Source organism: Gammaproteobacteria bacterium, assembly GCA_022450155.1.
GTDB lineage: Bacteria > Pseudomonadota > Gammaproteobacteria > Arenicellales > UBA868 > REDSEA-S09-B13.
On the sequence record JAKUQR010000026.1, the window covers coordinates 1 to 43052 of the forward strand.

Annotated in this window: 42 protein-coding genes; 17 read left to right on the top strand and 25 right to left on the bottom strand. The window is 55.8% G+C overall.

Features of this window, described 5'->3' with window-relative positions; all coding sequences use genetic code 11:
• The coding region (locus tag MK323_12440) for an ATP-binding cassette domain-containing protein (protein ID MCH2482958.1) at positions 1-641 on the top strand (641 nt) is incomplete at its 5' end.
• Between the two features lie 38 nt (positions 642-679).
• Here MK323_12440 and MK323_12445 read toward each other — a convergent pair.
• The gene (locus MK323_12445) at positions 680-2719 is read right to left on the bottom strand and encodes a CocE/NonD family hydrolase (protein ID MCH2482959.1); all 2040 of its coding nucleotides are present in this window, start codon (positions 2717-2719) and stop codon (positions 680-682) included.
• Between the two features lie 60 nt (positions 2720-2779).
• Complete coding sequence (locus MK323_12450) at positions 2780-3577, bottom strand: cobalamin-binding protein (GenBank protein MCH2482960.1); 798 nt, start codon at positions 3575-3577, stop codon at positions 2780-2782.
• Positions 3578-3670: 93 nt separating this feature from the next.
• On the opposite strand from MK323_12450, the gene MK323_12455 reads away from it, so the two are divergent.
• The 8 genes from MK323_12455 to MK323_12490 all read left to right on the top strand — a co-directional run bounded on the left by MK323_12455 (position 3671) and on the right by MK323_12490 (position 12616).
• Positions 3671-4555 carry a CoA ester lyase gene (locus MK323_12455; GenBank protein ID MCH2482961.1) on the top strand — a complete coding sequence of 295 codons (885 nt, stop codon included), beginning with the start codon at positions 3671-3673 and terminating at the stop codon, positions 4553-4555.
• Positions 4556-4561: 6 nt separating this feature from the next.
• Positions 4562-5791 (top strand): metallophosphoesterase, encoded by a 1230-nt coding sequence (locus MK323_12460; protein ID MCH2482962.1) that lies wholly within the window; start codon positions 4562-4564, stop codon positions 5789-5791.
• A 138-nt stretch (positions 5792-5929) separates the two neighbouring features.
• Positions 5930-7513, top strand: a complete 1584-nt coding sequence (locus tag MK323_12465; GenBank protein MCH2482963.1) for a gamma-glutamyltransferase family protein — start codon at positions 5930-5932, stop codon at positions 7511-7513.
• A gap of 27 nt (positions 7514-7540) precedes the next feature.
• Positions 7541-8875 carry an FAD-binding oxidoreductase gene (locus MK323_12470; protein MCH2482964.1) on the top strand — a complete coding sequence of 445 codons (1335 nt, stop codon included), beginning with the start codon at positions 7541-7543 and terminating at the stop codon, positions 8873-8875.
• A 104-nt stretch (positions 8876-8979) separates the two neighbouring features.
• Positions 8980-9234: a glutaredoxin gene (locus MK323_12475; GenBank protein ID MCH2482965.1), complete on the top strand. Its 255-nt coding sequence runs from the start codon at positions 8980-8982 to the stop codon at positions 9232-9234.
• An 11-nt stretch (positions 9235-9245) separates the two neighbouring features.
• Complete coding sequence (locus tag MK323_12480) at positions 9246-10244, top strand: aldo/keto reductase (protein MCH2482966.1); 999 nt, start codon at positions 9246-9248, stop codon at positions 10242-10244.
• Positions 10245-10461: 217 nt separating this feature from the next.
• On the top strand, positions 10462-11823 hold the full coding sequence (locus MK323_12485) for a TrpB-like pyridoxal phosphate-dependent enzyme (GenBank protein MCH2482967.1): 1362 nt from the start codon (positions 10462-10464) through the stop codon (positions 11821-11823).
• A 151-nt stretch (positions 11824-11974) separates the two neighbouring features.
• Positions 11975-12616 (top strand): urate hydroxylase PuuD, encoded by a 642-nt coding sequence (locus tag MK323_12490; GenBank protein ID MCH2482968.1) that lies wholly within the window; start codon positions 11975-11977, stop codon positions 12614-12616.
• 89 nt (positions 12617-12705) lie between these two features.
• Here MK323_12490 and MK323_12495 read toward each other — a convergent pair whose 3' ends face one another.
• From MK323_12495 to nudE, 7 genes are all read right to left on the bottom strand, one after another.
• Positions 12706-13761: an alpha/beta hydrolase gene (locus MK323_12495; protein ID MCH2482969.1), complete on the bottom strand. Its 1056-nt coding sequence runs from the start codon at positions 13759-13761 to the stop codon at positions 12706-12708.
• A 27-nt stretch (positions 13762-13788) separates the two neighbouring features.
• On the bottom strand, positions 13789-14349 hold the full coding sequence (locus tag MK323_12500) for a GNAT family N-acetyltransferase (GenBank protein ID MCH2482970.1): 561 nt from the start codon (positions 14347-14349) through the stop codon (positions 13789-13791).
• A gap of 111 nt (positions 14350-14460) precedes the next feature.
• Entirely contained in the window at positions 14461-16476 is a 2016-nt protein-coding gene (locus MK323_12505; GenBank protein MCH2482971.1) for a sodium-translocating pyrophosphatase, read from the bottom strand.
• Positions 16477-16625: 149 nt separating this feature from the next.
• On the bottom strand, positions 16626-17588 hold the full coding sequence (locus MK323_12510) for a tyrosine recombinase XerC (protein MCH2482972.1): 963 nt from the start codon (positions 17586-17588) through the stop codon (positions 16626-16628).
• A gap of 66 nt (positions 17589-17654) precedes the next feature.
• On the bottom strand, positions 17655-18467 hold the full coding sequence (gene dapF / locus MK323_12515) for a diaminopimelate epimerase (protein MCH2482973.1): 813 nt from the start codon (positions 18465-18467) through the stop codon (positions 17655-17657).
• Between the two features lie 108 nt (positions 18468-18575).
• Positions 18576-19400: a 3'(2'),5'-bisphosphate nucleotidase CysQ gene (cysQ, locus tag MK323_12520; protein MCH2482974.1), complete on the bottom strand. Its 825-nt coding sequence runs from the start codon at positions 19398-19400 to the stop codon at positions 18576-18578.
• A complete protein-coding gene (gene nudE, locus MK323_12525; protein MCH2482975.1) occupies positions 19397-19945 on the bottom strand; it encodes an ADP compounds hydrolase NudE in 549 nt (182 codons plus the stop codon). The genes cysQ and nudE overlap by 4 nt, the downstream gene beginning before the upstream one ends.
• Before the next feature lie 181 nt (positions 19946-20126).
• Here nudE and yrfG point away from each other — a divergent pair, with 181 nt between their 5' ends.
• Entirely contained in the window at positions 20127-20798 is a 672-nt protein-coding gene (gene yrfG / locus MK323_12530) for a GMP/IMP nucleotidase (GenBank protein MCH2482976.1), read from the top strand.
• Positions 20799-20802: 4 nt separating this feature from the next.
• Positions 20803-21918, top strand: coding sequence for an AFG1 family ATPase (locus MK323_12535; GenBank protein MCH2482977.1), 1116 nt, complete (start codon positions 20803-20805; stop codon positions 21916-21918).
• On the opposite strand, the gene MK323_12540 is transcribed toward MK323_12535, so the two are convergent.
• The 4 genes from MK323_12540 to MK323_12555 form a co-directional block, all read right to left on the bottom strand.
• Complete coding sequence (locus MK323_12540; GenBank protein ID MCH2482978.1) at positions 21919-23082, bottom strand: aromatic ring-hydroxylating dioxygenase subunit alpha; 1164 nt, start codon at positions 23080-23082, stop codon at positions 21919-21921.
• 113 nt (positions 23083-23195) lie between these two features.
• Positions 23196-25412: a primosomal protein N' gene (locus MK323_12545; protein ID MCH2482979.1), complete on the bottom strand. Its 2217-nt coding sequence runs from the start codon at positions 25410-25412 to the stop codon at positions 23196-23198.
• Between the two features lie 808 nt (positions 25413-26220).
• Entirely contained in the window at positions 26221-26571 is a 351-nt protein-coding gene (locus tag MK323_12550; GenBank protein MCH2482980.1) for a flavin reductase family protein, read from the bottom strand.
• On the bottom strand, positions 26558-26731 hold the full coding sequence (locus tag MK323_12555) for a hypothetical protein (GenBank protein ID MCH2482981.1): 174 nt from the start codon (positions 26729-26731) through the stop codon (positions 26558-26560). The genes MK323_12550 and MK323_12555 overlap by 14 nt, the downstream gene beginning before the upstream one ends.
• A 91-nt stretch (positions 26732-26822) precedes the next feature.
• On the opposite strand from MK323_12555, the gene hisG reads away from it, so the two are divergent.
• Positions 26823-27695, top strand: a complete 873-nt coding sequence (hisG, locus tag MK323_12560; protein ID MCH2482982.1) for an ATP phosphoribosyltransferase — start codon at positions 26823-26825, stop codon at positions 27693-27695.
• A 9-nt stretch (positions 27696-27704) separates the two neighbouring features.
• Here the strand turns inward: hisG and MK323_12565 are convergent, their stop codons facing one another.
• The 6 genes from MK323_12565 to MK323_12590 all read right to left on the bottom strand — a co-directional run bounded on the left by MK323_12565 (position 27705) and on the right by MK323_12590 (position 32876).
• Positions 27705-28241 (bottom strand): DsbE family thiol:disulfide interchange protein, encoded by a 537-nt coding sequence (locus tag MK323_12565; protein MCH2482983.1) that lies wholly within the window; start codon positions 28239-28241, stop codon positions 27705-27707.
• On the bottom strand, positions 28234-28773 hold the full coding sequence (locus tag MK323_12570; protein ID MCH2482984.1) for a TlpA family protein disulfide reductase: 540 nt from the start codon (positions 28771-28773) through the stop codon (positions 28234-28236). Before MK323_12570 ends, MK323_12565 begins: the two co-directional genes overlap by 8 nt.
• 29 nt (positions 28774-28802) lie before the next feature.
• The gene (locus MK323_12575; protein ID MCH2482985.1) at positions 28803-29564 is read right to left on the bottom strand and encodes a DsbC family protein; all 762 of its coding nucleotides are present in this window, start codon (positions 29562-29564) and stop codon (positions 28803-28805) included.
• A 61-nt stretch (positions 29565-29625) separates the two neighbouring features.
• Positions 29626-30441, bottom strand: coding sequence for an NYN domain-containing protein (locus tag MK323_12580; GenBank protein MCH2482986.1), 816 nt, complete (start codon positions 30439-30441; stop codon positions 29626-29628).
• A 126-nt stretch (positions 30442-30567) separates the two neighbouring features.
• A complete protein-coding gene (locus tag MK323_12585; GenBank protein MCH2482987.1) occupies positions 30568-32043 on the bottom strand; it encodes an aldehyde dehydrogenase in 1476 nt (491 codons plus the stop codon).
• Between the two features lie 71 nt (positions 32044-32114).
• Positions 32115-32876, bottom strand: coding sequence for a methyltransferase domain-containing protein (locus MK323_12590; protein ID MCH2482988.1), 762 nt, complete (start codon positions 32874-32876; stop codon positions 32115-32117).
• Positions 32877-33106: 230 nt separating this feature from the next.
• On the opposite strand from MK323_12590, the gene MK323_12595 reads away from it, so the two are divergent.
• Complete coding sequence (locus MK323_12595; protein ID MCH2482989.1) at positions 33107-33877, top strand: SDR family oxidoreductase; 771 nt, start codon at positions 33107-33109, stop codon at positions 33875-33877.
• A 104-nt stretch (positions 33878-33981) separates the two neighbouring features.
• On the opposite strand, the gene MK323_12600 is transcribed toward MK323_12595, so the two are convergent.
• Complete coding sequence (locus MK323_12600) at positions 33982-34227, bottom strand: glutaredoxin family protein (GenBank protein ID MCH2482990.1); 246 nt, start codon at positions 34225-34227, stop codon at positions 33982-33984.
• A gap of 178 nt (positions 34228-34405) precedes the next feature.
• Between MK323_12600 and MK323_12605 the strand changes: the two genes are divergently transcribed.
• The 3 genes from MK323_12605 to MK323_12615 all read left to right on the top strand — a co-directional run bounded on the left by MK323_12605 (position 34406) and on the right by MK323_12615 (position 37532).
• Positions 34406-35875, top strand: coding sequence for an IMP dehydrogenase (locus MK323_12605; protein ID MCH2482991.1), 1470 nt, complete (start codon positions 34406-34408; stop codon positions 35873-35875).
• Between the two features lie 113 nt (positions 35876-35988).
• The gene (locus MK323_12610) at positions 35989-36324 is read left to right on the top strand and encodes a fatty acid desaturase (protein ID MCH2482992.1); all 336 of its coding nucleotides are present in this window, start codon (positions 35989-35991) and stop codon (positions 36322-36324) included.
• Entirely contained in the window at positions 36321-37532 is a 1212-nt protein-coding gene (locus MK323_12615) for a pyridoxal phosphate-dependent aminotransferase (protein ID MCH2482993.1), read from the top strand. Before MK323_12610 ends, MK323_12615 begins: the two co-directional genes overlap by 4 nt.
• Before the next feature lie 10 nt (positions 37533-37542).
• On the opposite strand, the gene MK323_12620 is transcribed toward MK323_12615, so the two are convergent.
• Entirely contained in the window at positions 37543-38409 is an 867-nt protein-coding gene (locus MK323_12620) for an SDR family oxidoreductase (protein ID MCH2482994.1), read from the bottom strand.
• A gap of 1 nt (position 38410) precedes the next feature.
• Positions 38411-38824 carry a nuclear transport factor 2 family protein gene (locus tag MK323_12625; GenBank protein ID MCH2482995.1) on the bottom strand — a complete coding sequence of 138 codons (414 nt, stop codon included), beginning with the start codon at positions 38822-38824 and terminating at the stop codon, positions 38411-38413.
• Between the two features lie 142 nt (positions 38825-38966).
• On the opposite strand from MK323_12625, the gene MK323_12630 reads away from it, so the two are divergent.
• Positions 38967-39284, top strand: coding sequence for a DUF1244 domain-containing protein (locus MK323_12630; GenBank protein MCH2482996.1), 318 nt, complete (start codon positions 38967-38969; stop codon positions 39282-39284).
• Between the two features lie 24 nt (positions 39285-39308).
• Here the strand turns inward: MK323_12630 and MK323_12635 are convergent, their stop codons facing one another.
• The 3 genes from MK323_12635 to MK323_12645 form a co-directional block, all read right to left on the bottom strand.
• Positions 39309-41387: an FAD-dependent oxidoreductase gene (locus MK323_12635; protein ID MCH2482997.1), complete on the bottom strand. Its 2079-nt coding sequence runs from the start codon at positions 41385-41387 to the stop codon at positions 39309-39311.
• Positions 41388-41417: 30 nt separating this feature from the next.
• Positions 41418-41795 (bottom strand): hypothetical protein, encoded by a 378-nt coding sequence (locus tag MK323_12640; protein ID MCH2482998.1) that lies wholly within the window; start codon positions 41793-41795, stop codon positions 41418-41420.
• Between the two features lie 64 nt (positions 41796-41859).
• Positions 41860-43023: a glycosyltransferase gene (locus tag MK323_12645; GenBank protein MCH2482999.1), complete on the bottom strand. Its 1164-nt coding sequence runs from the start codon at positions 43021-43023 to the stop codon at positions 41860-41862.
• Positions 43024-43052 lie beyond the last annotated feature (29 nt).

Here is a 43052-nt window from a genome sequence, read left to right on the forward strand (position 1 = left end):
CCCTGGCGTTGCTACGACTGATCTCATCGCGGGGTGAGATCGAACTGCTCGGCCGCCCGCTTCAGGGATTGCGCCAACGGTCCCTGAAACCACTGCGTCGCCAGATGCAGGTCGTGTTTCAGGATCCTTTTGGCAGTCTCAGCCCACGTCTTTCAGTGGGTCAGATCAACGCCGAAGGTCTGGTTGCACACGAAATCGGTAACGAAAAAGAACAACAGGAAAACGTCATCCAGGTACTTGAGGAAGTGGGCCTTGATCCCGGCACCCGACACCGTTATCCCCATGAATTCTCCGGTGGCCAGCGCCAGAGGATTGCACTGGCCCGAGCGATGATCATGCAGCCTGAGGTGCTGGTGTTGGACGAGCCAACATCAGCACTGGACCGCTCGGTACAGGCACAGATGATCAATCTGTTACAAAAATTACAGCACGACCATGCGTTGGCCTACTTATTTATTAGCCACGACTTAAAGGTAATTCGTGCCTTGAGTGACCAGATCATCGTGATGCGGCAAGGTAAAGTCGTGGAACAAGGGGACGCAGAAACAATCCTTGATAACCCAACACACCCCTATACCCAGGCCTTGATGTCAGCAGCCTTCGATCTGACGGTCTCTGATACCAGTGTGGTGTCACAATAGTGAAGGTCTAAACCATCAACCGAAAAACGCCTGTGAACTCAGTTGAGTTCCCGGTCGACTGATCTTGTCCAGGTCCTGGAATAGGTTTTCTCTTCGTGCTCGAATACTTCCATTTCTGCTGTGAAGTGGAACTGCGCCGGTGTTGAAGTCAAACCGGAGCGTGTCTCAGTACGCACATCAAGGTCTGCATCGGGTCGCCGAAACCGCATCGTCCAATGCAGATCTAGTCGTGCTGAAGTCGGGTCGTCATCACGGATTGAGCAGTACTGTCTAGATACGGAACCGTGCTCCCAGCCCAGTTCGGTCAAGCGCAGCATGCCAGTGTCGGCAATAACAGTCAGCCTGGTCTCGGCCAACACATCATCCCGCTCGACCCGCCTGACATGACTCGGGGGCTCTAGCACTTCAGCACTCTGGGGTGACGCACTTTCCGCAGGCTCAAAAGGCCGCAGTGTTTCATCAGTTTTTCTAAGTACGCGAACAGGCAGTTCGAGATGGCTGCTGCGTAATTCCAATGTCAGCGCCACCGGTTCCGGCGACGGCCAGAACTGTGGCCACATCGTGTTCGAAAGGGCGATGCGAATGGTGTGTCCGACTGGAAACACCTGGGCAATGTCGTTTAGTTGCAATCGGATATCGTACGTGTCTCCGGGCACCAGAGGTTCCGGAAGTTCGTGACTGTCACGATGAGTCAGGTTCAGTACACCATAGGTCACCCGTGTGGAAGTGCCGTCAGGCGCAACGTCATTTAATCGGGCAACAATAAAAGCATTCGGCTGATCTGCGCTTAAACGCAATCGAAGTACTGGCGCACCGAGTATTTCCACAGCATCCGTCAAGACTTCAGTTTCTAACACCACACAACAGTCATCCTCTTCTCGCTGATCTCCAGGCAAATCCGGGTCCAGTCCAAATGCGCACCACTCACCCTGGTGAGTGCCCATGGCGTGTGGCGTGTGAATGGCAACGTCTATTTCCTCACTCCCTGCTTCCGCTCTCAATCCTCGTTCTGTGAAGTACAGCTTTTGCCAGTTGATGTGGTCGCTGGGCCACGTCGGTTCAGCAACCCAGCGACCCTGCCGAACTTCGTAGTAGGATGCCGGTACAGCGCTATCCTGCATCCAGGCCCGGTATTGAGGCTCATCCATAATTCCGGTGTCTATATCTTTGAGCCAGTGATCCCACCAGCGCAGCGTCTCCTGCAGGAAGCCGATACGCGGACCTGGCAACCCAAAATGAGGATGCTTGTGTGCCCAAGGGCCAACCAGGCCTTTGCGCGGACAACTCAACCTTTCGAGCAGTCGTGGTACCGCATTGGAATAGCCATCCGCCCAACCGCCAACAGCGTAAACAGCGCATTCAATGTCCGCATAGTTTTCACACACCGACCCATGTTGCCAGAACGCATCCCGCGTCTGGTGCGAGAGCCATTTCATCGACCACGGATTGTTGGCCTCAAGCCGTGCCATCCACAGATCCCGCCAAGTGTCTCCGACGATGGCCGGATCAGGCGGCCGCGAATTGAACGCAAACATCGTAGCGCCCCACGACATGGTGTCGTTGAGCATAACGCCACCCATGTAATGGATATCATCCGCATAGCGATCATCCGTGGAGGCGATAGTAACGATAGCTTTCAACGAAGGTGGCCGACGGGCTGCAATCTGGAGCCCATTGAATCCACCCCAAGAAATCCCAACAATACCAGTTGCGCCGGTACACCAGGGCTGCTTGGTTATCCAGTCGAGCACCTCAAGGGCGTCGTCCTGTTCGGTCTTCAGGTATTCATCTTCCAGAATACCTTCGGAATCTCCGGCACCCCGCATGTCGACCCGTACACACGCATAGCCGTGCCCCGCGTAGTAGGGATGGGTCAGCGCATCGCGTTCTGAAGTGCCATCGCGTTTTCGATAAGGCAGAAATTCGAATATTGCCGGCACTGGATCTGTCTCAGCATCTTCCGGCAACCAAATTCGAGCAGCAAGCCGGATACCTTCCGCCAAAGGTATAAACGTGTTTTCAATTTCCCGGACTTGCCTTGGAAAGTTCGTAATGATTTTGATGTCGTTCTCTTTCATCTGGATTGGGTGCTCAATCTAAAAGGCCGCGTTATCCGCGAATCATAGTTGAGCGCATCTTCATTCGTGTGCCCAGGTAGCGATAATCTCCTGCAGCTGTTCCAGACCATCTGTCAGGGCCGCAGGCCCCGGCTGAAGAATCTGCGCTGACTTGATTTCGTAGATGTCGCCATTTTGCACCGCAGGTATAGCATCCCAGCCTTCGCGTGCCGCTACTTTTTCAGGACGGAACTTCTTGCCGCACCACGATCCGATAATGATTTCCGGCGCTCGCCCGATGACCTCATCAGGATCAGCAATGATCCGGCTCTTGCCGTCCGGACAGACAGCGAGTTCTGGAAAAATATCATCTCCACCGGCAATGGTGATCAGTTCTGAGACCCAGCGGATACCGGAGATCTGCGGGTCATCCCATTCTTCGAAATAAACCTTGGGCCGTCGGGACCGGCCAGCCGCTTGGGCCAGATTGCGATCAATATTGTTTTCGTATGCCCCCACCAGTTCATCCGCGCGCTTGGCAGCACCCACCATTCCCCCCAGTGTCCGGATCATCGACAGGATCTCTTGAACCGAGCGGTGATTAAATACCAGCACCGTGATGCCGCAACGGATAAGCTCAGCAGCGATGTCAGCCTGAAGATCTGAAAACCCGAGAACAAGATCCGGCTCGAGCGCGAGTATCCGATCGATTTTGGCGCTGGTGAACGCCGAGACCTTGGGTTTTTCTTTTCGGGCCCGTGGTGGTCGTACGGTAAATCCGGATATTCCGACAATTCGATCTTCTTCGCCCAACAGGTAAAGTGTCTCCGTAGACTCTTCCGTCAGACACACGATCCGTTCCGGATAATTACCCTTCATCAGTCTTTCATTTCGCACAATGTTAAAATCACCCAAGGAAGACGTGCAGTTCTTTGTTCCTTTCAAGACGTTAATACCCGGCCAATGCCCTCAATGATATCGCGTCCGCGCCGTTCCGCCCTGTTTATGCCGGGCGACAACTCTCGAGCCCAGCAGAAAGCAACCGGGTTGCCGGCCGATGTCATTATCCTGGACTTGGAAGATGCCGTTTCGCCCGCAAACAAGGAATCAGCCCGACAGCAGGTCCAGTCGACGCTTGAACAGACAGACTACGGCCAGCGTGAAGTGGTTGTGCGTGTCAATCGCCTGGAGACCCAGCACTGCAAAGAAGATCTCACAGCTCTGGCATCCAATCCACCCGATGCCATACTGTTGCCCAAGGTGGAGTCCGCCGACGAGCTGTTTACAGCGACCGTTGCCTTAAACGCTCTGGGTGCTCCCTCGGACCTCGCGCTGTGGGCCATGATTGAAACACCTCTGGGCATTCAGCACATTGAGGAGATCGCTACCGCGACACCCCGTCTGGCGTGTGTTGTTGCCGGTACTGCTGACCTTGCCAGCGCGCTGCGGATCACGCACAGCAGTGCCCAGCTGGGTCTACAGTATGCGTTGTCGCGTCTTGTGCTGGCGGCCCGGGCATCCCACATCGACGCCATTGATGGCGTGTTCTTTAACCTGCAGGACAGCGACGGCCTGCGACACAGCTGCGAGACGGGCCGCCAGCTGGGATTTGACGGCAAGAGCCTGATTCATCCGAATCAGATCGAAACAGCCAATACTGTTTTCTCGCCTGACCCTGAATCCATCGCCCACGCCCGCAAGGTGGTTGCAGCGTGGTCCAAGCTCGATGTTCGCGAACAGGGTGTGTTGGTGGTCGATGATCAGCTGATTGAGGCGCTGCATGTGCGCGATGCCGAGCGATTGGTCGAGCTGAGCGGCACGATAGACGCCATGGATCAAGACCCACAGGCAAGCTGAATTAAGATGACCAGCACCCGCAGAGCATTCCTGGGATACACCGCACTGGCCGGTGCCACAGTGTTCGCGTCAGCTGCCGGTATGCGTGGTCTTCGCTTCCCAAGCCTTCAGCTTGAACCTGCGGCAACACCCCGATGGGCCAAACACAGCGCCCTTGGCTTCCGCGCTGATAGCCAAGGTGCCTTCTACCAACGCGAAGACGCCCGTCAACTGGTGTTTCGGGCCTATGTACCGGAACCAGTCGTACAGGTGCACGGTGCGTTTGAACTCAAAATGGGCAACGTACATCCCCAGGCACGCCTGAACATAGAAGGCGACGGAAAGGTATCGGAAGAACGCATCGACGGTTTGTTCAGGCGGGTAACTGGCAACAGCGGCAAGAGCGCGCTGACCCTGCGCTGGGTCTTCCCCAAGCAGGTTCATTATCGCTTTACGGCCATTGGTGATACCGGCGGTGACCTGGAACTCGCCTGGGTACTCAGACGCTCACAACAGCTGGGTGCTGATTTTATGCTGCACCTCGGCGATTACTACTACCAGCCGGTTGATACCGAACGAACAACCCTTCACCTGGAAAAATCGCCGTTGCCGGTCTTCTCAGCCATCGGCAATCACGACTTCCACAACCCATTCGGCGGTCCCGACCCGCAGGATTTCATTCAGCAGATTGGCCCGCGAAACAGCACGTTCACGCTGGGGAACATCCAGTTCATCAATCTGGACACTGCAGTCGACCACCTGCCCGTATCAGCCGGTAAGCGCGGTCAGCTGCTCCAACACATCCAGCCCCTGGCCACCAACCCGGATGTGGGTGACTACGTGGTGTTCGCCCACCGCCCGATCACCGACCCACGACCGGTCAAGACCCGGCCAAGCGATCATAGTGTGGAAGGCCTTCGAGAAGATGACTGGCTGTATCAACAGCTTGTCCAACGCGGTGTAAGGCACATCATCAACGGACACATTCATATCTCGACCGAATTCGACGACCGGCACATTCGTACTTATATTTCCGGCCAAGGACTTGCCCACGCCGACATCATTGGCCGGCGCCTGCAAGCCCGGATTCTCGTGGGCAATGTTGAGCCGGGAATACCAGTAACCTATCAGTGGGCCGATCTCAATATGCCGTTTGAGGCACACTGTAACGAGCGTCTACACAAGATTTTGGGTAGCGATGATTATGCTGACCAGCTTGAACCATTAAAAGCTGCCTGTACGGCGGCTGACGCCTGAAAATCGGCGAGGTCGCAAAAACAAAGTCAATCTTTTCAGATTTATGTGCGTTGTATAAACACGGAGCTACCGCCGAGTTTGTCCGAATCATTACAATAGACCGTTCCACGAATAACTTTACACATTCAACTCAGCATCATGTTCACCCGTCTTGACCCGAACCACAAGCATGTTTCGCGCCGCTCCAGCGTCTATGCCCGCAATGTCGTCGCTGCTTCACAACCGCTCGCAGCCCAGGCCGGTGTTCAGATACTGCGAAACGGTGGAAACGCAGTCGATGCCGCGATTGCCACCGCCATCACGCTCACCGTGGTTGAACCCACGATGAACGGCATTGGCGGTGATGCTTTCGTCATTGTCAGTGATGATCACGGCATCCATGGATTCAATGGCAGTGGCCGATCACCTGCAGCCTGGACACCTGAACGGTTCGCCGGCCACGACAGCATGCCTGAACATGGTTGGGATACCGTCACCGTTCCCGGTGCAGTAGACACCTGGGCACAACTCTCGGATCGCTTCGGCCAGCTGCCATTTGAAAAACTCTTTGATTCAGCTATTAACTACGCCGCTCATGGCTTTGCCGTTTCACCGGTCGTCGCGGCGGGTTGGGATCGGGCGGCAGAAGAATTTGGTTATCTTGACGGTTTCAGGACTATTTTCATGCCCAACGGGCGTGCGCCCACTGCGGGTGAGGCCTTCCAAAGCGAGATCATGGCAAACACACTGGGCGAGATTGCCGACAGTCGAGGAGAGAGTTTTTACCGGGGCCGACTGGCCTCACGGATCGTGGCCGACGCCACCCGCTTCGATGGTGCGCTCACCGAACAAGATCTTGCTGAGCACCGGGGATTCTGGACCGATTGTATCCAGCAGGATTTCCATGGGCTGACGGTACACGAGATCCCGCCCAACGGTCAGGGTATTGCTGCTCTCGTCGCACTGGGTATTCTTGAGCGTTTGAACATCGATTCCTACGCGACCGATTCCGCCGACAGCGTGCACTTGCAGATCGAAGCGATGAAAGCGGCATTTGCTGAGACACACTGTCACGTTTCAGATCGCGACACCATGCTAGTCACCGTAGACCAGCTGCTGGATCCAACAACGCTTCAGCGTCGCGCTGACGACATCAGCCTGACTCACGCAGCGTCTCCCGTCGCTGCCGTAAAACCCGATCATGGCACCGTCTACCTTGCGACCGCTGATGGAGACGGCATGATGGTGTCCTGGATACAGTCAAACTACCACGGCTTTGGTTCGGGAATCGTTGTGCCCGACATTGGTGTCAGTCTGCAGAACCGGGGACGGGGCTTTTCACTGCAGGCAGGCCACCCGAACGAAGTCGGCGGCGGCAAGCGGCCCTTTCACACCATCATTCCGGCTTTTGTTTCGCAGCAGGGTGCGCCTTTGATGGCATTCGGCGTGATGGGTGGGCATCATCAGCCCCAAGGGCACACCCAAGTGATGATCAAGCTGTTTTGCCAGGGTACTTCGCCTCAGCAGGCCCTGGATGCGCCGCGCTGGCATGTCAACGAAGACTTTTCGGTGTGTCTCGAACCCGCGCTGGCACACTTGCGCGAGGAACTGGCACAGCGGGGCCATATCTTCAAAGAGGGCAAGATCGGTGCGTTCGGCGGCGGCCAGATCATTCTGAAAGATGGCAACGGATATATTGCCGGTTCAGATCCCCGTAAGGATGGGCAAGCAGCCGGTTTCTAGATAAGGCCGGCTGAAAATTCGGTTGCCATGGGTTACCACGAACGACGTCAGCAGTTGGCTGATACGCTGAAACAGCAAACCGCTGGCAGCGTTCGCCTCGACAAAACCACATCGAACGTTTTTCGGGATCGCCCTACCACACAAGCGCAACGTCTGCTGGACGTCAGCCAGTTCAATCACGTGCTGAACGTCGACCCGCAGAACAGCCTGATTGAAACGGAAGGAATGACCACCTATGAAGCGCTGGTTGACCGGTCACTATCACACGGGGTGATGCCAGCCGTTGTACCCCAGCTGAAGTCGATTACGATCGGCGGGGCTGTATCCGGCATCGGTATCGAGTCGTCATCTTTCCGCTACGGACTACCGCATGAAAGTATCGGTGAGATGGATGTCCTGTTGGGCAGCGGCGAAGTCGTGACCTGCACACCGGATAACGAACACCGTGACCTCTTCTACGGGCTGGCAAACTCGTACGGCACCTTGGGCTACATCCTTCGTCTGACCGTACTGGCTATACCGGTTAAGCCTTACGTCCAACTCACACACATACGGTTCACAGATGTTGGTGCGTTGTTCGATGCGGTCAGAACCTGGGCCGAGCGCGCCATTGATTTTATGGATGGCACGGTATTCCAGCCGGGAGAACATTATCTGACAATTGGTCGATTTGTAGACGATGCCCCCTATACCAGTGACTACACGTGGATGGACATTTACTATCGATCCATACCAACGCGCAGCGAGGACTATCTTACCGTTCGGGATTACCTGTGGCGCTGGGACACCGATTGGTTCTGGTGCTCGAAAAATCTTTACGTTCAGAACCGACTGATGCGGCGCCTGCTCGGCCGTGAGCGGCTCAATTCGATCACCTACCAGAAAGTTATGCGATGGAACACACGCTGGGGGATTACCCGTAGGTTGGGGCACCTGTCAGGGCAACACCGCGAATCAGTGATCCAGGACATCGATGTGCCTATTGATCGAGCGGCCGAGTTTCTGGATTTTTTCCATCATGAAATCGGCATGCGCCCAGTCTGGATCTGCCCGATCAGACATCCCGTGCAAGACGAGCACTACCCTTTATTTCCGATGGCCGCTGAGTCCATGTATGTGAACTTCGGTTTTTGGGGCGGTGTCAAAACCAAACAGGAAATGCCCATCGGCCATTTCAACCGCCTGATCGAACAGAAAGTCACCGAACTCGGTGGAATCAAATCTCTGTATTCAGATGCCTATTTTGATCAAGCTGAGTTCTGGTCCATCTACGACGGTGACAGCTATGCCGCACTTAAAGCCAAATACGATCCGGATGGCCGTTTAAAGAACCTGTATCAGAAGTGTGTACTGAGACAATAGGCACGTGACGTACAGCACTCGTTTCCGCACAAATCTTTCATCCACGATAAAATGCGGGCATAGTCGTCAGCGTCTTTTGTACAGCACTTTTGGAAAACCCTTAAATGGATGAAAAACTGATTCTTTACCTCCGGGACTATTGCGGCTACTGCGCGATGGTGCAGGAGGTGATCTCAGAGCTCACCGTGGAAGTTGAACAGCGCAACATCTGGGAGAACGACAGCTGGCAGAACGAACTCATTGCTGGCCAGGGCAGCTCCACCGTTCCCGTGTTGTGCCGCATGACTGCGGTAGGCGAGACCCACTGGCTGCCTGAGTCAGACGCCATCATTCGATACCTCATACAGACTTACGATTAGGAGCTGAGCCTATGGACCGTGTCATCCTCGGTGCAACCGGATTAAATGTGTCGACCCTTGCACTGGGAACCATGACGTTCGGTGATCCGGTCGACGCAGACACATCCTTCGACCTTCTCGACCTGGCTGTGGAGCAGGGTATCAATTTTCTTGATACCGCGAACACTTACAACGCTGGCCTGTCGGAGGAAATTATCGGGCAATGGCTCAAGGCACGGGGTCATCGAGAGCAACTGGTGATTGCTAGCAAGGTCCGCAACCCCGTTGGCGACGACCCCGACTCGGTCGGGTTGTCCCCAAGAGTCATCCTGCAGCAGCTCGAGAATTCCCTTAAGCGCCTCAACACCGACTATCTCGACATCTATTTTCTGCACCAGCCCGACGACGACACACCGATCGAAACCACCTGGCGCTGCCTCGATGCGATTGTGGCATCAGGCAGGGTCCGTTGCCTGGGGCTTTCTAATTTTGCCGCCTGGCAGTGTGCACAAACCGTACACCTTGCCAATAACCGTGGCTGGGCACCACCGACGGTCACCCAGGCGCTGTACAACGTAATCTCCCGGGCGGTTGAAACCGAGCTGCTGCCAATGGTGAATGCTTACGGTCTGGGCACCTGCATGTATAACCCGCTCGCCGGTGGTCTGCTCACCGGAAAACATGGCGTAGGCGAAGAAGCGAATCCACAAACCAGGCTGGCCTACAACACCAACTATAGAGCACGCTATTGGAACGACCGCCAGCGCACAGCCGCGCACCAGCTCTGCGCGATTGCCCGGAAGGCCGGCCGCAGTCCAGTCGAGCTGGCACTGCGGTTCATGCTGGATCACCCCACGGTTGATGTCACCCTGATCGGCGCGACATCGATAGCGCAGCTGCAGGATAACCTTGCCGCTGTTCAGGCCGCCCCTTTGTCGAACGACGAACAGCAGGCCTGTCAGTCGGCCTGGGTGGAACTCCAGGGTCCCGTTCCCCGCTACAACCGCGGCAGCGGTGGTGGTAGAACCTGATCTGACCGAGTACTTAGAATCTGCCCAGGAGCGCCGGCAGCTATGCCATTGTCATGTGGGCACAGAATCGGCAGCAGCTATAAACCTTCCCCATCTAGTGACAAGTATATTAAGATAATCGCCACAATTTTATGATTTTCCGAGACTTTTAGAATTCGAAACCGCTCTCCTTTGCGGGCACTTATGAAATTCATGTTCACGTGATGAGGATAAGACAATGGCTGACAGTGTGAAATTCAATCTGGATGAGAATGAGATACCCAAGTCCTGGTACAACATCGTCTCCGACCTGCCCGAACCACCGGCGCCGGTTATACACCCGGGTACGGGCCAACCTATCGGTCCCGATGACCTGGCGCCGCTGTTCACAATGGCGGTCATCATGCAGGAAGTCAGTGCGGAGCGGCAGATCGATATTCCAGAACCCGTCCGGGACATTTACCGGCAGTGGCGTCCAAGTCCACTGTATCGCGCCTACCGACTGGAAGCGGCACTCGATACGCCGGCGAGGATCTACTACAAATACGAAGGTGTGAGCCCAGCCGGCAGTCACAAACCCAACACTGCCGTGGCCCAGGCGTTTTACTGCCGCGAAGAAGGTGTTAAGCGAATTTCAACCGAGACCGGTGCCGGCCAGTGGGGATCTGCGCTGGCGCTGGCGGGCTCTTTCTTCGGTCTTGAGATCCAGGTTTTCATGGTCCGTGTGAGTTATGACCAGAAGCCCTATCGACGGGCCTTCATGGAGACTTTTGGTGCCACCTGTCATCCCAGCCCCAGTAACTTAACTGAAGTGGGTAAAAAGATCCTGGCTGAGAATCCTGACACCACCGGCAGCCTGGGTATCGCCATCAGTGAGGCCGTCGAGGTCGCAGCCCAGCGGGACGACACCAAGTATTCTCTCGGCAGCGTCCTGAACCACGTGCTGCTGCACCAGACTGTAGTTGGACAGGAAGCGATCCGTCAGATGGAACTGGCTGATGATTACCCAGACGTTATTGTTGGCTGTACTGGCGGGGGCAGTAACTTTGCCGGCTTGTCGTTCCCGTTTATCGGGCGCAAGCTGCGCGGCGAGCAGGACGTGCGGGTAGTCGCGGTGGAACCCGCCAACTGCCCCAGTCTGACCAAAGGCAAGTACGCCTACGACTTCGGCGACACGGGCCAGATGACACCCCTGGTCAAGATGCACACCCTGGGATCATCGTTCGTCCCGCCGAGCTCTCATGCGGGTGGCCTGCGCTATCACGGTATGGCACCGCTGGTCAGTCAGCTGGTGGATCTCGGCCAAGTAGAGCCGACAGCCTACTCGCAGACTGAATGCTTCGAAGCTGGTGTGACATTTGCCAAGGCAGAAGGCATTCTGCCGGCGCCTGAGGCTAACCATGCGGTCAAAGGAGCGCTGGTCGAGGCTATGCGGTGCAAGGAAGAAGGTGAGTCCCAGGCAATCCTGTTCAACCTTTGTGGTCACGGCCACTTCGACATGCAGGCCTATATGGATTACTCGGCGGGTAAACTTGAAGACCACCCATACGACGAATCCGAGGTCGCCATGGCCCTGGCTGGTCTGCCGTCGGTGGCTTGACAGAGCGCTGACCATGATGACTGTCAGCGGTCTGACTGGCTTGCCCAGTTGCCCCTGCTGATTTAGACTAGCCAAGGTGGGAGGCAACGCTATTCAACTGATTTTGTTAAGGTTCTTTAACCCGTCATTCACATTCTCTGGAGGCGCATAAATGGCATACCTGCTCGATGTACTGTTCCGCTACGCCCATATTGTCTTTGGTGTAGCCTGGATCGGCTTGCTGTACTACTTCAATTTTGTACAGACCGAATACGTCAAAGAAGCTGACGATGGTGCCAAAGCGGACGTCATGGCCAAACTCGCCCCTCGGGCGCTGTGGTGGTTCCGCTGGGCGGCCCTGTTCACCTTTCTGACCGGTCTCATAATGCTGTGGTGGGTATCAAGCCAACAACGCTTCAATCTTGGTATCGCGCTGGGGGCATTGATGGGCACCATAATGATGCTGAATGTGTGGGGAATCATCTGGCCGAACCAGAAAATCATGATTGGACTTGCCGAAGGCGACAAGGCGGTCGCTGGGCCGAAGGCAGCCCTGGCATCCCGGACCAATACACTGCTTTCACTGCCAATGCTCTATTTCATGGTCGCATCAGTCCATGGATTTGCCGCGAGCGGAGGTGCGTGGGCCTCAGTGAGCATCACGGCACTGATAATCGGGCTCGTCATCATTGTCGCGATAGAAGCAAACGCGATATGGGGCAAAATGCTGGGGCTGATTCAGTCAGTCAGTGGGGTGATCACCTCCAGCATCATTCTCGCCATTATTATGGCGGGTATCGTGAACTACATGTAGCGACCAACAAGGTTTTACACCAAGAGGGCGCAGCAGCGCCCTCTTTTTTTGACTGCTACTTAATGGTTTGAACAACAGCACCACAGATCTTATCGCCGCGTACAGCTGATGAACCAGGCAAAACCCCGCAACAGTCGATAAAGTTCCGGCAATTGACTCAGCCGGATTACACTGTCGCCATGGCTGAGAAAACGGGTAATGCACAGGTAATTCGGTATACCCTGCACTGACATCTGACTGGAGAGCCGGCGCGATTCCCCTGGCGGGATCACGCGGTCGCCTCGGCCATGCAGCAAAAACACCGGTGTTTTGGAATTCACGAAATTCAAGTTGACCCGGTAACCGGACCAGTCATCGCCGAATGCCCGGATCACTTTCTGAAGAAACCTCTGGCGCTGACCGGAATCACTCAACAGCTGCCACAGCCTTTCCTGCTCTGTATCAGTCTTGTCCAGCAATGAGCGCAAATTCCAGCCCTCGTCTTCCTTGGCGTTGTTGCGGATGCAGCGCTCCAGATGCCGATGAAACGCTTCATTTTCGACTTCGACTTCACTGTAATAACTGCGGACCATTAACATCCGCCCATACGGGTCTGCGCGATTTGCATTAACCAGAAAGTCACTCACCCGTTCAACATCATAGTAACCCCCGATCAGACACAGCGCTGAGATTCGAGGTCCCAGCGTCGCACTATTGGCGGCACGCAGGGCAAAAACGCCCGAAAACGACACCGCCATCAGTGCGAAATGGCGCGTGGGTACCAGATCCTTGTTACCGGTTAACTGCTCCAGTGTGGACTGCACCTCGCTCGGCTGGGCCCGTTCAATCCGCAGGTCCCTGATACTCGGCAGTTCCGGCACCAGCACTTGCAAACCGGTGGTGGTCAGTGCGACAGCCAGTTGCCTGACCCTGGGGTCTTCACGGCCGAGTACGGACATACCGTGAATAAACACCACGGTGCCCAGCACCGGCCCAGGTGGCATGTACCGGTCGACCAGAATATCTGCACACTGATGCTCAGATAGATTGTCTGGACGCGCTATGGGGCCCTGCTGAAAACGGCGCAACAATCGCGCAGTGGCGATCCAGCTGGCAGGCCCTGGCCGTGGCGGATATGACAGCACGCCAAGTTGCGCCGGTTTCATCGCAACAGCAATGTCCGGCGTAGAAAATTACCGACCGATGCTGTCAGCGGGTACATCACAATTAAAGACCTGGTCGTCCGGTCCCGAGACAAGCGACCGCTGCATGATCACAGAGTCTATCCATCGATCCAGCTTCCAGCCCACCTGTTCCAGTGTACCCACGGATCGAAAACCGGCCTTCTCGTGCAGACGGATCGATGCGTTGTGGCTGGAATCACCGATGATAGCGATCATCTGCCGTTTGCCCAGATCCTGACACCGGTGGATCAGTTCTGTCAGCAGGGCACGGCCCAATCCCTGTCGATGTTTATCGCGCGCCACATAGACCGAATCCTCGACCGTGTGACTGTAAGCGGATCGGCTACGATAAGAACAAGCATAAGCATAGCCCACAATTTCACCGTCAAGTTCAGCAACCAAGTAAGGCAGGCCCGTGTCTGCAATATGCCGCCAGCGGATAGTCATCTCCTCCACATCCGGGGGCGTGATTTCAAATGTTGCCGTGTACTCCCGCACTTCGATCGCATAGATGGACTGAATCGAGGCAAGATCTTTCACCTGTGCAGTTCGAATCACGGGCTTGGTCATGTCGCGGTGCAGTAATAAAGCAATTAATGGCTGGAGTGGATTGAAAAAAATGGCCGGCAAACGCCGGCCACAGTGTCTCACATCCTCCCCTCGTGAATCTGATTTAGCGATTCAACCCAATAATGGTGCGATCACCAGCGAGACGATTGCCATCACATTGATCAGGATGTTCATAGACGGTCCGGAGGTGTCTTTAAACGGATCACCGACGGTGTCGCCCACGACCACGGCTTTATGCACTTCCGAGCCTTTCCCGCCCAGATTGCCTTTCTCGACAAATTTCTTTGCATTGTCCCAAGCACCACCCGCATTGGCCATGGTCAGCGCCAACAGGACACACCCCAGCAAGGCACCGCCGAGCATACCGCCCAGCGCCTCAGGCCCGAGCAAAAAGCCCACCACCACTGGCCCACCCACAGCCAGCACACCGGGTGCGATCATCCGCTTCAGGGCCGCTGTGGTGGCAATTTCGATACACCGGTTGGAATCCGGTTCTGCAGTACCTTCCATCAGTCCTGGGATTTCTTTGAACTGCCGCCGGATCTCGTGGATCATCTCGAACGCCGCATCACCCACCGCCGTCATCGTCATGCTGCTCACCAGAAACGGGAATATACCGCCGAGAAACATGCCGGCAAGCACGGTCGGATCGTTAATCTCCAATGTGAAATCGGGTACGTGGTGAGCAACGGTTTCGATATAAGCCGAAATAATGGCCAGCGCCGCTAGGGCGGCAGCCCCGATTGCGAAACCCTTGCCAATAGCCGCCGTTGTGTTGCCGAGCTCATCCAGCTTGTCGGTGATCTCACGGACGTCTTCCCCCAACCCGGCCATCTCGGCGATGCCGCCGGCGTTGTCCGCGACAGGACCATAAGCGTCGATGGCCATGGTGATACCCACCGTCGCCAGCATACCCACCGCAGAAATCCCGACACCATAAAGGCCTGACAAGTGACTCGAAATCAGAATAATGGCACACAACGTAAGCACCGGTACTGTGACCGACTGCATACCGATGGCGAGACCACTGATCATCACCGTGGCTGGACCGGTCTTACCTGAATTTGCGATCTTCTGTACGGGTTTACCGGCGGTATAGTATTCCGTGACCAAGCCGATCACGATTCCGCCGAGGGCGCCAACCAGTACCGACAGCCAGATGTTGATGCTGACATCCACGTAGTAGGTCAATGCAAGTGCAGCGAGAATAAAAATCACTGTACTGCCGATAGTGCCCATTCTCAGCGCCGCATCCGGTGATTTTCCAGAGGAACTTTTGACCAGTTGTATGCCGATAAGCGAACAGACGATTCCGACCGAAGACAGCGCCAGTGGCAGAAACATCAGCTTGTTTTGATCGCCAGCGGCCAGCGCACTGATCACTTCGGGTGAAAGTGTTGCCGCGATTGCAATCGTCGCGATCATGGCGCCGCAGTAAGACTCAAAAATGTCTGAGCCCATACCCGCCACATCACCGACGTTATCGCCAACATTATCGGCAATAACGCCTGGATTTCGGGGATCGTCTTCTGGTATTCCGGCTTCTATCTTGCCAACGAGGTCAGCACCGATATCTGCACTCTTGGTGAAGATACCGCCACCGACCCTGGCAAACAGCGCGACTGAAGAGGCCCCCATGCCGAAACCATGGATCACGTGTGCGGTTTCGGGATCACCCCCAAAATAAAGATACAGAATGCCCAGACCCAGCAGACCCATCGCCGCAACGGTCAGACCCATGATCGAGCCGCCGTAAAAGGCAACGGTCAAGGCAGCGGAAGCACCACTTTCGGCAGCAGCCGTTGTGGTGCGCACATTCGCCCGGGTGGCTGTAAACATACCAATGTATCCGGCCAACGCAGAACAGACTGCGCCAACGAGAAATGCCACCATCGAGCGCCAACCGAGATCTGAAATCAGAATCAGTACCGCGACCACTGCGACAAAGATCGCCAGATAAGAATATTCGCGGCGCATAAACGCCAGCGCACCGTGGTGGATCATATCTCCGATTTCGGTAACCTTGCCGGTACCCGGTGAGTATCGGAGCACCGCTCGATAAATACCGAACGCCGCAATTAGACCGATGAGTCCAAGCACAATGGGGATAAAAGCAACAGAAGACATTGCAACTCCTTTGAATTATTGGGGGAATCGACCCATGGACTGGGCCTACTGTGGGCGAAAGCGCAGATTTTACCACGCAGGATGGGGAAATCTAGCGCGTGCGCCTCTACCGCCACTGCGAATTCGATCGCGCAGTGATTATTTTTGTGTCAGCTTCCGCGCTTGCGTCGCCGCGCCCGTGGATGGGCTCGGTCGTACACTTTGGCTAGATGCTGGAAATCCAGATGGGTATACACCTGCGTGGTGGAAATATCGGCGTGGCCGAGCAGTTCCTGGACCGCCCGCAGGTCGCTGCTCGACTCAAGCAGGTGGCTGGCAAATGAATGACGCAGCATATGGGGATAAACATTGCGCCCAAGGCCCTGTATGCGTGCCCAGTACTGTACGCGACCCTGAATGGCACGCGCACTCAGACGACCGTTACCGGCCTTCTTGCGGCGGCCCAAGCCGATGAACACAGCTTGTTCCCCATCAGCTACGTAACCGGCCCTGCGCTCAACCCATAACGCAATCGCCGCCAAGGCTTTCTGGCCTATAGGCACCACCCGGTCTTTAGAACCCTTGCCCGTCACTCTGACCAGTCGCTCACTGCGGTTGATATCGGTGAGATCCAGGCCAGTCAATTCAGACAACCGGAGCCCAGATGAATAGAAAAGTTCGAGTATCGCTCGGTCACGAAAGGCAATATCACCGCCAGACGTGTCGATCTCCAGCAACTGTTTTGCCTGATCCGCGCTGAGCGTACGTGGCAGAGGTTTCTCCGTTTTGGGCGCACTCACGCCAACAAAAGGATTGCTCGATCGACGCTGTTCACTGTACAGGCGATCTTTGGATACCCGACTTTCGTTCATCAAGTAGTAGTAGAACTGTCGTGCCGCCGACAGAGCCCGCTCTATCGACCGACCGGACAGATCCGAGCGATGCAGGAATACCGGAAAGGCACGCGCCTGCACGAATGTCAATTGGCGAAAGTCGGCCAGCCCTTGTTTTTCTACAAAAGCAATCAGTTTTGACAAATCACGCCGGTAACTGTTGACCGTGTGTCCGGATAGTCGCCGTTCGTATTGAAGGTGGTCAAGAAAGGAAGAAATGGGTTCTGCTGATTCAGGCATCAGCTCAGCCTGTGGCTGGATTCACGTCGGCGGTGAACCGTGTTGGCATTTCGAGCATAGTCTGACTCACGTGGCAGTGAGTTCGATTTCCCCGCGGTATACGGTGGTCGCTGAACCACGCAGCCAGAGATCGTCGCGACCGGACCAGCTGACCTCAACCGCACCCCCGGGCAACTCGACCTCAACGGTATCGTCCACTAACCCCTGTTGACGACATACGGCCGTGGCGGCACCCGCGCCACTGCCACAAGCCTGTGTCTCGCCAACGCCTCGCTCCCACACGCGCAGCTTCAGATGCCGGCGATCACAGACCTGAACGAATCCCACATTGGCTTTCTGCGGAAAAGCAGGATGGCACTCGATTGCCGGTCCAAGACGTTCGACGGGGGCACAGCTGATGTCATCGACCGACAGCACCGCATGCGGATTGCCGATGGATGCGATGTAGATCCTGACCTGTTCTTCCCCAATGCGAAGAACATAATCCTCTTCGCAGGTCGGCGAATCGAAGGGCACGGCGGCAGGATCAAACAATGGCGTTCCCATGTTGACCGATACCTGTCCGTCGTCCTCGAGAACCAGTTCGAGCTGCGCGGTAGATGTCTGAACAACAAGGCGATGTTTGTCCGTCCATCCGTTTTCTGTCAGGTAACGGGCGAAACAACGTGCGCCATTGCCGCATTGACCCACTTCTGTGCCATCTGCATTGAAAATTCGCATGAAAAAATCAACCGAATTGTCGCCGGGTGAGGCGACAATGACCTGGTCACACCCGATACCGACGTGACGGTCAGCCAGATGGCGGATGATGTCAGGCTCCAGCGGCAATTGTGTGCTGATGTTGTCCAGCATCACAAAATCGTTGCCGAGAGACTGCATCTTGGTGAATGCTGCTGCAGCCAAATTCCCTCCAGATTCAATCCTGCGAGCGATCAGGTAACACGATTATAGGGGAGCGCGCGTATCAGGCGCCGCACGATCAGACCACTAACGTCTGTCTTTCAGTTCCGGGCAGACATTGATCCAGTCATAGCTGGTATCGCCCACGGCCAGAAACCAAGGATTTAAGACAGTCGGTTTATTGTATTGCAACTCGTTCCCCGCACAGTCCATCAGACGACCACCGGCCTCGTTGAGAATACAATGCGATGCGCCAGTGTCCCATTCGGATGTTGGTCCCAGTCTAGGATAGACATCAGCGACACCTTCGGCGACCAGACATACCTTCAGGGCGCTGCCCATGCTCACGGTTTCAACTTCCTGTCCACTTTGTGCCCGCAGCGAATCGCGGAACTGATCCACTTCCGCGCCGGAATGGGATCGACTGGCCACCATTCGGACCGCACCATCTAGATAGGGTCTGATTGTGATCGGTTCGGCAGCAGCGTCTTCTACCTGACGCCAGGCACCACCGCCGGTGACCGCAAAATGCGTCATCCGCCTGACCGGCGTGTGAACCACGCCCAGAATGGGAACACCGTCCTCAATCAGTGCGATGTTGACAGTGAATTCACCATTACGCCTGATAAACTCTTTTGTACCATCGAGCGGGTCTACAAGCCAGAACCGTAACCAGTCTGCCCGCTGCTGGTAACTAATTTCAGCAGATTCTTCCGACAGTAGCGGCGTTCCGGGCAGAAGCGGAGCCAGCTGCTCACTGATCAAGTCATGAGCACGATGGTCCGCCACAGTAACGGGTGAACCGTCTGCTTTCTCAATTACCTCGTAGGCCTGGTCATAAATCTCGAGAATCACCTGACCCGCTTGCGAGGCGACCTCACATACCGCAACCGATAACGAGTCACTGATCATTTTTCTGACCGTACATGGTCGTCGACAAGATAGGTCGCCAGCAGACTGCGTGCATCGGTAAAATCATCCCTGCCTCTCAACTGATCCAATTGCAGTAACGGCCAGCTCATGGTTTCGAGCGGTTCCGGTTCATCTCCTGGCAGTGGATCCGGATAAAGTCCCTGGGCCAGAAAAATCATGGTCCGGTAATTCGAATAAGCCGGCGTTAAACCAACCGCGGCCAACTCCACGATCTCGCGCGCTGCATAGCCGATCTCCTCCCGCATCTCCCGCAGGGCAGCATCGCGTGGGCTTTCGCCCGCGTCTATCCGACCCTTTACGAATCCCAGCTCGTAACGCTCACAGCCGACCGCATACTCGCGGAGCAGAAGCAAATGTTGTGCGTCCGGCATCGGAATCACAAGAACAGAACCACTGCCGTCGCCCATGAACCGCTCAAACTGGGCGTAGTGTCCGTTACCGAACTTCAGGTCGACCGCTTCGATGTGGAACAGCCGGGTCCGTGCGATGGTGCGGACATCGAGAACCTGGGGCAGGTCGTTCATAAAATTGATCCAGGGGGAAATCGTGGCTGACCGGTTACCTTCAGCTTAACCCACTCAGGCGCTTTGCGGCATTTAAGTCTAAGCGCATATGGCTCATCACCGTTAGAATTGGACGCATCTGCAACATCAGCCGATGTCCCTACCGGACTGATCACGCTGCTCTGACTGGACCCGTAAACCGATGTTGAACTGGGCACATATAGATTCGGTACTTCTGGATCTCGACGGCACGCTGCTCGACCTGCACTATGACAACTATTTCTGGAGAGAGTTTGTCCCTGCACGCTACGCCCAGAATCGTAGCCTGAGCCTGACTGACGCCAAAGCAAAGCTGTTGCCGCGCATGCTCGAACTGCAGGGAACACTGGAATGGTACTGCGTCGATTTCTGGAGCCGAGAACTGGACCTGGATATCCTCGCACTAAAAACTGAACTCCGGCATCTGATCAAACTGCGGCCCGGTGCCAGATCTTTCCTGTCCTATTTGCAGACCCGACCCCAGCGCGTGATACTGGCAACCAACGCCCATCTGAAGTCCGTAGAGCTCAAGTTCCAGCAAACCGGACTGGCACCGCTGTTTGACCGGGTGATCACATCGCATGAACTGGGTCATCCCAAGGAGGAGCAGGCATTCTGGCGAAAACTTCAATTGCTGGAAGCATTTGATCCCAGACGCACACTGTTTATCGACGACAATCTGCTGGTGCTTGAAGCTGCCGCTTGCTACGGCATCGGCCATCTGCTTGCAGTATCTCGACCCGACCTGACTCAACCTTCGCGGAACCTGCCGGGTGGTTTGACAGGCCTTGATCACTTTGACGATCTGCTACCGCCGAGGATTGTCCCCAAGTAATATTTTGAAAGCATCCACCGCCTCAATCAGTCTGGCATTTAAGCGCATGCTGGATGCTAAAGGGTACGTGCCAGACGAACATCAAGACACAGCACTTGTACACTTTGATCGTTTAGCCCATGAATTGGCCGGATCAGACTTCCTCGGTGCTGACGGTCCACTTACCCGCATCCAGCGCCTCCTACGGCTGACATCCCGGAAAAGCCCCGCCGGCATATACCTGTGGGGCAAAGTGGGTCGAGGGAAAACGATGATGATGGATGTCCTTTTTGACACGGTGCCGGGTAAGCGGAAACGACGGGTCCATTTTCACCGGTTCATGCTGGAACTCCATCGGCGTTTGAACCTATTGCAGCAACAGCGAGACCCTCTCATGCAGGTGAGCCGTGAAATCGGACAGGACGTTGCACTTCTGTGCTTGGATGAGTTCTTCGTCTCTGATATCGGCGATGCCATGGTGCTCAACCAGTTGCTGCAGGGCCTCGCAAACAACGGCGTCACGCTGGTGTTCACATCGAATACTAAACCCGATCAGCTGTACAAAGACGGATTTCAACGCGACCGGTTTCTGCCGGCGATTGATCTGATTAAAGACCGCACTGTCGTTGTGCACCTTGACGGCAGCACCGATTATCGACTTGAACTGCTGGACAGATCGGATGTCTACCTGACTCCAGACGATGCGACCGCACAGAGCCAAATGCAATCGCTGTTTACACACATCGTGTCGACGATACCGGTAACAGCGGGTGCGATCACTATAAACGGTCGCCGTATCCAGAGCCACGCTCACGGCGAAGGCGTGATCTGGTTTAAATTCAGCGCGTTGTGCGAAGGGCCGCGGTCCAAGGTCGACTACACAGAACTGTCTCGTTCCTACCACACGATCCTGATTTCCGGGATCCCCCAGCTCAACGACAGCCAGGATGGTATTGTCCGGCGGTTTATAGAGCTGATTGACGAACTCTACGACCGCCGGGTCAAGGTGATTGTGTCAGCCAACAGCTGTCCTGAAGACCTTTACAGCGGTAAACGGTTGTCTGCGCCTTTTAATCGAACCATCAGCCGCTTAAACGCATTCCAGAGCGAAGAATACCTCTCGCTGTCCCATAGACCCTGATCATTGCTGGCCGGACTCATAACCGTCGTTAGACTCCGACAAAAACTGCGCAATCCAGCAGTGAAACGCGTGAACACTGGGTTCGTACACGGGCGAATAACGGCCAGCCCGGGCCAGTGACGACGACAGGCCCCGCTGCTGGGTCTCGATAACGGAAATATCTTCAGCCAGGCCGGCTTCCATTCGACGCTCATAGGCACGCAGCTTGGTCGCGAAATCTGCTTGCTCGACTGAGGCCTGCGGGAAACAGACGGTCATATTGACCCGGGTTAACGCCGGCTTGAGCGGTATCGCCTCGAATATCCAGACGGCATCAATAGACGCCGCGAAGGTCAGATTTGGGTAAACCCAACTGTACCGAGTACCCAGTAAGTTGCGTCCCGATAATCCCGGCAAGGGCGGCAAAGGCCCAGTCCCGTCGTCTACCTTGCCCGTGCTGCTGACACCCCGGTGTTCCCCGAACTGGGTACTGAAATTGCCTGCGACCTTATCCAGAGGATCTGGTGATGCGTAATAGACTGAAAAAGTACCCGGATGAACCTTTTGCAGATGGTAATACTCGTTGAACACCTCAAGGAAGATTTTCCAGTTGCAACGCACCTCGAACTCTCTGGTCGATGCGGTAATCAGGTCGCCCAATCGCCAAGGGCGATGTACCGCCTCAAAATCGCCGAGCCAGGTGTCAATTGGGGGTGCTGTACCGTCCACATTGACAAAGGCAAACCCAGCGCGTGACGCCGCCGGCACTGAAACTAACCCATAGTCGGCGTTACAGAAATCAACTGCAGCGTCCATCCGCGGGGCCGTCAGCAGCGCGCCATCAAGCCCGTAAGTCCACGCATGGAACGGACAAATGATCCGTTTACAGCGCCCCCGGCCGGGCGGCAACAGCCGCATGCCTCGATGTCGGCAGGTGTTCGCAAAAGCCCGGAGCTGGTGCGATGAATCCAGCAGCAGCACCAGCGGGGTACCGCCAACGTCGAGTGCGAGGTAATCGCCCGGCACGACGAGATCGTCGAGCCGCCCGACGCTGACCCAACCGCCTCGAAATCCCCGATCCATCTCCTGCTCAAAAATCTCCACGTCGAAGTAGCACACCGGCGGCAGGGATTCCGCCGCCTCGACCGGTCTTAACACCTTCTCTAAATCTGTCTTTTTCAGCACCTGACCCCCGGGGTATGGCCCCACAATCGGCCTCACAGCGGGTTATCTACATTCCAGCACAATGAGCGAACTTCAGTACAAACAGTGTATCCGTTGTCTGGATCAGTCGTCGGTCAGTACAAATCCAGGGGATCTACATCGACCGACCAGCGGACGGTCCGTGCCAGTTTCAAGCGCTCCAACTCCGCAAGCCAGTCTTCCAGAAACCGGTGTAAACGGTTACGACCCCGTCCTGAGACCAGCAGCTGAGCCCGAAACCGACCCGCTCGCCGTTCCATGGGCGAGGGTACGGGATCCATCACCTGGATGTCGCCAGCCTGCTCAGCCTCTAGCCAGCTCCTCGCCCGGGCCTGGGCGGCCTGCAGAAAGCTAAGGGGGGCAGCCTGTCGAGGGGATTCGGCACGGAGCAGGACAAACCGCGCATAAGGCGGGTAACCGGCTGCCTTGCGCTCGGCGAGACAGGCAGTGGCGAAACCGTCAAAGTCGTGAGACGCGAGTCGGACATAAGCCGCGTCATCTGGATAGAGCGTCTGGACCAACACAGTGCCACGAAGTTTCCCGCGGCCGGCGCGCCCAGCAACTTGGGTTAACTGCTGAACCAGCCGTTCTGACGCCCGGAAATCAAAGCTGTAAAGCCCCCTATCGGTATTTAACGCACACACCAGAGTCACTGCGGCGAAGTGATGCCCCTTGGACAACATCTGCGTGCCGACCACGATATCCGCCTCACGCTGACGAATTGTCTCTAATACCTGCTCAACCTGTCCGGGGCCCGCCATGCTGTCGCTGTCCACCCGGATAACTCGGGCTTTCGGAAAACGCTCAATCAGGGCAGCTTCGACACGCTGGGTGCCCTCGCCGAGGTGATACAGGCCTGGCTCACCACAATTCGGGCATAGGGACGGTGCAGGTTGCGATGCACCACAATGGTGGCAACGCAGCACACCGCTACCCACGTGAAGCGTAAGGCCCGCATCACAACGCAGACACTGCCCTTTCCACCGACATTTAAGACACAACACCACCGGCGCGAAGCCCCGGCGATTGACATAAATAATGCTCTGTTCACCCCGGTTTAGGCGCGTTTCGATCGCATCCAGGACGGCTGTGGAAAGACCGTTTTGGAGGGTTGTCCGTGCAATATCCACCAGCTTCACGTCGGGCATGACGGCACCACCGACCCGCTGTGGCAATAACACCCGGCTATAACGCCCTTTACGGACGTTTTCCAGCGTTTCCAAGGACGGAGTCGCCGAACCCAGTACGACGGGAATTTTTTCGATTTGTGCCCGTTTAACGGCTACATCCCGCGCGTGGTAGCGAAATCCGTCCTGCTGCTTAAACGATGGGTCATGCTCCTCGTCCACAATAATCAGGCCCGGGTGCAAACAGGGCGTAAAAACGGCCGAGCGGGTTCCCAAAATCACGTCAGCCAGCCCCTGCCGCGCAGCCCACCAGCCGCGGTGCCGGGTGGGCCCGCTGAGACCCGAGTGCAAAACGACCAGCTTGCCCGCGAGGCCCTGGCTAAATCGCGCCACCAGCTGCGGTGTCAACGCGATTTCGGGTACCAGGACCAGAACCTGCGTGTTACGGGCTATGGCTTCTCGAGCAATACTTAAATAGACCTCGGTTTTGCCCGAACCGGTGACACCGTGCAAAAGAAAAGCTGCATAGCGGCCGAGCTGGGCAACCACCTGAGCACTGGATTCCGACTGCGCCGGGGTCAGATGCTGATCATTCGTCTGATGGGCTTGCACCACTGTGGTGCTGTCATCAAACGCGCTGCTCACCCAACCACGTGCTTCCAGCCGTCGCAGCGCACTCAATACCCTGGGATTGCGTGACCGCAGCGTCGCTTCCGGCACACCTATCGATTCAGCATCTGCCAGTTCTGCCAGCACTTGTCGCTGAATGACAGCACGCTCAGACAGCGTCGCCCTACTGCAGCCACCCTCGGACGTGATAAACCAGTGACGCGGCAGAGTCGGACGCAGATTGCCGCCTCGACGCAGTGCAACTGGCAGCGCTGTGTGCAGCACTTCACCGACGGGGTGGTGATAGTAGGTTGACGCCCAGCGCAACAGTTGGAACAGCGGTTCGGAGAACACCGGTTCAACATCCAACACTTGCGTCACCGCCTTTAATTTAGAAATGGGTACCTCTGCGCGTGCCACCTGACCACAGACTATACCCACGACGGTCCGTTTCTGTAACGGCACTCTGACGCGGACACCGGTTCGAATCACGTCGGCGTCTTCTGCCAGGGCGTAATCAAAAACACGCCGCAGGGGTAACGGCAAGGCAACACGAAGTGCACCGCTGTGTTTCATTGCAGCATTAACCGTTTGTGTAATGACAAGTTTGCATTAGTCGCTAAAGTTTCTGTCGACTCGCACCAACACGAGATAAACAATTGACTCACATAAACGTTTCCGGGTTGTACACAATTGCTGTGGATAACTCTGTGTACAAATACTCCGCCGTGTCTCAATTTGGCACACAATCGATGGTTAATTACAAATTGATCAAAAAATAAGCAGTTAAATCTTTCTTCAAATTCAACACGTTACCGGCATCCTGGCGCCAGATCACACGCGCGGCTGCCGCAGTTATCGAACCCGACGGCGGACCGGCTGGATGTGCATAAAGCAGTCTTCAAACGGTTATGACGCATACACAACTACACTCGAATCATCTTTTATGATCAATAATTTAGCCGCCGGACTTCGCAACACTTAACAATTTTTTCAACCCGGTTAAACTGTAAAAAACAACGCATCAAGTGTAACGCGCACAACACGTAACGGACACACTGTTAAACACTGCAACACCGCTGAACGTTCACTGATTCACAGTCGTCTCCGACCCACCCGAACAACAGCTAACAACCGAAAAACCGGCGCGTCATCAACACTGCGTGTTGAACGTTATCATTCCAAATTACAAAGCAGCGTTGGCTTTTTCAATGCAAACAATCACGCCGGCCTTTTGAGCTTTATGATTCTGCCAAAATCAACGTACTCACCAGCACCTAATCGTCCGACTGGGTGAATTCGATCTGCATGGATCTGTCTTCTGCCTTTAGGATCGCGGCCAACCACCTCATCATCCAAATAAATCCCCTGACGCGCCCCAGGATCATCGAGGTGGTGTTGCCCCCGATGTTGTGGTTCTCTCATGAAGCGTACGGACAAACACCACCCTCGCGTCTTTAAGGCGCGGCAGCCGTGAACCCGCCAAAGGGAATGTTGTCAGCCCCAAGTGTGCAACCTCCGATTCGCCCGCAGACAGTGTTGCGGACGAGGCGTTCAGATCTTCCAACTGGGCTACACTGGCAATGTGAATCAGAAAATCCTGGCGTTGCTTGACGTTTTCACGAGTATCCTTTGGACGCCCGTCTGATCTTAGACCCGTAGAGATCATCACCAATGGTGGTTCGCTCGAGACGGTGTTGAAAAATGAATAGGGCGCAAGGTTAAAGACTGCCATTGGCATTCTCGCTGAGCACCCAGGTGATCGGGCGCGGAATAACGGTTTGGGTCAGGGTGACATAGATTTGCAGAGGGTCCAGTTGGGCGATATCGACGCACATCATGCGCTGCTCCAGTTTGTGGCTGTAGCCGGTTAAATCGGCTTTTTCACGCGGCAATCCCCCGACTTATGCCATAATTCGCGTCCTTTTTGTCCGTATTTTGGGCACTGCAGTCCCTATCGACGTCACCAAGAGCACCCCCCAAACCATGCCTTCACTCAAAATCGGGATCCCCAAAGGTAGCCTGGAACAGGCCACAATCGATCTGTTTGAGCGTGCTGGCTGGCACATCGGCGCCAGGTCACGCAATTACTTCCCCAGCATCGACGATAACGACCTGTCCTGCGCCCTGGTTCGATCGCAGGAAATGCCGCTCTATGTTGCCAATGGGGCCCTGGATCTGGGGCTAACCGGCCTGGACTGGATTCTTGACACGGGTGCTGACGTGGTCGAGGTCTGCGATCTGGTGTACTCCAAAAGTTCGGACAGCCCGTGCCGATGGGTACTGGTGGTACCGGAGAACTCGCCCATACAGACTATTGAAGATCTGCAAGGCTGCACAGTAGCGACAGAACTGGTGAATTTCACCCGCAAATACCTGTCCGATTTGGGCATCGAGTGTGAGGTCGAATTTTCGTGGGGCGCGACCGAGGCCAAAGCCGTAGAAGGGCTGGTCGATGCTGTGGTTGAGATTACTGAGACCGGCAGCACCATCCGCGCGCACGGCCTTCGGATCGTCTGCGATCTGCTACTCACGCACACCCGCTTGATCAGCAACGCCAATGTCCTGGCCGACCCCTGGAAGAAAAAGAAAATTGACCAGATTTCCCTGCTGCTGCAGGCCTCACTGGAGGCCCACCGCAAGGTCGCACTGAAGATGAATGCACCCAAAGACAAGCTGGCATCAGTGATGGCTCTGCTGCCGAGCCTGCAGTCCCCAACCATCAGTGAACTGTCAGATACCGACTGGGTGGCACTGGAAACGGTGGTCGACAGTAATTTGGTTCGGGACCTTGTTCCGCAGCTGCGCGACGCCGGTGCACAAGGCATTCTCGAATACGCCCTGCGCAAAATCGTTTAACTCAACTGGCTAACGATCAGCGAGACTTTGTAGCAACGGCAAAATCGATTCCTTTAGTGCCTTGCGGTCGAGCGGACCGATGTGCTTGTACCGAATAATGCCTTCTGAATCAATGACAAAGGTTTCTGGCACACCGTAAACACCCCAGTCGATTCCCACCCGGCCATTGGCATCCACCGGTACGCTCACGTAGGGATTCCCCCATTGCTGAAGCCAGGCGAGGGCATCCTGACGGGAATCCTTGTAGTTGAGCCCGACGATGTCGACCATTCCGGTCGCAGCGATCTCATTGAGAAGCGGGTGCTCAGCACGACACGAAACACACCAGGAGGCCCAAATATTAAGCAGCCACACTTTCCCGTGCATATCGCTGACTGAGGTGCGCGCTTCCGTATCGAGTAGCCGGGGCAGCTTAAACGTCGGTGCGGGCTTGCCCACCAGTGGTGAGGGCACCTCGCGCGGGTCAAGTTTGAGTCCGATTGCGAGAAAAATCCCAACAATCACGAATATGACCAGCGGCAGCCCAAAGCGCCAGGTTCTAACCACCCTGGTAGGTTCCCAGCTCCGCAGTCAGTACCCTTATCCGGTCGAGAATCTTGGGATGACCAAAGTCTCTGCCGCCTTCTGCCGAATAGCGGATATGACTCAGGCCATCGAGCACAAAGGTAGTCGGTAGCACACGCACCCCCCAGTGACGCGAGACAATCATGTTGTCGTCCAGCAACACCTCAAAACTGATGGCAGGCCGGGTTTGCCTGAGAAATTCACCGATGACCGACGCATCTTCCCCCACATTGATGGCCACGATTTCAAAAGAATCCCGGGGTAGCGTGTCCCAAACAATCTGTAATGCTGAAAGCTCCTGCCGGCAGGGACCACACCAGGTCGCCCAGAAATTAACCAACACCACTTTGCCTTGAAATTCATTCAGTCGCCGGTGTGCGCCAGCCCTGTCCAGAAGGTCGAACGTGGGCGCCAGCGGCTGATCATGGTGGTCACGCAGGTCAGTTCGTAATTCACCCGCTTCGGCAGTACACCCTGCCACAAACACCAGCAGCAACAGGGCTCTGTGCACCATCTGCTAGGATCTGAATCGTTATTGACGACTCAGTTTGCGGCCGACTCCGCAGCCTGATTGGACATCTCGACCAGTTCAACGGCGGGTACATAGCCCGGTATCACTGTCCCGTCCTCAAGCACGATGGTCGGCGTCCCTCGAACCCCGACCAGTTTGGCGGCTTCCAGGTGGCGGCCAATCTGGGTTTGACAGGTTTTTGCTTCGATGGCCAGCCCCATTTTTGCGTCTGTCATCGCCTGCTGCGGATTGTCCGCACACCAGACGGACACCAGGGTCTCAAACGATGGGGAGTTAAGCCCGGCCCGCGGATACCCCAGATAGCGCACTTTTACCCCACCGGCGATCGTCTGGTCGATTTCCTGGTGCAGTTTGATACAGTACCCACAACTCGTGTCTGTAAATACGGTGACCGTGCTTTTCACATCCTGCGGGGCAAAAACTACCATGCCGGCTTCGTCTAGATCTTCAATCACTTTACGCCGGCCCAAGCGGCGGGCATCTTCTGTCAGATTGAGGTTTTGGTCGATATCGATCAGATCCCCGTACAGCAAATACCGTCCATCGGCCGACAGATAGACCACGCGCGTCCCAAAAATCGCCTGGTAGAAACCGGCAACCGGTGCCGGTTCGACCCGGTCCGGTTTAGTATTGGGCAACAGGCTGGCGGCAACGCTCAGTACCACAGGCGGTATGTCATCGGCTTGGGCGAAGACGCAAAAACACATCGACAACGCAAGCGAGTGTGTCAGAAATCGCATGAATTTGAGTCTGAGGAGCACCATCGGGTTCATTGTTACGCGGTATACGGCGCCATATTGTACTGAAAACCGAGGCCGGGAGAGACCACTCCAATCAACCGCTGTCCCCGGAGAGCTTCTCAATGATGTAACCGCCCGATTTTTCGTCGTGCGCAAGCTGCAGTAAGCCCCGGGATTCGGCTTCTTCGAGCAAGCTTCCAAATGTCCTGAAGCCATGATAGCGCTCACTGAACCCGGGTTGACGGCGTTTTAGGGTCTGTTTCACCATTGAACCCCATACTTTCCCGCTGTCGCCACGTTCTTCAAACAAATCTTCCAGCGTCGACATCACCATATCGACCGCCTCCTGCTGGCGCTTGTCATCCTCACTCATGGTTTTCTTCTTTGCACCGGCTCGGCTGCGGGTTTTCTTGCGGGCCGTCGTGGATACGCTGGGTCGTATCAGATCATCGTAGAAAATGAATTCATCACAGTTGGCCGTTAGCAGATCGGAGGTCGAATTTTTGACCCCCAGCCCGACTACGTACTTGTTGTTTTCGCGCAACTTACTGACCAGTGGAGAGAAATCGGAATCCCCGCTGATCACAACAAAAGTATCCACGTGGGCCTTGGTGTAACACAGATCTAGGGCATCAACGACCATCCGAATATCCGCAGAGTTCTTACCCGACTGGTGAAGGTGTGGGATATCAATCAGCTCGAAGGCGGCCTCATGCATCGACTTCTTGTATTCGGCGTAACGGCTCCAGTCACAATAGGCTTTCTTGACCACAATGTTGCCTTTGAGCAACAGTCGCTCCAGCACTGGTTTGAACTCAAACCGCTTGTGTTTTGTGTCACGTACACCGAGGGCAACATTCTCAAAATCACAGAAAATCGCCATGTTCTGGGTGTTTGGCTCTGTACGCATAGTCGGATGATTCCCAATGGTCTCGGGGTTAAGGCTTAATCTACCCAGCGAGACCGGGTAAGGGGTGGTCGAGCGTTCAGTTTAACCGCGTCAACGGCCTCCGGCCAGCAAACACATCCGGTCTGTTTATCTCATGATGAACGGATTTGCGGGGCTGGTCTGCTGCGCAATCCAGACCGATTTGACCTGCATATACTGTTTGATGGCTTCAAGCCCGCTCTCTCGACCGATGCCGCTGCGTTTGTAGCCCCCAAAGGGCGAGGTGAAACTGACCGCCCGGTAGGTATTCACCCACACCGTGCCCACGCGCAGTTTCTCCGACATACGGATCGCGCGACCTATATCCTGCGTCCACACACCGGCCGCCAGCCCGAAGTCGACGTCGTTACCAATCGAGATGGCGTCTTCTTCCGTGTCGAACGGAATGACGGCCAGTAGGGGACCAAATACTTCTTCCTGTGCAATGCGCATTTTATTGTTTACATCGGTAAAAATCGTCGGCTCGACAAACTGACCCCCTTTGGCCTCCGGGCCGGTGTAAGCCTTACCGCCTAACACACATTTGGCACCTTCTTGTTTCGCGATCTCAATATAGTCGAGTATTTTCTGGTACTGGGGAGGTGTAGTGACAGGGCCAACGTGTGTGTCGGTCGACATCGGATCACCGATCTGCGCCGTTTTCGCGACTTCAATCAAGCGCTCCACAAACTGGTCGTGTATGGAACGCTGCAGCAACAGCCTGGAGCCTGCGATACAGGTCTGTCCCGTCGCCGCAAAGATACCGGAGATGGCGCCCATCACAGCCGACTCGATGTCGGCATCTTCAAACACAATATTGGGGGATTTCCCGCCCAATTCCAGAGTCACGTGCTTGAAGGTCGATGCCGCTATCTCATTTATTTTCTGTCCCGTGCGGTCTGACCCGGTGAATGCAATTTTGGCAACATCCGGGTGGGCAACCAATTCGGCACCCACGACCTGACCAAAACCACTCACCGTGTTGACAACCCCCGGCGGGATACCCGCTTCCTCGATCAGGTTCATGAATTCCAGGGTGGAAGCGGACGTGAACTCCGAAGGTTTTATAACGGCCGTATTACCGGCAGCCAACGCAACCGAAAGCTTCCATGACAACAACAGCAGCGGTGAATTCCAGGCCGTGATCATCGCCACGACACCCAGCGGTTCGTAACGCGTGAAGTTGAATATCCCGGCTTTGTCGGTCGGAATAACTGCGCCCTCCACTTTGTCGGCCAAACCACCGTAATACCGATACCATTGCGACATGTACTGGGTCTGTGCTGCCATCTCGGCGATCAGCTTACCGTTGTCTCTGACCTCGATCTCACCGAGGCGCTGGGCGTCGCGTTCAATGAGATCTGCCAGTTTGTAAAGCAGTCGACCCCGCTCCGTAGGCTTTACATCGGCCCATCCCGATTCAAATGCATTTTTTGCTGACGCCACCGCACGGTCGACATCTGCCGCGTTGCCTTTGGCGATCTTCGCCCACACGTCTCCGGTATAGGGGTTAACGGAATCGAACCAGTCCCCTGACGCGGGGTCTACCCACTGACCGCCGATATAATGCTGATAACGCTCCACTGCACACCTCCTATGGGATTGAACACCCGAGAGTTTACCCAAGCGGACTGGCCCTGGGCCAGTGAAACGACTCAAGACGGCTTGAGCTTCACCGTCTTGACACGATAACGCAACCGACCCCGTTCAAGCAGATTGGCGAGCTCTGGCGTTGCCTGGAGATAGGCTCGCAGATCTGCACTCTGAGCAGTAAACGGCAACAGACCCACGATCACGTTCTCAATTGCAGGTGCCGTAAATTCAAACATGCTCAAAAAACGATCACCACGATTCAATGCTCGAGAAAATCCCGACAAGACCAATTCGGCGCGATCCGCAAAATTGATACTCAAGACACCGTCGTCTGTCAAACATCGTTGAAGCTTACGCAGCCAGGCACTGTCGAATCGGACGCTACGCTCGGGCACACCATTGCCGCCACCAAACAGATCGTCGATAACCAGATCAAATCCAGGACCCCGGTAACGGGCCACATAATCCCCAGCATCGGCAAGCAAAAGTTGTGCCATCTCTGGTGTGACGCCAAAGTGTTCCCGTGCCACGCGCAGGTGAATCGGATTGTTGTCTACGCCCACGATTTCGATCGGATCAAACAATCGCTTGAGCTGACGGATGACCGTCCCGGCGCCCGTCCCCAGCAGCAGTATTCGCCGCGGCGACCTGGCTGGACGAAACAGCGCCGGTAGCCAAAGCAGATCCCAGACACTGCCGGTGACAGGGCAGCGCTCGCTGTACTGGCTGTGCAGCACACCGTTGCTGTAGAACCGCAGACTCGACCCTGCTGCTCTGACCTCGTAGCGGGTGTCGTCTGTGGCATAAGTCCACACTATTGCCATATGGCGCTCCCGGGACCTACGGTCGGCGACAGCGCAGGCTCCTTTTTATGATCGTGTCATCACACCAGTGTAACCTTCATCGGGCAAGGTCCGCCGTCAGCAGGTGACCTCTTCTCCGGCTCGTTGTTACGCCACGTCAAGCGCCTGAGACCCAAGCAAGTTGAGTTACACTCGCAGTGGAAACGGTGACCCAATTCAAAGATTCTGTATAAATCTTATTTCCCCCGCCCATGAACGACACGCTATTTTCGTTGTCCGGCCACACGGCGATGGTAACAGGCGCTTCCAGTGGCCTGGGTCGAACATTTGCATCGGTACTTGCAGCTGCCGGTGCCTCGGTCGTGTTGACGGGTCGGCGGATGGAACTGCTGGAACAGGCGTGCGCCGAGATCACCTCGCAAGGTGGCGAGGCCATGGCTGTGAACATGGACGTGACAGACGAAAAAACGGTCACGCAGAGCTTTGATGAAGCAGAGCGCAATTGCGGGTGCATCGACATTCTGGTCAATAACTCGGGTATCGCGCACGGAGAGTCTGCACTTGAGATCGCGTCAAGTGACTGGGACCGCGTGATCGACACCAATTTAAGAGGTGCCTGGCGAGTGGCCCGCGAATCAGGCGAGCGACTCGTGAAGGCAGGAAAACCGGGCAGCATCATCAACATTGCATCCATTCTCGGTTTTCGCGTGATCAAGGGTGTCGCACCCTATGCCATCTCCAAAGCCGGTCTGGTTCAGATGACCCGCTCTCTTGCCCTGGAGTGGTCGCGCTATGCTATTCGGGTCAATGCCATCGCCCCTGGTTTTTTCAATACCGATATGAACCGGGAATTCTTTAAATCCGAAGCTGGTTTGAGCATGCAGAAACGCATCCCAATGCGAAGAGTGGGCGATCCCGACGAACTCGCCGGGGCGTTGTTGCTGCTCGCCTCGGATGCATCTTCTTACATGACCGGCAGCGTTGTTACTGTCGACGGAGGGCACCTGCAGTCAACTCTTTGAGTATCGACTCATGTAACTGGGTACCCGACTACAGGCTGCAAGCAGCGCCGAAGACCTGAACACATCGAACCCGCCTTACTGGCGTCCAGCTGTCTGATCGACGGTTATGACGGTTCTTTAAGAGCCGTCTGTAACGCCCTGAGATCCAGAAAGTAGCGGCAGATCTCCACTTCACCACACAGCAGTACCGGAACCTTATCGCCGAAAGTCTGGCGCCAGGCTGGCCGAAGATCGACATCCCGATGCTCAATCTCAAATGAGTACGCTGCCTGCAGTTCACGCAGCTGATCCACCATATCTTCACACAAATGACAATCTGCGCGAACATAGATGATCAGTTTAGTCTTCATCCGAAATACCTTGGGCGTGGACTCAAATCCCGCAGTCTAGGCCGATACTGGTCGGGGTAGTTTACAAAACAGCCGGTAGCACCGTGACCGTGCTTGAGTCATAAGACATCGCGACGTATTATTTGACTGCGAAACCGCTGGCGTCCTTCCATTACCCACTTCAAAGCATTTTTGTACCATGAACTCAAACAGCCTAGATCCCGCGTGGATTGGTAAAACCTTTGATGACTTTCTGTTCCGTCCTCAAAAAGGCATTACCGAAAGCCGCGCCACAATCTCACTGACATCGCAACTCACCGGTCAGTTGTCGCTGGAACTGCCGATCGTATCGTCCAATATGGACAGCGTTACCGGCCTCGATATGGCCGAAACCATGGCGCTAGAAGGCGGACTCGGCGTTGTCCACCGGGGTCAGAGCATTGAAAAACAGGTGGCTCTGGTCAGTCGGGTTAAACGCAGCCACAGCGCAGTGATTGAAAATCCCTTGTGTCTGCCGATTACAGCAACGGTGGGTGAGGCCAGACTGTTTGCCCGCCGCCATAACATCAACGGGATACTGATCGAAACTGCTGAAGGCAGCGGTGTGCTCGCCGGTGTGCTGACCCGCCGGGACATCCCGTGGCAACGTGATTTTGATGACAGGCCAGTCGCCGAATTTATGACCACCTTCGACCATCTGACGACCGCGCCGGCAGATGTCAGTACAGAAACCGCTGAGCAGATTATGTTTGAGGGCCGCTTTGAACGACTGCCACTGATTGATAGTGAACACCGAATACAAGGCCTGATTACCCGTAAAGACGTTCGCTTCTTGCGTGAGCGGCCCTATGCCAGTAAAGATGGTAAGGCCCGGTTGCTCGCTGCCGCGGCGATTGGTTGTGCCGGCGATTATCTGGAACGGGCGGATGAATTGCTCAAATCGGGCACCGATTGCTTTTTTATCGACATCGCTCACGGCCATTCCACAGTGATGGAAACAGCTATAGACCAGCTGAAATCACAATGCCCCGGAGTGCCGCTGGTGTGCGGTAATGTGGCCACCGCCGACGGCGCCCGTTTCATGAGAGATATCGGCGCCGACGCGGTTAAGGTCGGGGTCGGTCCCGGCCGCGGCTGCCGTACCCGTTTAGAAACCGCAGCCGGTATACCGCAGCTGCAGGCCATCCGGGAGACCTGGTGTGCTGTAGGTGGTGAGATCCGTATCATGGCGGATGGTGGCATAAAACATGACAAAGACATTTTTCTTGCGCTGGCGTGTGGTGCCGATACGGTGATGCTCGGCAGTGCGCTTTCCGGAACGGACGAGGCACCCGGTCGGGTCATTGAGGACCCAGCGACACATACCAAGAAAAAGATTTATCGTGGAATGACCTCGCCGGAAGCCGTACTGGAATCCTTATACGACAGCGACGATACCGATGCCGTTGATGCGGCACTTTATACGCCCCCTGAGGGACAGGAGATTCAAGTACCGTACAAGGGCAGCGTGGTCGACATTCTGCAGCGCATTCGCGGCCACCTCAGATCGGCCGTCAGTTATGCCGGCGAAGCCTCTCTGTCTGTTGCCCGCGACAAGATCCTGCCCGATCCACTCAAATTCATGGTGCCGCTGTCCGAATCATCCCGTAGAGAATCCTACGAACGCTGATCCAGCATTAGTTCCCGTGAACGCCACCCCAACCCGCGACGCCGCAGCCTGGCATCTGGTGGGGCTGGTCGCTCCTGTGGTCGGCGTTATCGGGCTGGACAGCACTGGCCGTCATCTTTCATGCAGGCGTTGCTGTTTTCATGCTGGAGTATGTCAACTATATACAGCACTACGGTCTGTCTCGGGATATCACCGAACGCATCGCGCCACGGCATGCCCGGGAGTCGCAAACACGCTGGTCGCGCTGGACCCTGCTCGAGCTGCCGCTCCACCCGGCCCATCATCTCAGCCCGTCGTTGCCGTTCTGGCAGCTTGCCCCGATCGAAGGTGCGCCAATTCTGCCAACCGGCTACTATGGCCTGTTTTGGCCCAGTCTATTTCCACCGCTTTGGAAAAGATGGATCGATCCGAGAATACCCACTACCCCTAGAATTGATCCTGAACCATGAAGAACTACCTCTCAGAGCGCCTTGCGCAGATCAAACCGTCTCCTACGATCGCAATATCGGACAAAGCCCGTGAACTGCGGGCAGCCGGAGAGGATGTCATCAGTCTGAGTCAGGGGGAACCTGACTTTGAAACCCCTGAACACATCAAGGTAGCGGCCATCCGGGCGATGCAGGACGGTCATACCCGCTATACCGCTGTTGATGGTATCCCCGAACTCAAACAAGCCATTCGCGACAAATTCAAACTAGACAATGGGCTGAGTTACGAACACTCGCAGATCTCCGTCAGCACTGGCGGAAAACAGGTCCTCTATAACGCGTTTATGGCTACGCTGAACGCCGGTGACGAGGTCATCATTCCAGCACCGTACTGGGTGTCGTACCCGGACATGGTTGTTCTGGCCGAAGGCCGTCCGGTTATTGCCGCCTGCCTTGCGCAGAACGACTTCAAGCTCACCGCTGAAGAACTGGAGGCGGCCATCACGCCGGCGACACGGTGGCTGATACTGAACAGCCCCTCCAATCCGACCGGCAGCGTCTATAACCAGCATGAACTCAAAGCCCTCGCGGAAGTGCTCTTGCGCCACCCTCAGATCCTGGTCATGAGCGATGATATCTACGAGCATCTAATTTACGGCAAGGCCGAATTTTCTACCCTGGCGCAGGTCGAACCGAAATTGTTCTCGCGCACGCTTACCTGCAATGGGATGTCCAAAGCCTACTGCATGACCGGCTGGCGTGTGGGCTTTGCTGGCGGTCCAGAGCCCCTGATCCGCGCGATGGCCAAGCTGCAATCTCAGTCCACCTCCAATCCGACCAGCATCTCGCAGCATGCGGCCATCGCCGGGCTAACGGGTGGACGGGCATTTCTTAAAGACATGTTGAATGCTTATGAAGAGCGCCGCAACAGTGTTGTGAATTTGCTGAACGGAATTGAGAGTATCACCTGCGCCACACCGGACGGTGCGTTTTATGTTTACCCCTCGTGCCAGGGTCTTAACGGCGCCATAAGCCCCGATGGCACTCGGCTTGAGAACGACACCGATGTTTGCGCCTATCTGCTCGAAGCCGCCAAAGTCACCGTGGTACCCGGCGAGGCCTTCGGATCACCTGGATACTTCCGGGTCTCCTATGCACTGGGGATCGACCAGCTGGTTGAGGCGTGTGATCGAATACAGCTCGCCTGCGAGAAGCTCGAACGCGCCTGAACTTACTCGCCTAATGGTCGAGCGCACCCAGGCCGCTTGCAAGATTTGGATAGTCCGGCACCACACCCAGATCTTCTTTCATGAGTGTATTGTCGATGCGCTTGGATTCTGCGAGGTAGGACCGCATTTCGGCACTCAGCTGGCGCTCGGCCGCTGCCCAGCTGATGGCCGGCGGTCGAGGCAGACCGTACGCATCGGCGACCTGGAAGAAAAAATCTGTCATGGTGGTCGGATGCCCGTCGCTGACGTTATAGGCCGGCGCCGGGTCGACCTTACGGGCCGCCGCGAGACACACAGTGACCAGATCATTGACATGAATGCGGTTGCTCCAGGGCGAGAACTCCGGTGCCAGCACCGGTGCGCCCGAACGCAGCCGTGCCAGCGGTAGCTTGCCGGGCCCATAGATACCGGGCACGCGGAGTGCAACCACCGGAATGCCCTGTTGCTGACCGAAGCGACGCGCCAGTTGTTCGGCATGTGCCCGGCGTCGCCCACGGGCTGTTTGTGGATTCAGCGGCCGGGTCTCGTTGACCCACTCACCTTGACAATCACCGTACACACCGGTGGTGCTGACCAGTACGATCCGACGGGGTAATGCACCGGGTTCAATTGCAGCCAGCGCCCGGGCCAACCGCTGATCCTGGTCACCGTGCGAAGGTGGTGGTACAAACCAGTACAACACCTGGTCGGTAAGCTGCAATGCCAGTACGGGTACATCCTGATCGAAATCGACCTGCCGGGACGTGATCCCTAGATCGGCCAGTTGCGCTACACTGTCCACCGTACGGACCAATGCACAGACATCACCGCCATCGGCAATTTCATGGCACGCCACCTGCTGACCGACATAACCGCAGCCACCGAACGTACTGTGCATGTCAGTGCATCCGGCCCACCGGCGCCACGTTGCTGTCCGCCGGCGCCGGTGATGCGTGGTGCAATATCATGCGCCAGCCATCATCGGCACGTTGGTAGGCATTGGTGGCGAGCACAACCATCGTTTTGACCCCATCGGACTCGTCAACACTGATGTTTTCGCGCACCAGGTGAATCGCATGTGAATCTCCGCTGAATACCCAGAGGTCGCTCAGCGTGAATCGCAGTTGAACGTCGTGAGCAAAGATCGCCTGCCAACTCTGCCCAATCGCTGATTTACCTTCGATGCGCTCACCGAATGGATGAATACACACGGCCTCGTGTTCATCCCAGACCAACATCATCGCCTCAAGATCGGACATTTGGAAAGCTGCGTAAAAGGCAGCTTCGGCTTCCTGTGCTGATCCAAATTCCATCCGCGCGCTCCTCACCCTATCAAGTTGTGTCACCAGACTTTATCGTATCGCAGTCCACTTGGGGTCTGGTGCTACAATGGATTGCGTTACCATCTGGAGAAAGGTGATGGTTTAATCGAGCAAGCACCGTAAGGGACCCGTTATGGATGAAAAAAACCGGATTGAACTTGAAGCGGCAGCGTTTAGAGGGCTGGTCCAGCACCTCCAGAAGCGAACGGACGTTCAGAATATTGACCTGATGAACCTGGCTGGTTTCTGCCGGAACTGCCTGTCCAAATGGTATCTCGCGGCCGCCGAATCACAGGACGTCGAAATGGACTACGACCAGGCGCGCGAACGGGTTTACGGTATGCCCTACGACGACTGGAAGTCCGGCCATCAGACAGCGGCCACGGATGAACAAAAGGCCCGCTACGAAGAAACAAAGCTCCTCCACGCCGAGATCAGCGGACACACTTGAAATGCAATCGAGAGACTGACCGGCTCAGGTCAGAGCGTTCTGTATCAGTGAATACTCCCGTTTGAAGGGCACTGCGTCGGGGTCCGGCAGTGCATCGAGTTCCCGTGCATAGCGGTGACCATCGTAGACGGCTGCGGCAATAGTCCCTGGCGCCATGCAATCACCGACCCGGGTCAAGCTGAACGGCAGCGTCTCCAGCTGGTCTTCATCGGCACCGGCCAGCGCGAAATAGAGCGCGTTATCGGGTAGCCGGGCGGTCACCAGCACCAGTGCGGCACAAGGCAGCGCCCGGCGGCGCTCGCTGGTGATGCAGCTGATTTCGACTGCATCGGCTGACACGCCAGCAAGCACCTGTTTACACACCAAATCAACACCGCTTTCGATCAGGCGTTGTTCAATGCGGTGTTGTTCCATGGTGTTCTGTGTCCAGTGCGACACTTCGGGGCCTGGCGTGACCAGCGTGACGGACTGCCCCGATTGTGCAATCAGTTCCGCAATCACGCCGCCCAGGTAGTAATGATCGTCGTCATAGATCACCACGGGCCCGTGCTCGGGCTGCTGTCCCGCAAGAATATCGTCGGGGGTCAGGACCGCCGGATGATCATCCACGCCATCGACCGCTCGCCAGGTGGCCCGGCCCACCCCGTCCCGGCGCCAATGCGCACCAGTCGCGATGGCCACGTGATCAGCCCCAAAGTCACGAATACTGTCAGCGTCCATTTCACTGCCCGGATAAAAGTGGACATTGGCCAGCCGCTGGATCTGGCTGAGTCGGTAGTCAGCCACCCGGCGGTAACTGCTCAACCCGGGCAGTGTGGCCTCCGCAACAACCCGGCCGCCGCCTTCGCCGCTATCCGCCAGCGACACCTCGTATCCCCGTTGCCCCAGGGCGAGTGCCGCTTCCAGTCCGGCAGGACCGGCACCGACCACCAGCACCCGATCTGAGTCGCCCTTGCGGTTCATGGTTTCAGGGTGCCAACCGCGGCGCCATTCTTCCCCCATAGTGGGATTCTGCGTACAGCGTATTGGGCTCTGCGTAAACTCGCCCGAGACGCAGATATTGCAGCCGATACACTCGCGAATGTCTTCCAGCCGGCCTTGCTCAATCTTATTCGGCAAAAAGGGATCGGCAATTGAGGGGCGGGCGGCACCGATCATATCGAGTACACCGCGCTGGATTTGAGCCACCATGGCATCGGCCGAGGTAAAGCGGCCCACACCCACCACCGGCTTGGTCGTCAGCTTTTTCACGAACGACACGTACGGCTCCTGCGCGCCCTCTTCGCCAAAACGGGCCGTGACCGAATCATTGGCCCAGTCACTGACATTCACATCCCAAAGATCCGGCAGCTCAGCCAGCATCTCGACGATCTCACGCCCTTCGGTATCGCTGCAGATGCCGTCGCTGCCCAGCAGCTCATCCACCGCAAATCGAAAAGCCACACCGCAAGTATCGCCCACCGCATCCCGGGTATCTTCCAGCAGTTCGCGGGTGAGCCGCACGCGGTTTTCCAGTGACCCGCCGTATTCGTCGCTGCGCTGGTTATACCGCCGGCTGATGAAATGCATCGGCAGCGTCAGGTTGTGCCCCGCGTACACATACACGATATCGAAACCGGCAGCGCGTGCCCGCAACGCTGCATTGCGGTGCCAGCGGCGTACGTTCGCAATGTCGCGCCGGGTCATGGCACTGGCCTGCACAGGATCGTAACCCACCACTGGCATGTCCGATACCGCCAACACCGGCAAGCGGGAATAGCGATTGGATACCACGTGACCGTTGTGCACCAGTTCAATGGCCGCCAGGGATCCGTGCGCATGCACCGCATCGACCATGATCGCGTGGCGGTGCTGATCTTCGACATCCCACAAGCGGGCCTCGTGGTAGGGCAGCACATCGGAACTCGGGTGAATATCACACTCCTCGGTGGCCACCACAGCCCAACCACCTTCCGCTTTGACACCCCGCATCGCAGCCACCGTATTGGGCATCCCGTGCCCCATGCCATTACAGTGAGGCACCTGATAAAACCGGTTGCGTGCGGTGACCGGGCCGATTTGTACCGGCTCAAACAGAACGTCGTAACGGGGATCTCGGGTCATCGTGTGTTTTGGATCTGTGGGGTACTGTAGTCAGGAGTCGTCAGACGGCGCCGTAAAAAGATCATCCAGCTGTGTACGACTGTCTGATGGGGTTTTGCTTACGCCAGCGTCCGTGCCAAAAAGCGTATTCAGTTCGGCGTGGTGATCTGCTGATGGTGCTGTCTCGCCCGGCTCAACAAATTCGCGTCGTAACTTGAACCAGTCACAGAAATTGGCTTTCTCCCGCTCACTGTATGATTCAGCCCTGGGTTCGTCGCAATCAGCGCGCAGCCGGGGGTTAAAGTAACTGCACTGCCGGCAGCAATGCAGTTGGGCCCGGCAGTGGCAACACTCGGCATAGGTCGACAGCGGTAACGGCTGGTCGGTGACCACCGCACCGCAGTGCCAGCAAATCCAGTTGGAACTCATCAGGCGTTATTGCTTTTTAGGTCGTTCAATATCTAGCAGTCGGTCCAGAAGTTGATGCCCACACCTAACGTACCCGCCACTCATTTTTATTAAGAATGTATCTTGGATGTGAAGGCCCAGGCCGCATGTGTACGAGAATCATAAAGACTGTTCGTTTAAGTAGTTTTTTGATGACTGCAAGATAATGAAGAATACCCGCCCTTGAAATAATTCTTGGCTGAGGTATCTCATACGCCCATAACGCAAACGGGTCAGTCGGTGTCATTGTTGACGCATGAATGTTACGAATTAGGCTGAGTGTCTGATCATCGACGGTTGGGTTACGACTGACAGATTCAAAATGTAAAAGTCTGATGTGTGGAGAAACAAGACAGCGCATTTGTTTTTGTCGTGCTCTCAGGCAGAAATCAACATCTTGAAAACTGTTCGGAAAAGCAAGAGAAAAACCGCCCAAGTCTTCATAAGTGTGCTTTCTACAGCAAAAAAAGGCGCCTGAAATTGCAGTTGTTTCATGGTCCGAAATATAGCGGTGCATCGCATCACCTACAGTAGCGGCCGAACGGTTTGGTACATAGTGGACTGCCGAATTTCTGCCAATATTATCCCCACACGACTGAACCGTGCGGTCACTATTCAACAATAGACCGCCCACACAGGCGACATCTTCTTCTTCCAATAAGGAAATAACATGAGAGGCCCATCCTTTGGTTTCAAAAGCTGTGTCGTCATTCAGGAACACAACAATTTGACCTGATGCATGATTCGCACCAAGATTACACTTCCTCGAAAAGTTAAACCCGGGTTCATCGCACAATGCAAAACCTGTCAAGTCAAAAGTCGAAATTAACGAACTCGCGTGTTCCCGGTCATCTTCATGATTCAACACCAGAATAATCTCCAGCTCCAGAAGAGCAGGGGCCGATTTTCCGTCCTCAAAGAGTGACTGGCGAATCGCCAAAAGGCAATGTTCCAGTACTGTTATGCTGTCGGTTCCAACCACAGCGGTAGAACCAAGTTTGCAGGGAATCACAATGGATATCTTTGACATCGCCGATGGAATAATTCGGCTGACAAACGTCCCGGTAGCTTGTGGTTCTTTCCCAGGCGCCGCAACAAGAAAATAGGGTGTCACATCGGCAGTCAATCCTTGACGTTCGAAATGATCTTCCAGCGCACGGCGTGAAGCATCAATACTGATATTCCCAATTCGCCCATGCTCAACAGACATAGAAACACTGCCTCGTCGCCACAAATAGG

Bases quoted from the DNA above. Each gene is read 5' to 3' on its own strand.
- MK323_12590 (MCH2482988.1), bottom strand. From the start codon at position 32,876: ATGGCAATAGTGTGGACTTATGCCACAGACGACACCCGCTACGAGGTC.
- MK323_12600 (MCH2482990.1), bottom strand. From the start codon at position 34,227: ATGAAGACTAAACTGATCATCTATGTTCGCGCAGATTGTCATTTGTGT.
- MK323_12605 (MCH2482991.1), top strand. From the start codon at position 34,406: ATGAACTCAAACAGCCTAGATCCCGCGTGGATTGGTAAAACCTTTGAT.
- MK323_12475 (MCH2482965.1), top strand. From the start codon at position 8,980: ATGGATGAAAAACTGATTCTTTACCTCCGGGACTATTGCGGCTACTGC.
- MK323_12510 (MCH2482972.1), bottom strand. From the start codon at position 17,588: ATGCCTGAATCAGCAGAACCCATTTCTTCCTTTCTTGACCACCTTCAA.
- MK323_12570 (MCH2482984.1), bottom strand. From the start codon at position 28,773: ATGGTGCACAGAGCCCTGTTGCTGCTGGTGTTTGTGGCAGGGTGTACT.
- MK323_12450 (MCH2482960.1), bottom strand. From the start codon at position 3,577: ATGAAGGGTAATTATCCGGAACGGATCGTGTGTCTGACGGAAGAGTCT.
- MK323_12595 (MCH2482989.1), top strand. From the start codon at position 33,107: ATGAACGACACGCTATTTTCGTTGTCCGGCCACACGGCGATGGTAACA.
- hisG (MCH2482982.1), top strand. From the start codon at position 26,823: ATGCCTTCACTCAAAATCGGGATCCCCAAAGGTAGCCTGGAACAGGCC.
- MK323_12465 (MCH2482963.1), top strand. From the start codon at position 5,930: ATGTTCACCCGTCTTGACCCGAACCACAAGCATGTTTCGCGCCGCTCC.
- MK323_12630 (MCH2482996.1), top strand. From the start codon at position 38,967: ATGGATGAAAAAAACCGGATTGAACTTGAAGCGGCAGCGTTTAGAGGG.
- MK323_12635 (MCH2482997.1), bottom strand. From the start codon at position 41,387: ATGACCCGAGATCCCCGTTACGACGTTCTGTTTGAGCCGGTACAAATC.
- MK323_12620 (MCH2482994.1), bottom strand. From the start codon at position 38,409: ATGCACAGTACGTTCGGTGGCTGCGGTTATGTCGGTCAGCAGGTGGCG.
- MK323_12505 (MCH2482971.1), bottom strand. From the start codon at position 16,476: ATGTCTTCTGTTGCTTTTATCCCCATTGTGCTTGGACTCATCGGTCTA.
- MK323_12625 (MCH2482995.1), bottom strand. From the start codon at position 38,824: ATGGAATTTGGATCAGCACAGGAAGCCGAAGCTGCCTTTTACGCAGCT.
- MK323_12460 (MCH2482962.1), top strand. From the start codon at position 4,562: ATGACCAGCACCCGCAGAGCATTCCTGGGATACACCGCACTGGCCGGT.
- MK323_12485 (MCH2482967.1), top strand. From the start codon at position 10,462: ATGGCTGACAGTGTGAAATTCAATCTGGATGAGAATGAGATACCCAAG.
- yrfG (MCH2482976.1), top strand. From the start codon at position 20,127: ATGTTGAACTGGGCACATATAGATTCGGTACTTCTGGATCTCGACGGC.
- MK323_12615 (MCH2482993.1), top strand. From the start codon at position 36,321: ATGAAGAACTACCTCTCAGAGCGCCTTGCGCAGATCAAACCGTCTCCT.
- MK323_12490 (MCH2482968.1), top strand. From the start codon at position 11,975: ATGGCATACCTGCTCGATGTACTGTTCCGCTACGCCCATATTGTCTTT.
- MK323_12445 (MCH2482959.1), bottom strand. From the start codon at position 2,719: ATGAAAGAGAACGACATCAAAATCATTACGAACTTTCCAAGGCAAGTC.
- cysQ (MCH2482974.1), bottom strand. From the start codon at position 19,400: ATGATCAGTGACTCGTTATCGGTTGCGGTATGTGAGGTCGCCTCGCAA.
- MK323_12470 (MCH2482964.1), top strand. From the start codon at position 7,541: ATGGGTTACCACGAACGACGTCAGCAGTTGGCTGATACGCTGAAACAG.
- dapF (MCH2482973.1), bottom strand. From the start codon at position 18,467: ATGCAGTCTCTCGGCAACGATTTTGTGATGCTGGACAACATCAGCACA.
- MK323_12645 (MCH2482999.1), bottom strand. From the start codon at position 43,023: ATGTCTGTTGAGCATGGGCGAATTGGGAATATCAGTATTGATGCTTCA.
- MK323_12550 (MCH2482980.1), bottom strand. From the start codon at position 26,571: ATGGCAGTCTTTAACCTTGCGCCCTATTCATTTTTCAACACCGTCTCG.
- MK323_12580 (MCH2482986.1), bottom strand. From the start codon at position 30,441: ATGCGTACAGAGCCAAACACCCAGAACATGGCGATTTTCTGTGATTTT.
- nudE (MCH2482975.1), bottom strand. From the start codon at position 19,945: ATGAACGACCTGCCCCAGGTTCTCGATGTCCGCACCATCGCACGGACC.
- MK323_12640 (MCH2482998.1), bottom strand. From the start codon at position 41,795: ATGAGTTCCAACTGGATTTGCTGGCACTGCGGTGCGGTGGTCACCGAC.
- MK323_12500 (MCH2482970.1), bottom strand. From the start codon at position 14,349: ATGACCAAGCCCGTGATTCGAACTGCACAGGTGAAAGATCTTGCCTCG.
- MK323_12575 (MCH2482985.1), bottom strand. From the start codon at position 29,564: ATGAACCCGATGGTGCTCCTCAGACTCAAATTCATGCGATTTCTGACA.
- MK323_12480 (MCH2482966.1), top strand. From the start codon at position 9,246: ATGGACCGTGTCATCCTCGGTGCAACCGGATTAAATGTGTCGACCCTT.
- MK323_12495 (MCH2482969.1), bottom strand. From the start codon at position 13,761: ATGAAACCGGCGCAACTTGGCGTGCTGTCATATCCGCCACGGCCAGGG.
- MK323_12545 (MCH2482979.1), bottom strand. From the start codon at position 25,412: ATGAAACACAGCGGTGCACTTCGTGTTGCCTTGCCGTTACCCCTGCGG.
- MK323_12455 (MCH2482961.1), top strand. From the start codon at position 3,671: ATGATATCGCGTCCGCGCCGTTCCGCCCTGTTTATGCCGGGCGACAAC.